At 39.5% G+C, this 48,413-nt stretch carries 42 protein-coding genes, 1 rRNA gene and 1 other annotated feature (1 of these 44 cut by a window edge); of the genes, 5 read left to right on the forward strand and 38 right to left on the reverse strand.

Annotated features, from left to right (window positions below; translation table 11 throughout):
- Positions 1–902, reverse strand: a 16S ribosomal RNA gene (locus IGJ37_RS12980); it reaches 659 nt to the left of the window's first position.
- Positions 903–1,569: 667 nt separating this feature from the next.
- Here IGJ37_RS12980 and IGJ37_RS12985 point away from each other — a divergent pair.
- The 3 genes from IGJ37_RS12985 to serS all read left to right on the forward strand — a co-directional run bounded on the left by IGJ37_RS12985 (position 1,570) and on the right by serS (position 5,036).
- Positions 1,570–2,259 (forward strand): response regulator transcription factor, encoded by a 690-nt coding sequence (locus IGJ37_RS12985; RefSeq protein ID WP_002355963.1) that lies wholly within the window; start codon positions 1,570–1,572, stop codon positions 2,257–2,259.
- Positions 2,249–3,430, forward strand: a complete 1,182-nt coding sequence (locus tag IGJ37_RS12990; protein ID WP_002363566.1) for a sensor histidine kinase — start codon at positions 2,249–2,251, stop codon at positions 3,428–3,430. The genes IGJ37_RS12985 and IGJ37_RS12990 overlap by 11 nt, the downstream gene beginning before the upstream one ends.
- 40 nt (positions 3,431–3,470) lie before the next feature.
- Positions 3,471–3,677 (forward strand) — a binding site (T-box leader).
- An 87-nt stretch (positions 3,678–3,764) separates the two neighbouring features.
- Entirely contained in the window at positions 3,765–5,036 is a 1,272-nt protein-coding gene (gene serS, locus IGJ37_RS12995; protein WP_002355965.1) for a serine--tRNA ligase, read from the forward strand.
- A gap of 211 nt (positions 5,037–5,247) precedes the next feature.
- Here serS and guaB read toward each other — a convergent pair whose 3' ends face one another.
- The 32 genes from guaB to IGJ37_RS13155 all read right to left on the reverse strand — a co-directional run bounded on the left by guaB (position 5,248) and on the right by IGJ37_RS13155 (position 42,005).
- On the reverse strand, positions 5,248–6,729 hold the full coding sequence (guaB, locus tag IGJ37_RS13000; protein WP_002355966.1) for an IMP dehydrogenase: 1,482 nt from the start codon (positions 6,727–6,729) through the stop codon (positions 5,248–5,250).
- A gap of 157 nt (positions 6,730–6,886) precedes the next feature.
- Positions 6,887–8,569: a 6-pyruvoyl-tetrahydropterin synthase-related protein gene (locus IGJ37_RS13005; RefSeq protein ID WP_430598937.1), complete on the reverse strand. Its 1,683-nt coding sequence runs from the start codon at positions 8,567–8,569 to the stop codon at positions 6,887–6,889.
- Between the two features lie 165 nt (positions 8,570–8,734).
- Positions 8,735–9,424, reverse strand: a complete 690-nt coding sequence (locus tag IGJ37_RS13010; protein WP_002363563.1) for a DUF1129 domain-containing protein — start codon at positions 9,422–9,424, stop codon at positions 8,735–8,737.
- Positions 9,425–9,536: 112 nt separating this feature from the next.
- Positions 9,537–10,652, reverse strand: coding sequence for a redox-regulated ATPase YchF (gene ychF / locus IGJ37_RS13015; protein WP_002355971.1), 1,116 nt, complete (start codon positions 10,650–10,652; stop codon positions 9,537–9,539).
- 56 nt (positions 10,653–10,708) lie between these two features.
- Positions 10,709–10,894, reverse strand: a complete 186-nt coding sequence (locus tag IGJ37_RS13020) for a DUF951 domain-containing protein (RefSeq protein WP_002355974.1) — start codon at positions 10,892–10,894, stop codon at positions 10,709–10,711.
- A gap of 117 nt (positions 10,895–11,011) precedes the next feature.
- Complete coding sequence (locus IGJ37_RS13025; RefSeq protein WP_002355975.1) at positions 11,012–11,902, reverse strand: ParB/RepB/Spo0J family partition protein; 891 nt, start codon at positions 11,900–11,902, stop codon at positions 11,012–11,014.
- Entirely contained in the window at positions 11,895–12,656 is a 762-nt protein-coding gene (locus IGJ37_RS13030) for a ParA family protein (RefSeq protein WP_002355976.1), read from the reverse strand. The genes IGJ37_RS13025 and IGJ37_RS13030 overlap by 8 nt, the downstream gene beginning before the upstream one ends.
- Positions 12,657–12,671: 15 nt before the next feature.
- On the reverse strand, positions 12,672–13,388 hold the full coding sequence (rsmG, locus tag IGJ37_RS13035) for a 16S rRNA (guanine(527)-N(7))-methyltransferase RsmG (protein WP_002355977.1): 717 nt from the start codon (positions 13,386–13,388) through the stop codon (positions 12,672–12,674).
- Between the two features lie 248 nt (positions 13,389–13,636).
- A complete protein-coding gene (locus IGJ37_RS13040) occupies positions 13,637–14,623 on the reverse strand; it encodes a DUF3114 domain-containing protein (RefSeq protein WP_002387420.1) in 987 nt (328 codons plus the stop codon).
- 559 nt (positions 14,624–15,182) lie between these two features.
- Positions 15,183–16,955 (reverse strand): oleate hydratase, encoded by a 1,773-nt coding sequence (locus tag IGJ37_RS13045; RefSeq protein ID WP_002361446.1) that lies wholly within the window; start codon positions 16,953–16,955, stop codon positions 15,183–15,185.
- 200 nt (positions 16,956–17,155) lie between these two features.
- Positions 17,156–17,833, reverse strand: a complete 678-nt coding sequence (locus tag IGJ37_RS13050) for a fructose-6-phosphate aldolase (protein WP_002355980.1) — start codon at positions 17,831–17,833, stop codon at positions 17,156–17,158.
- A 27-nt stretch (positions 17,834–17,860) separates the two neighbouring features.
- Positions 17,861–18,217, reverse strand: coding sequence for a PTS glucitol/sorbitol transporter subunit IIA (locus tag IGJ37_RS13055; protein WP_002355981.1), 357 nt, complete (start codon positions 18,215–18,217; stop codon positions 17,861–17,863).
- 23 nt (positions 18,218–18,240) lie between these two features.
- Positions 18,241–19,236 carry a PTS glucitol/sorbitol transporter subunit IIB gene (gene srlE / locus IGJ37_RS13060; protein WP_002355982.1) on the reverse strand — a complete coding sequence of 332 codons (996 nt, stop codon included), beginning with the start codon at positions 19,234–19,236 and terminating at the stop codon, positions 18,241–18,243.
- A gap of 16 nt (positions 19,237–19,252) precedes the next feature.
- Positions 19,253–19,807, reverse strand: coding sequence for a PTS glucitol/sorbitol transporter subunit IIC (gene srlA, locus IGJ37_RS13065; protein WP_002355983.1), 555 nt, complete (start codon positions 19,805–19,807; stop codon positions 19,253–19,255).
- The gene (locus IGJ37_RS13070; RefSeq protein ID WP_002355985.1) at positions 19,807–20,292 is read right to left on the reverse strand and encodes a transcriptional regulator GutM; all 486 of its coding nucleotides are present in this window, start codon (positions 20,290–20,292) and stop codon (positions 19,807–19,809) included. The genes srlA and IGJ37_RS13070 overlap by 1 nt, the downstream gene beginning before the upstream one ends.
- Positions 20,289–22,151 (reverse strand): BglG family transcription antiterminator, encoded by a 1,863-nt coding sequence (locus tag IGJ37_RS13075; RefSeq protein ID WP_002367533.1) that lies wholly within the window; start codon positions 22,149–22,151, stop codon positions 20,289–20,291. The genes IGJ37_RS13070 and IGJ37_RS13075 overlap by 4 nt, the downstream gene beginning before the upstream one ends.
- A 15-nt stretch (positions 22,152–22,166) precedes the next feature.
- A complete protein-coding gene (locus tag IGJ37_RS13080; RefSeq protein ID WP_002355987.1) occupies positions 22,167–22,967 on the reverse strand; it encodes an SDR family oxidoreductase in 801 nt (266 codons plus the stop codon).
- A 171-nt stretch (positions 22,968–23,138) separates the two neighbouring features.
- Positions 23,139–25,037: a tRNA uridine-5-carboxymethylaminomethyl(34) synthesis enzyme MnmG gene (mnmG, locus tag IGJ37_RS13085; protein ID WP_002359195.1), complete on the reverse strand. Its 1,899-nt coding sequence runs from the start codon at positions 25,035–25,037 to the stop codon at positions 23,139–23,141.
- Between the two features lie 19 nt (positions 25,038–25,056).
- Positions 25,057–26,454: a tRNA uridine-5-carboxymethylaminomethyl(34) synthesis GTPase MnmE gene (gene mnmE, locus IGJ37_RS13090; RefSeq protein ID WP_002355989.1), complete on the reverse strand. Its 1,398-nt coding sequence runs from the start codon at positions 26,452–26,454 to the stop codon at positions 25,057–25,059.
- Between the two features lie 232 nt (positions 26,455–26,686).
- Positions 26,687–31,381 (reverse strand): Ig-like domain-containing protein, encoded by a 4,695-nt coding sequence (locus IGJ37_RS13095; protein WP_325815123.1) that lies wholly within the window; start codon positions 31,379–31,381, stop codon positions 26,687–26,689.
- A gap of 741 nt (positions 31,382–32,122) precedes the next feature.
- A complete protein-coding gene (gene citG, locus IGJ37_RS13100) occupies positions 32,123–32,992 on the reverse strand; it encodes a triphosphoribosyl-dephospho-CoA synthase CitG (protein ID WP_002359201.1) in 870 nt (289 codons plus the stop codon).
- A gap of 6 nt (positions 32,993–32,998) precedes the next feature.
- The gene (locus IGJ37_RS13105) at positions 32,999–34,171 is read right to left on the reverse strand and encodes an NAD(P)-dependent malic enzyme (RefSeq protein WP_033593109.1); all 1,173 of its coding nucleotides are present in this window, start codon (positions 34,169–34,171) and stop codon (positions 32,999–33,001) included.
- A 117-nt stretch (positions 34,172–34,288) separates the two neighbouring features.
- Positions 34,289–35,686, reverse strand: a complete 1,398-nt coding sequence (locus IGJ37_RS13110; protein WP_002355994.1) for an oxaloacetate decarboxylase subunit alpha — start codon at positions 35,684–35,686, stop codon at positions 34,289–34,291.
- The gene (gene citX / locus IGJ37_RS13115; RefSeq protein WP_002403986.1) at positions 35,679–36,215 is read right to left on the reverse strand and encodes a citrate lyase holo-[acyl-carrier protein] synthase; all 537 of its coding nucleotides are present in this window, start codon (positions 36,213–36,215) and stop codon (positions 35,679–35,681) included. Before citX ends, IGJ37_RS13110 begins: the two co-directional genes overlap by 8 nt.
- Complete coding sequence (citF, locus tag IGJ37_RS13120) at positions 36,208–37,740, reverse strand: citrate lyase subunit alpha (protein ID WP_002355996.1); 1,533 nt, start codon at positions 37,738–37,740, stop codon at positions 36,208–36,210. The genes citX and citF overlap by 8 nt, the downstream gene beginning before the upstream one ends.
- A 2-nt stretch (positions 37,741–37,742) precedes the next feature.
- Complete coding sequence (gene citE / locus IGJ37_RS13125) at positions 37,743–38,630, reverse strand: citrate (pro-3S)-lyase subunit beta (RefSeq protein ID WP_002355998.1); 888 nt, start codon at positions 38,628–38,630, stop codon at positions 37,743–37,745.
- Entirely contained in the window at positions 38,618–38,926 is a 309-nt protein-coding gene (gene citD / locus IGJ37_RS13130) for a citrate lyase acyl carrier protein (RefSeq protein ID WP_002355999.1), read from the reverse strand. The genes citE and citD overlap by 13 nt, the downstream gene beginning before the upstream one ends.
- Before the next feature lie 5 nt (positions 38,927–38,931).
- Positions 38,932–39,924, reverse strand: coding sequence for a [citrate (pro-3S)-lyase] ligase (gene citC / locus IGJ37_RS13135; protein ID WP_025189678.1), 993 nt, complete (start codon positions 39,922–39,924; stop codon positions 38,932–38,934).
- Between the two features lie 32 nt (positions 39,925–39,956).
- Positions 39,957–40,091 (reverse strand): OadG-related small transporter subunit, encoded by a 135-nt coding sequence (locus tag IGJ37_RS13140; RefSeq protein ID WP_002356001.1) that lies wholly within the window; start codon positions 40,089–40,091, stop codon positions 39,957–39,959.
- Between the two features lie 21 nt (positions 40,092–40,112).
- Positions 40,113–41,228 carry a sodium ion-translocating decarboxylase subunit beta gene (locus IGJ37_RS13145; protein ID WP_002383526.1) on the reverse strand — a complete coding sequence of 372 codons (1,116 nt, stop codon included), beginning with the start codon at positions 41,226–41,228 and terminating at the stop codon, positions 40,113–40,115.
- A gap of 29 nt (positions 41,229–41,257) precedes the next feature.
- Positions 41,258–41,659, reverse strand: a complete 402-nt coding sequence (locus IGJ37_RS13150; protein WP_002363547.1) for an acetyl-CoA carboxylase biotin carboxyl carrier protein subunit — start codon at positions 41,657–41,659, stop codon at positions 41,258–41,260.
- Entirely contained in the window at positions 41,643–42,005 is a 363-nt protein-coding gene (locus tag IGJ37_RS13155; RefSeq protein ID WP_002356004.1) for a hypothetical protein, read from the reverse strand. Before IGJ37_RS13155 ends, IGJ37_RS13150 begins: the two co-directional genes overlap by 17 nt.
- A gap of 403 nt (positions 42,006–42,408) precedes the next feature.
- On the opposite strand from IGJ37_RS13155, the gene IGJ37_RS13160 reads away from it, so the two are divergent.
- Both IGJ37_RS13160 and IGJ37_RS13165 read left to right on the forward strand, forming a co-directional pair.
- Positions 42,409–43,806 carry a CitMHS family transporter gene (locus IGJ37_RS13160; protein WP_002356005.1) on the forward strand — a complete coding sequence of 466 codons (1,398 nt, stop codon included), beginning with the start codon at positions 42,409–42,411 and terminating at the stop codon, positions 43,804–43,806.
- Between the two features lie 133 nt (positions 43,807–43,939).
- Entirely contained in the window at positions 43,940–44,635 is a 696-nt protein-coding gene (locus tag IGJ37_RS13165; protein ID WP_002356006.1) for a GntR family transcriptional regulator, read from the forward strand.
- A 43-nt stretch (positions 44,636–44,678) separates the two neighbouring features.
- Here the strand turns inward: IGJ37_RS13165 and IGJ37_RS13170 are convergent, their stop codons facing one another.
- The 5 genes from IGJ37_RS13170 to rpmH form a co-directional block, all read right to left on the reverse strand.
- On the reverse strand, positions 44,679–45,401 hold the full coding sequence (locus IGJ37_RS13170; protein ID WP_002363545.1) for a response regulator transcription factor: 723 nt from the start codon (positions 45,399–45,401) through the stop codon (positions 44,679–44,681).
- A gap of 177 nt (positions 45,402–45,578) precedes the next feature.
- On the reverse strand, positions 45,579–46,355 hold the full coding sequence (jag, locus tag IGJ37_RS13175; RefSeq protein ID WP_002356009.1) for an RNA-binding cell elongation regulator Jag/EloR: 777 nt from the start codon (positions 46,353–46,355) through the stop codon (positions 45,579–45,581).
- A gap of 14 nt (positions 46,356–46,369) precedes the next feature.
- Complete coding sequence (locus IGJ37_RS13180; protein ID WP_002356010.1) at positions 46,370–47,197, reverse strand: YidC/Oxa1 family membrane protein insertase; 828 nt, start codon at positions 47,195–47,197, stop codon at positions 46,370–46,372.
- Positions 47,197–47,553 (reverse strand): ribonuclease P protein component, encoded by a 357-nt coding sequence (gene rnpA / locus IGJ37_RS13185; protein ID WP_002356011.1) that lies wholly within the window; start codon positions 47,551–47,553, stop codon positions 47,197–47,199. Before rnpA ends, IGJ37_RS13180 begins: the two co-directional genes overlap by 1 nt.
- A gap of 203 nt (positions 47,554–47,756) precedes the next feature.
- Complete coding sequence (gene rpmH / locus IGJ37_RS13190; protein WP_002356012.1) at positions 47,757–47,891, reverse strand: 50S ribosomal protein L34; 135 nt, start codon at positions 47,889–47,891, stop codon at positions 47,757–47,759.
- Positions 47,892–48,413: the final 522 nt, after the last annotated feature.

Below are 48,413 nucleotides of genomic sequence, written 5' to 3' on the forward strand. Positions count from 1 at the left end.
GGCGGAGTGCTTAATGCGTTTGCTGCAGCACTGAAGGGCGGAAACCCTCCAACACTTAGCACTCATCGTTTACGGCGTGGACTACCAGGGTATCTAATCCTGTTTGCTCCCCACGCTTTCGAGCCTCAGCGTCAGTTACAGACCAGAGAGCCGCCTTCGCCACTGGTGTTCCTCCATATATCTACGCATTTCACCGCTACACATGGAATTCCACTCTCCTCTTCTGCACTCAAGTCTCCCAGTTTCCAATGACCCTCCCCGGTTGAGCCGGGGGCTTTCACATCAGACTTAAGAAACCGCCTGCGCTCGCTTTACGCCCAATAAATCCGGACAACGCTTGCCACCTACGTATTACCGCGGCTGCTGGCACGTAGTTAGCCGTGGCTTTCTGGTTAGATACCGTCAGGGGACGTTCAGTTACTAACGTCCTTGTTCTTCTCTAACAACAGAGTTTTACGATCCGAAAACCTTCTTCACTCACGCGGCGTTGCTCGGTCAGACTTTCGTCCATTGCCGAAGATTCCCTACTGCTGCCTCCCGTAGGAGTCTGGGCCGTGTCTCAGTCCCAGTGTGGCCGATCACCCTCTCAGGTCGGCTATGCATCGTGGCCTTGGTGAGCCGTTACCTCACCAACTAGCTAATGCACCGCGGGTCCATCCATCAGCGACACCCGAAAGCGCCTTTCACTCTTATGCCATGCGGCATAAACTGTTATGCGGTATTAGCACCTGTTTCCAAGTGTTATCCCCCTCTGATGGGTAGGTTACCCACGTGTTACTCACCCGTCCGCCACTCCTCTTTCCAATTGAGTGCAAGCACTCGGGAGGAAAGAAGCGTTCGACTTGCATGTATTAGGCACGCCGCCAGCGTTCGTCCTGAGCCAGGATCAAACTCTCATAATAAAAGTTAGAACAATCTTACGATTGTTAAGCTCAATTTGTTTGCTAGCATATTGCTTGCTTGTTAAAAATGTTTGTTGTCTTGAATTGAATCAAGACGCCCTACACATTTGGTTCGTCTATTCTTTGTTCAGTTTTCAAAGGTCTACGTTACCTCGCAGCAACTTTTATATCATAACAAACTTTCGTTTGAATGTCAAGAACTTTTTTAAAAAAGTTTTTTTAAGTTGTTTTGCTCGGTTGTTGTTGTCTGTTGTGACAACTTCTATATCTTATCATCTCGTTTGTTATTTGTCAACAACTTTTTTGTTGTTTTTTCAAACTTTTTTCGAGAGATTTGAAATCAAGAATTGTTATTTAATTATTGATTTCTGAATCGCTCAGCTGTGTGACTCGCCTTGCGACATGTAATAATATACCAAGATTTCAAGCATTGGTCAATCATTATTTTCACTTTTTTTAAACTTTTTTTCAATACCGATTATTATGATTGGTATAGGTATTTTCGTTCGTTTTTTACCCCCTTTCATCCTTTTTTGGCTATAGTTTATTAACTTTTAGCAAAATCTTCTAAATTTATCGTAATATATCAAGGATTTTGTCCTTTTTAGCAATTATTTGTTAAAATATGGAAAAGAGATTTTTTTATATATGGAGGAAATGAACGCTTATGAAAATTTTAGTTGCAGATGATGATAAAGAAATTGTAGAACTATTGAGTATTTATATTCATAATGAAGGATACGAAGTCGTGAAAGCTTATGATGGAAAAGAAGCGTTATCCAAATTGCACACAACACCAGATATCGATTTATTAATCTTGGACATTATGATGCCAATCATGGATGGAATGGAAGTAGTGAAAGAACTTCGAAAAGAATCGCAAATTCCAATTATTATGTTAACAGCAAAAACAACCGATATGGATAAAATCAAAGGCTTAGTTGCTGGTGCAGACGATTATGTCACCAAGCCTTTTAATCCTTTAGAAGTAATGGCTCGGGTAAAGTCTATTTTACGTAGAAGCCAAATGCAATTAACCAAAGAAGAACCCGATGAATTAGAAGTCGGCCCATTAATGATTAATAAGGACTCTCACGAAGTCAAAACAATAGAAGGAAAAGAAATTCAATTAACCGCTCTTGAGTTTGGTATCCTCTATCTATTAGCTAGTCATCCAAATCGTGTGTTTAGTGCGGATGAAATTTTTGAGCGTGTGTGGCAACAAGAAAGTATTGTTTCTGCTAAAACCGTGATGGTTCACGTCAGTCATTTAAGGGATAAGATTGAAGAAGCAACTGGTGGAGAAAAAGTCATTCAAACAGTGTGGGGAGTTGGATATAAGATCGATGCTCGTTAAACCTAAAAAGATTGAAAAACAAAAACGAATTACCTTAACTTCTAAAGAAATCAGCGAGTTATTAGCAGAAGCAATTGTGACAATTGTTTTATTACTACTATTAAATGTCTCAATTATGTTCCTTTTAGGACAACTACTTAGTGAAAACTCGCCCTTAGCTGGTGTCATCTGGGCCACTAAGGATGCGGTCGCTAAAGAATTAAATACTGATTTGTTTTGGAGCTGGAATAAATTTGTCTTACCTATTTTCTTTTTAGTAGATGCAGCTGTTCTCTATTGGCGCTTAATTCGTCGCTACCATCAAATGCAATTGCGTCATATTATCAGTGAGTTACATTACATCGCTGATGGTAATTACAATCACCGCATTCCGTTTGAATTAAGTGGTGATTTAGCAAAAGTCGTGACGAGTATTAACGGTCTGGTGGATAGTACTGTCGCAGCCATTGAAGATGAACGGCGAATTGAAAAATCAAAAGATGAATTAATTACGAATGTCAGTCATGATATTCGGACACCGTTAACTTCTATTATTGGTTATCTGGGATTGATTGAAGATCGTCAATTTCATAGCCAAGAAGATTTACTGAAATATACGCATACCGCTTACGTCAAAGCGAAACAAATGAAATTATTAGTTGATGATCTTTTTGAATATACAAAAGTCCGTCAACCAAGTGTACCGATTCATACGACGACTTTTGATATGGCACAATTAATTGAACAGCTTGCTGCCGATTTTGAATTGGAAGCGAAAAAGATTAATATGCAAATCCAAGTAAAAGCCAATCCAGCTTCTTTAATGATGGAAGGCGATACAGAAAAACTAGTCCGAGTCTTTAACAACCTTCTTTCAAACGCTTTGAAATATGGCAAAGGCGGCCATCATATTGTAATGGAAGTAGACAAAGTCGGCACCGAAGCAATTATCGCTGTTCGCAATGATGGACCAGCTATCCCTAAACATTCTTTAGATCAGTTATTTGACCGCTTCTATCGTGTCGAAGAATCCCGATCACAAGAAACGGGTGGTACTGGTTTAGGTCTGGCTATTGCACAAAGTATTGTCGCTTTACATGGTGGATATATTTATGCGAAGTCTGATCAAAAGTGGACTTCCTTTATTATTCATCTACCCTTACAGCGTACCAACAAGAAATCAGAGAGTTAATTGACATCCCTGAACTTTTTCGGTATTCTATAGAAAAGAGAAAACTAAGAGAAAAAGTATTTATGGCACTGAATTCCAGAGAGTTTGCGGGGGTGCGAGCAAACATTCATCTATAAAGAAGTCCGTCTCTTCCAGGTGTCCAGCGAAATAAGTTGGAACGGTCTGCAGCCGTTATCTGCAAATCAAGGGCAGTAACATTACTGAACTTGGGTGGTACCGCGAGATTTCCAGTCATTTCGTCCCAAGAATATTTATTTTTGGGGTGAGATGGCTTTTTTGTTGTTTTCTACAACAGTTATTATTGATTATGTACTAATTTTAAGGAGGAAAAAATATGTTAGATGTAAAAATGATGCGTCAAAATTTTGACGAAGTAAAAGCAAAGCTACAAACCCGTGGTGTGAAAGAAGAAATCTTAGTGGAATTTCTGCGTTTAGATGAAAGTCGCCGTGATTTATTAGTCAAAGTCGAAGAAATGAAAAAATACCGGAACGATGTGTCTGCTGAAATTGCTCAATTAAAACGGAACAAAGAAGATGCAACGGCCAAAATCGCGGAAATGAAAGAAGTCGGCGGTAATATTAAAGCGTTAGATGCAGAAATTAATGCTATTGACGAAGAGCTACGTGGGATCACAACTACTTTACCGAACTTGCCAGATGATTCTGTGCCTGTTGGTGCTGGTGAAGAAGAAAATGTAGAAGTACGTCGTTGGAGTGAACCAAGAACTTTTGCTTTTGAACCAAAACCACACTGGGAAGTTGCTGAAAACTTAGGCATTCTAGATTTTGAACGTGGTGCCAAAGTAGCTGGTAGCCGTTTTGTTTATTACAAAGGCTTAGGTGCACGCTTAGAACGTGCGTTATACAACTTCATGTTAGATTTACATGTTTATGAACATGGCTATACAGAAATGATTACGCCTTATATCGTTAATGACACCGCCATGTTCGGGACTGGCCAATTTCCTAAATTTAAAGAAGATGTCTTCCAATTACAAGATACGGATTTAACGTTAATTCCAACTGCGGAAGTCCCTTTAACCAATTACTACAACAATGAAATTTTAGATGGCAAGGATTTACCGATTTACTTTACGGCCTTGAGCCCTTCTTTCCGTTCTGAAGCTGGTAGCGCTGGTCGTGACACACGAGGATTAATTCGTTTACACCAATTTAATAAAGTCGAAATGGTTAAATTTAGTGATGCAGAGCATTCTTATGAGGAATTAGAAAAAATGACGAATAATGCCGAAGAAATTCTGCAAAAACTGGGATTACCTTACCGTGTCATGGCTCTTTCAACAGGTGACATGGGCTTCTCAGCTGCGAAAACTTATGACTTGGAAGTTTGGATTCCCGCTCAAGAGACATACCGTGAAATTAGTTCATGCTCAAACTGTGAAGATTTCCAAGCGCGCCGTGCGATGATTCGTTACCGTGATGAAAATGATAAAGTCCAATATGCGCATACACTCAATGGTTCTGGTTTAGCCGTGGGACGGACAGTCGCTGCTATTTTAGAAAACTACCAAAACGAAGATGGCTCTGTAACTGTACCAGAAGTCCTAGTTCCTTACATGGGTAACCTAACAGTTATTAAATAAAGGGAAGATGAAGGTCGTTGTCTGATATCAGATAACGGCTTTTATTCTATAGGAAAAGGAGCCTGTAACAAAAATCACTTTAGATTTTTGTTACAGGCTTAAAAATTGATAAACGGTGGAAACAGAAGCAACTCCTTCATTCTACAGAAAAAGAGGCAGACGTCGAAATGACGTCTGCCTCTTTTAAATTTCAAAAAAATCAGCTTTTATTTTATTGAACAGAATAGTTTGGTGCTTCTTTTGTGATTTGAACGTCATGTGGATGTGATTCTTTCAATCCGTTACCACTCATTTGAACAAATTGTGCTTCTTCACGCAACGCTTTCAGGTCTGCTGCACCGACGTAACCCATCCCTGATTTCAAGCCACCGATTAATTGGAAGACAATATCAGAAACGCTTCCTTTGTAAGCGACACGTCCTTCGATTCCTTCTGGCACTAATTTGTTTGCTTCATTGACACTTCCTTGGAAGTAACGATCACTTGATCCTTTTTCCATTGCACCCAATGAGCCCATGCCACGGTAAGTTTTGAAACGACGGCCTTGATAAATTTCAAATTCGCCTGGAGATTCATCTGTACCTGCTAACATACTTCCTAGCATTACAGCATGTCCACCAGCAGCTAAGGCTTTCACGATATCACCAGAATATTTAATACCGCCATCAGCGATAATTGCTTTACCATATTCTCTAGCTACAGAAGCAGCATCATAAATCGCTGTTAATTGAGGAACACCAACACCAGCAACGACACGTGTTGTACAAATTGAACCAGGTCCAATACCAACTTTGACAACGTCCACGCCGACATCATACAATGCTTTGGTTGCTTCAGCAGTGGCAACATTACCAGCAATTAATGTTGCTTCAGGGAACGTTTCACGAATTTCTTTAATTTTGCGAATAACGCCGGCACTATGGCCATGTGCAGTATCGATAACAATCGCATCGGCACCTGCTTCTAATAATGCTTCCGCACGTTCGAACGTATCACTAGTGACACCGACTGCTGCCGCCACAAGTAAACGACCGTGTTCGTCTTTGGCAGCATTTGGGAATTCAATCACTTTTTCAATGTCTTTAATTGTAATTAAGCCACTTAAGCGACCTGCTTCATCAACGATTGGTAATTTTTCGATTTTATGTTTTTGTAAGATTTTTTCTGCATCTTTTAAAGATGTGCCAACTGGCGCAGTGACTAAATGATCTTTTGTCATGACTTCTTCGATTTTGATTTGGTAGTCCGTTACAAAACGCATATCACGGTTTGTAATAATTCCGACTAATTTACGGTTTTCCATTGTTTCTACAATTGGCACACCGCTAATACGGTAACGACTCATTAATTCTTCTGCATCCGCTACTAAGTTTGTTGGTGTTAGAAAGAATGGATCAATGATAACGCCGCTTTCAGAACGTTTGACTTTACGTACTTCGTCTGCTTGTTGGGCGACAGTCATATTTTTATGTACGACACCTAGTCCACCTTGACGAGCCATCGCAATTGCCATATTACTATCTGTAACAGTATCCATACTGGCACTCATCAATGGAATATTTAACTTGATATTTTTAGCTAATTGTACACTCATGTCTACATCATTTGGTAAGACATGGCTTTCTGCAGGGATTAATAGCACATCATCAAATGTAAGACCTTTTTTCGCAAATTTTGTTTCCCAATTTGACATTTTTTTGTCCACTCCTCGACTTAATTTTATATATGAAAATAACAGATAATACTAAGGAAGTCAACTAGATTTGTTTAAATAATCAATGAGGAATAAAGGACAAAATGCCGAAATCGGTTTGTCCTCTATTCAACTCTTCCTAATTAAGGTCCTACTTTCATCGTTGTTCTTTTATCATGTGTTTCTTTTTTTGTTGTAAAAATCGGCTAAATCCAAAACCACCGACAGAAAGCAAGGTCATCATTGTCCCTATTTTTTGCACTTTTGTTCTTTGGTAACGGATGTCGACATGTCCTGTACCAGATAAAGAAAGAGCGGCTAAACCTCCTTGATTGGTTAGGCTCATTTTTTTAGCGCCCGTTTGGTTTTTCATTTGAATCGTGGCTTGATAGCCTAAGTAATAAATAAAAGGAACGGTCACCTTCGCTGATTGATTCACCACTTGGTAGTCAAATGAAATTTTCCCATAAGGCATTCTAACGTTTGTAATGGTTACTTGTTCTGCCGAATAATCAAGTTGTCGTTTTTTCTGTTTCAATAATTCCTGATAATTGATTTCATCTGGCAAATATTCATGGCCCGCACCGATATAAAAAGGCGTTGGTTGCTCATACTCAGCTTTTGTTAACAGGTGGCCTTGTTGTGACTGAATACTTTGATATTGATAAATGCCCAAATTGCTGATGGCAAGGAAAACCAACAAAGCCACGGTCCAAGATTTACGGAAAACGCCCCATTCGTCTTGTGCAATGAAAAAAGCGAGCATTACAGAAAGAATCCCTAAAAACCGCCAAGGAAACTGAATCGTATTTAAAGGCGTGTGGTTCAGCCAGTGCCAAGGAAAAAGCGTGGTAACCATCAATAAGAGTACCAGCGTCAAACCAATAAACCGTTTGTTCTGAATTTTTTTGCTGGCAAGCGAAACCACTGCTACAACAAGCCCTACAAACAAAAGGGTTCCTAGATTCGCTGTTTTCGCGTGAAAAACACTGCTCTTTAAACTATTAATGAAAAGAGAAACAATGGGATAACTTCTTTCGGAAATATAAGTGAGTGGATTGGAGGTAACTTTAAACACTTGATTTTTCATTTGTTCAGCAACTGGTAAAAGATAAAAGGCCAGCCAAAGCAGCGTCAAACCTGCAGCCTTCGCTAATGCCCACAGGACCTCCTTTTTAAAAAACTGCTGCCAATAAAACAGAATGTATAACCCAATCCAAATAGAAACCATTTCAATAGAAATAAAGTGAGCCAACCCAATCCCAGTCATCGCCAGCGGTAACAACGGCCAACATTTCGTGGTTCCCTTTCGTAATAAAAACAGGCTCGCTAAGACCAACGGAAAAAAGCTTAGCGCCAAAAATTCTCCTAACGCTTGGCGATTAAACAAGTCTTGCATGCGGTAAATAGATAAGCCATACAAAATGGCAAAGAGATAGCTTCTTTTTTTAGAGAGCGCCATTAATCGGCCTGCATAATAAGTAAGACTAAATGTTGCCAAGTTTACCGCAAAAACAAAAATCGCCATACTAGCGACAAAGGAAAGCCCCAGAACACGCAAAAGCGCAGGTAAATAAAGATACGCATCTGGATAAAACAAACTAGAGGCATAGCCATAGCCTCCCAAGAAAAAATAATTGATTTTAGGAAACCAGTCGTTGTTTTTAATTGCTAATGCGAGGCCTTCCACCCGATTTTGATGAAAGCGGAAATCACTTGCTCGTAAAAAATTCTCTTGAAAATAGACAAAATAGAGAGAAAGTCCACTTAATAAGAGAAAACTAATAAAAATGAGTAGCCGCTCGTGTTGACGGCACCAAGACTTCACTTGTTGTCCCATAAGAGGCTCCTTTCTTTACAAACTTCTGAAAACAGAAGCCTGGGACACTAGTTTTTTCGACTAATCCCCCAGGCTTTAACTGTTAAAACGCTCTATTGAGAGAGCGACTTTACTTGTTGCAGTTTCTGCGTCAGCCGAGCGCATTCACAATTGAGCGCGCGCCGTTTATTGACGTGTCATGAAACTACCTTGAATATTGTATTTTTTCTTGAAGAAATAGCGTGCTACAAAGGCTAACGCACCGATTACTAAAGCAATCATCGGATCTAAAATGGGATTGATTACTGGTGGCAGCATCGCTGAACCAGCGAAAACTGCAATCCACAAGAACATTCCGCCAAATAGAATGGCGGTCGTTTTTAACCAACCAGGACGTTTGCTTTTGTCGCCACCTTGACGATCAAAACGGTAAACATATTTGTGCATTAGATAGAAAACATAACCCCCAGCCATCGCACCTAAGATATATGTGGTTAATCCGAGAGGTTGTGCGGTTCCTTTTGAAAATAGAGACATCGCCGCTAACATGATTGTTAATAAACCAAGTAATAGTAAGGTATTGTCGAGCCAAATCATCCAGCCCGCTGGTTCTTTGACTTCTGCTGGTTTATTTAAAATTGCTTCCGTCCGTTCTGAAACAGTGCCAAATAACTGACGGGCTGTTTTGCCTGTTTTTTGACCGGCTACTAATTCTGGTAAAATACCGTGTAGAGCCAATGCTAACTCTTCTTCTGATAAATTAGCCGCTTTTAATGATTTTTTTAAGTCAAAAATGTATTGTTCATTTCTTTTAGTCAAATTCTGTTCTAATTGACGATTCTCAGCCACGATTGCTCGTAATGCTTCTGCTTCCATAGTTGTATCCTCCTCACCCTCATGTAGAGGGAACCTCTTTCTAAACGGCTGAATGGCCTTAAATATGTGGGCTTACCCCAAAACAAATTGCTTGTTGGGCATGGGTCTTTTCTTAAACGTTAAAACGGAACAACATAACATCGCCATCTTGAACGACGTAGTCTTTTCCTTCTAAACGAACACGGCCCGCTTCTTTGGCAGCTTGCATATTGCCATATTTATCTAGGTCTTCATAAGAAACTGTTTCCGCACGAATGAAGCCTCGTTCAAAGTCACTGTGGATAATCCCAGCTGCTTGAGGTGCCTTGATTCCCTTACGGAACGTCCATGCACGAACTTCTTGTTCACCAGCTGTAAAGTAGGTAGCTAAGCCTAACAAATCGTAAGCCGCACGAATCAATTGATCTAAGCCAGATTGTTCAATGCCCATTGCTTCTAAAAATTCAGCCTTGTCTTCTTCAGAATCCAATTCAGCAATTTCTTCTTCTGCTCGCGCACTAACTACGATTACTTCCGCATTTTCACTGGTTGCAAAATTACGAACTTGTTGTACATACTCGTTGTTGTCTGGATCCGCCACTTCATCTTCTGAAACATTTGCTACATAAAGGACCGGCTTTGTGGTTAATAAGAAAAGAGATTTAACAATTTTCTCTTCTTCTGGCGTAAATTCAATCGTACGAGCAGATAAACCTTCTTCTAAAACTGGTTTAATTTTGTCTAAAACAGCTAATTCTTCCACCGCTTCTTTATCTTTTGCTTTCGCCATTTTAGCCACGCGAGTATAGCGCTTATTGATTGAATCTAAATCTGCTAAAATTAGCTCTAAATTAATTGTATCAATGTCTGCTAAAGGATCAACGAAATCCGCATCCCGATTTTGTTCACGCATGATATTTTCGTCATCAAAACAACGAACCACGTGACAGATTGCATCTACTTGACGAATATGACTTAAAAACTGATTTCCTAGCCCTTCTCCTTTACTGGCACCTTTAACAATTCCGGCGATGTCTGTAAATTCAAACGTTGTGGGAACTGTTTTTTTCGGTTTTACTAGTTCTGTCAAGCGTTGTAAACGGGCATCTGGTACTTCAACCATGCCGACGTTCGGATCAATCGTTGCAAAGGGATAATTTGCAGCTTCTGCTCCTGCTTTTGTAATTGCGTTAAATAGGGTCGATTTACCAACGTTTGGTAAGCCGACAATTCCAGCTGTTAGTGCCATTTGTTTTCCACTCTTTCTCTCAGTCTATTCTCTTTTCTATTAGAGGCATCAAAGCATTAGTCTGCTTTTTTCTCGATTACTTTTTTTAATTTTTTAGTAAAATCACGACGCGGCATCATGACAATATGCCCGCAATTCGTGCACTTGATTTTGATATCAGCGCCCATGCGAATGATTTGCCAACGATTTGCTTGGCAAGCATGCGGCTTTTTCATTTCGACAATATCGCCTAAATCATACATGTTCCAAGCCTTCTTTCTTCTCTTACTTATATAAAAATACCATGATTACAATACCATTTTTTAACGAAACTAGCAAAAGGATTTGTGACTTTCTGTCTTACTTTCTCACTTTGCTTTTTATTCCTCGTCAAAATGAATATCTAAAATATCTAAAATTCTAGCCAAATCCGAAGAGGACAAGTACTCAATTTCAATTTTTCCTTTGCCTTCTTTTTCTTGAATCGCTACGGTTGTCCCAAATTTATCCATTAAGCGGTCTTCACTTTCACGAATATAAATGGGTTTTTCTTTGATGGCTTTTTTCGCTTTTTTGCCCTTTTTGCCTTGTGTTTCGTTTAATTCAGCGACAAGTTGTTCTAATTGTCGAACCGTTAAATTGTCTTTAATACAACGATTAGCTAATGGCAATAGCTGTTCTTTGTTCTTCAAGCCTAATAACGTCCGTGCTTGACCCATTGACATGCTTTGTTTTTGAACCATTGCTTTGACCGCATCAGGTAAGGTTAGCAACCGTAAATAATTGGCAATATACGGGCGACTTTTTCCCAAACGTTCTGCGACTTCCGCTTGTGTTAATTTCAAATTTTTCATTAGCATTTCATAGGCTTCTGCTTCTTCTAGCGGATTTAAATCTTCCCTTTGTAAGTTTTCCAAAACAGCAACTTGCATCATGGATTCTTCATCAAATTCGCGAATAATTGCGGGAATTTTTTCTTTGCCGGCTAATTTAGAAGCCCGGAACCGACGCTCACCTGCAATAATTTCATAGCCTTTAACTGCCGATTTACGAACAATAATCGGTTGAAACACACCGGAATGTAGAATCGAGTTTGCAAGTTCTTGTAAAGAGGTTTCATCAAATGTTTTCCGCGGTTGGTAAGGATTGGGACGAAGTTCGTTTAATAGAATTTCTGTCACTTGTTCGTTCTTAACGTCGACATCTTCTAGCTTTGCGATATCTTGAAACAAGGCATCGATGCCTCTGCCTAAACCTTTGCCTTTATTCATTCTCCAACACTTCCTTTGCTAGTGCTTGATACACTTCGGCACCTTTTGAGCGAATATCATAGTCAATGATTGGTAAACCATGACTTGGTGCTTCGGATAAACGGACATTTCTTGGAATAATCGTGTCATAGACTTTTTCACGGAAATATTTACGGACTTCTTCCACGACTTCGGCACCTAAATTGGTCCGAGCATCGTACATGGTTAACAAGACCCCTTCAATTTTCAATTCAGGGTTAAAATGTTTTTGAACCAAGCGAATCGTATTTAGCAATTGACTCAAGCCTTCTAATGCGTAATATTCACATTGAACAGGAATTAGAATCGAATCACTTGCTGTAAAAGCATTGATTGTTAAATGCCCTAGAGAAGGCGGGCAATCAATTAAAACGAAATCATACATGTCTCTTACTTCATCAATTGCTAATTTCAAGCGCGATTCTCGAGCCATCATTGAAGTTAATTCAATTTCAGCGCCTGCTAATTGAATAGTTGCAGGGACAATATCTAAATTTTCACGGCTGGTATGTTGAACCACGCTAGTGATTGGTTCTTCATTTACAAGGACATCATACACATCGTGTGCGACATCTGGTTTAGGGACACCCATGCCACTGGTAGCATTTCCTTGTGCATCAATGTCGATCAGTAAGACTTTTTTGCCTAAGTTTGCTAAACATGCGCCTAAATTTACAGTGGTCGTTGTTTTACCAACGCCGCCTTTTTGGTTCGCTACAGAAATAATTCGTGTCATGTGTGTGCCTCCATCTTATTTAATCGGTTGTTTATTTGGTAATCCAGGTTTTCTGGGATATTTTTTAGGGGTTTCTTTTTTCTTTTGAATCACGACAATGTGGCGTTCGTCTGCCGTAATCGGCAAAGTAAAACCAACTTCTTTTTGAAATTGACCGCCTAATGTAGCGATTGCAGGTTTTGCTTCATTAATTTCTTCTTCGCTTTTCGATGCTTTTAAGGCTAAAAAATAGCCTTCTTTTTTAACTAAGGGTAAACACAGTTCACTTAAAACATTTAATCGTGCAACTGCTCGCGCTGTAACGTAATCAAACGCGCCACGAAATTCTGCTTTTTGACCAAATGTTTCTGCACGATCATGATACAAAGAAACATTAGCCAAACCTAGTTGATTCACCAACTCTGTTAGGAAAGTAATTCGTTTATTTAAAGAGTCAACAATTGTGACATTTAATGAAGGAAAAACAATTTTCAAAGGAATACTTGGAAATCCTGCGCCTGCGCCAACATCACAAATGGCTTTATCGCTGGCAAAGTCTTCAAAGAATGCCAACGAAACAGAATCATAGAAATGTTTCAAATAAACTTCTTTTTCTTCTGTAATGGCTGTTAAATTCATTTTTTCATTCCATTCTACTAGTAAATGGAAATATTGGTCAAATTGTGTCATCTGTTGGTCTGTCAATTCAATGCCTTTTGCGGCTAATAGTTGTCTAAATTCTTCGGGTAGCATAAAGACTCCTTCCTTTTTTGTGAAACAGAAAAATGTTTCACAATCATCTTTTCCTACTTTAACGCAAATAGCAATTTCTTGCAATGCTTTTCGGAAGATTTTTGCCTGAATGATAAAAGAAAAATCCGCCTTTTTGTGTAGTAAAAAGGCTCTAGCCTACGGGCCAAAATGTTCAATTGGCGGCAACGAAAACCGCCTTTCTCTAAGAGTAAAACAAGCCAATGTTTCATGTGAAACATTGGCTTGTTTTACTTACTATAATCATCGCACTTTATTTGTCGTTCTCTGCGGTAGTCGTATTCTTGGATACGGGGACTTAACCAACCTTTTTTGGCTGTTTTTCGTAATTGATGATCAAATCTCCCTGGTGGTGAACTATCTAGTAATTCATGGGTACGATTATTCCGATTTGCATAATTAAACGATTCACCATTCAAGACTTTTTCCTGGTATTCATTGTTTTTGGCCGCTTGATAATAAGCTGGATTACTAATTAATCTGCCTCGCCAGTCTTCAACTAACACATCCCACTGGGTTACAAAGGTCCCTTCTTCATTCAAAATAAACTCACTGTGAAAATTAGGCGTCAATCGTTTCTTATTAATTAAAGAATAAGATGCCCCCTCAGGGTATTTGTTGTGTAAACGAGCAGAGCTTTTTTTCAGTTTCCGCCCGCCCATTCCTTGCGGCTTCGCCGCAAAAACATAGCGTTTTAATGCCTGTTCATCGGTGTCCCCTTCTTGTTTAAAAAAATCGCGGATATACGTGATATTTTGACGATCAATATACATTCTTAATTGATGTATCTTTTTCGCTTTCTCTTGATTAAAGCTCCCAAGAAGACCTAACGGATAGGCTTTTTGAACTGTTTTTGCCAACAAATCCCAAAAAGTCGCATGCGGTGCAACCGTCTTCGAGAAACGATAAGGTCCTACTAATTGCAACATGCCATGCTGATCCAACACTGCACCTAATTGCCATAACAGTAACGAGAGCTTTTCTTGCGGACGATAAGCCGAAAAGCGAAATAATCGCTCATACGCTGAAGAGCCCACTTCTTCCACTTCAGAAAACAGTTCCGCGACTGCTGTTTTCGCTTGCTCAAGTGGCAAGAAACGCGTGTCTTTTATGGCGCTTTCCACTAATCCATAAACAGCTTGGCGGTCCCAGCCAGCGTCAATCGCCGCCTCTACACCAGCACTCATTGCTTGTTGTAATTCTTGCCAACGTCCCATCTTCTCGCCGCCTTTTTCTATATACTTCTTCTATAATGATAATCCTTTCCCCGCAAAATGCCAACTGCTTTAACGCAAAAAAACAACCCGCCCTTTGGGGAAGGGCGGGCGGAGGAGTTAAAAAATGAAAAAGTGTTTTGTTAGGGTTTTGTTTATCGGGTATGTTTAAATAATAGCCGTTAAATGTGAAGAAACTATGGTAAAAATGCGCCTTCTTTTCAACAAAATTTTGAAAAAGTCTCTTCAGAAATTAAGATTTTTTTGCGAAGTTGCCCACTGGCTACTCCCATTCAACATATTATATATTTAATATCTATAAAATCACAAAAGAAATATACACAATAATGAATATTTATTCAACGGTTAATAAAACAACCAAAAAAGAGCATGGGACAAAAATCACTTTGGATTTTTGCTCCACGCTCAAAAACTGATAAACGGCGGGAACAGAAGCAACTCCTTCGGAAATAAGCCGAAATTCTCCAAAAATTATAGAACAATTTTCGGAAATTCCTTCTTATTTCTCGGAGTTAAACACTTCTATCCCGACCTCTTTCAACTAAATTAAATGATTTTCTCTTAAAATATCACCAATATACGTATCCTCAAATTTCTTCACAAAGTGTTCAACCATTTTGCGTTCCACGAACGGCATATCCATTTCTGTTAATTTTTTCTTGTCAGATAAATAATAAACAGAGTTTGCTAAGACGCGCAAGTCGTATGCAGAAGCAAACACTTCTGGTACTCCGCGTTCAACCTCTAGCAATTGATAAACAGCTTCCATCGCTGTCCGTACAGAATACTCTGTTGTAAACACCGTATCTCGTTCAGTATCTGCGAAGTTCCCAATGAAAGCAAGATTTTTAGAGCCGTTTGGTACAACTAATGGTCGATCGCCTGGTTCTCTTAACATAAAGTAAGAAGTGATAAACGGCATATAAACCGGAATAGTGGTAGCCGATTCTTCTGAAATACGTTCAATTTCCCCTTCTGGGACCCCTAAATGATAAAGTAACTCTTGCGTAATTTCTTGACCTGTACATTGTTCAATTGGTTTTTTGATATAATTTCCTGGTTTATTAGAAAGTAATCCATATACCCAAGTTATAGATTGTTGATCATTTTGTTCTTTAAAATGCGGTTGTCTATGCATAGCGAAACTCATCATCCAATTAGAGTCTTTGATAGTAATAATACCACCTGTGACAATTTTTCCTGTGCGTAATTTACGATGTGTTAACCGAGAAAGATACGGTTCAATATCGAAATTTTCCCACGTAATCGTTGCTGAGACAAACCAACTTTCATCTGGTAAATTTTCACAGAAAACTTCTGGGTGCCCAAATTCTGGGGATTGTTTTGCTAAGTTTTTCCAGAGATTCCAACTTCCCCCTAGTTCATGAGTAATTGGTGCTGGTGTATGATGATCTCCTTGCGTCGAACTTTCAGTAATTGAGCCATTCGTTACGAAGACTAAATCATTTTCAGTTAAAGGAATTTCTTTGGTTTTGCCCGCTTGTGTCAACAATAATCGCCGAGCAACTTTAGTAGCTCCTTTGATGTCGACTTGGATATCATTGATCGTTGTTTCATATTGAAAGTCTACCCCTTGATTGGTTAAAAAGCTTAATAATGGTTTCACTAACGATTCGTATTGATTGTATTTGGTAAACTTCAAGGCTGTAAAGTCAGGCAAACCTTTGATGTGGTGGATAAAGCGCATGATGTAGCGGCGCATTTCAATGGCAGAGTGCCATTTTTCAAAAGCAAACATTGAACACCAATAGATCCAAAAGTTGGATTCAAAAAATTCTTCGCCGAAAACATCTTCAATTTTTTTGCCAATTAATTGATCTTCAGAAGTCATAAATAAATCAACGATTTCTTTTTGTGCTTTTTTGGATAAAGTAAATTGTCCATCATCGGGGACACGTTCGCCACGGTTATGAATAATGCGGCAATTTGAAGAATTCGGATCATCTAAATCTAACCGGTAAAACTCATCTAGGACAGAGGCATCTTCTACTTCTAATGATGGTACCGAACGAAATAGATCCCACAAACACTCGAAATGGTTTTCCATTTCGCGTCCGCCGCGAGTGACAAAGCCATCATGGGGAATAAATTTACCATCTAAAGAACCGCCAGACAGCGTGAGTTCTTCAAAAATGTGAATATTTTCGCCCTTCATTTGACCGTCACGAATTAAGAAAACAGCCGTTGCTAAACCTGCTAGGCCACCACCAACAATATAGGCACTCTTGTCATCTACACCTTTTGGTTTTCTTGGTCGAGCAAATGCTTCATAATTTCCATTTGTGTATCTCATTCTCGTTTCCTCCTATCATTTGATACCCTCATCATACTGCTACCAAAAAAAATACCCAAAAGATAACCCTTTTTTTTAAAAAATTCTTTGACAAATAAAGAAAATTGTCTAATTTTTAAGCAAGTGAATAATCGTAGATGTTTCATGTGAAACAAAAAAAGAACGAGAAGAAAAATGGCCGCTTTTTCTTCTCATTCTTTTTATGCTAATTCGTTTACCGTTTCTACTCCAAAAACAGCAACCCAATCTTCCTGAAAATCAGTTACTGCTTTTTGAATGGCGGGCATTGCCAAGCCTTGTGTCACGAGTTCTGGTGCGATAGTGACCGCTTGCGCCCCCATTTGACAGGCTTGATTAATTTGTGCCACGTTTTTAAAACTAGCAGCTAAGATCTTACTCTTTGCGTTCGTCCGTTTAATTTCTGCAGCTAAATGCTCAATAACCTTTTGAGAATCAATTGTTAAATTCTCCATCCTATTATAATACGGTGCTAAATAATCTGCACCTGCCGCAATCGCTAGGTAGCCTTGAAATTCTGTATAAATAGCGGTTGCTGTTATCCGATAATTTGCCTGCTTTAGTTGTTTGATGGCTGCCAAGCCTGCTTCATTGACTGGGATTTTAATGAATGTTTCTTGGCCTAATTGTTGTACAATGGTTTGGGCATCTTCTAGCATCTCTTCTGTCGTTTGACCGACCACTTGGACGTGCAAACTCGCTTGTCCAATCGTTTTTTTGATTTCTTTCATCTGCGCAAAGAAGTCAATTTTTCCTGCTTGTTTAACAATACTGGGATTAGACGTTACGCCTGCCAGTGGTAAAATTTTCTGATACTTTCGAATAGCCTCAAGATTAATTGTATCTAGCATAAATTCCATCTTTTACGTTCCTCCCTTAAACGATAATTATAGAATAGTGATTGTTGTACCAACAGTTATTTCAGGAATAGCTTTTTCTTCAACATATAATGTACCTGGTAATTCAGGTGTTGTTGCGCCATCAAATTTAATAGTAATGTGACCCAATGTGTCTAAATTAGTTAATACTACCTCGCCTACAGCGGTAATCTGGTAAGTTTGTTCATCAATCACTAACGTTTGCTTGTCCGTAATCGCTTCTGTGACTGGCTGAACCTCAATGTTATAACAATAATCTGCTAAAGCATCTGGTGCATCTTTTCCAAATAAGATGACCATTTTTTCTTCTTTAAATAATTCGGCTTCTGGTCCAATAGACTGAACCTTTGTTGTAAATACTGACATTTCCCATCCTCCAAAAAAATTTTTTAACTATACAATCCAAAACTTGCTAACCAAGCAACTAGTACTCGAGGGGCACCATTTAAGAAACGAGAATATAAAACAGAAGGGACCCCGACTTCAACGGTTTCAGCTTCAGCTTCTTCCAAGCCTAAGCCCACGGGAATAAAGTCGCACGCGTTTTGTGTATTAATAGCAAACAATGCTGGTAAGGCTAGTTGTGGCGGAATGTTGCCTTTCCCAATTTCCACACCAATTAACGTACCAATTACTTGGCTGATTACTGCTCCAGGACCTAATAAAGGAGAAAGAAACGGCAGAGAACAAATAAAACCAATAATTGTTAACCCCACAATGTTTCCTGCCAATGGCGCCATGATATTGGCAAAAAATTCACCAATTCCTGAACCTTGGATCACACCAATTAATAAAGAAACAAATGCCATAAACGGAATCACTGTGTTGATCATCGTTTGTACGCCTTCACGGGCTGATTGGTTGAATGTCGCTACAACTTTTCCTGCACCCATACCAATTTTCGCAACAAAACTTTGTTGTTCCGCTTTTTGTTCAGTAATTTTTTTACTTGTATCATATTTAAATTCTGTTTTTTTCGAGGTGGGCTTTTCTGTATCAGCAGCAGCTTCTTCTGATGTCAATGTAATCTGTTTCGGGCCTACAGCGGAAACATAAATTGTCTCATTAATGTATTGTGCTAAGGGACCACTTTTGCCAGTTGGAACAACGTTAATAGTAGGAATTCCTTTTTTAGGATAAATCCCGCAACGAAGAGTGCCTCCACAATCAATAATGGCTAATGCGATTTCATCATCTGGAATCGATGTCTTAAAACCATTGACCGCTTCCATTCCTGTCAATTCTACGATTTTATCAACAATTGCGGGTTTCTCGCCGCCACCTGTAATGTAAATAAATTTATGTTTTTCTTCTGTCGGTGTAATCACTAAGGGCCCACCATAACCGCCATTTCCTTTAACTACCTTAATACTATTGTACGTCATCTCACCTTGCTCCTTTCTAATCCACAGCAATCTCTACTGTTTTACTAAGGGTAATTCCTTGTTGTTTGCAAACATAGGCGGTAGTGAAATCGGTAACCCAACCGCCAATAAAATTCATTAATATCCCTACAAACATATAGCGAATCGCTAGGTCCATCGAATTTAGTCCTAACGTATCAATCCCTTGCGCAATCCCTAACCAAACGAACAATTCACCAGGATTAATATGAGGAAAAACTCCATTACTGGTATGACAAAATTGCGCTTGTGCAGCATAATAGCTAGGTTTATAGTATTCTGGTAAAAATCGAGCCATCGTAAAGGACATTGGATTGCCTAACATAAAAGCGGATAAAAAAGGCAGCACTAAATATCGCGTAACAGGATTTTTGGCAGAAAGTTTGGCTACTTTGGTTACTCTTTCTTCTCCTAGAAAAGCAATTAAAGTATTCATAGCTACCATTAACATCAAAACAACAGGTACGATGCCTGTCATCCAAGAAATAAATGTTTCTGCTCCTGTTTGGAAAAGGTGCATAAATCCTTCCGCAAATTTTGTAATATAAGACATTACTCGACACTTCCTTTCAATTTTGTTTGTACTTTATTTTTCCATAATTGCCATTGAATTTTGGCTCCATTAAGCGGCGTTAATGGTTGTGTTTCTTGATAATTGCCAAGCTCAACACGTAAGTAAATTTCTCGTGCATTTTCCATCGCTTGTTGGGTTAATTTATTTTCCTTTTGTACGAGTGGATGGTAATGATCCATATAATGAATATCCTCGTTCACGTACTGAGGTAAGGGATGAAATTTAGCTAGAACAGTGACACCTTGCATCTTTCTAGCGGCTAAGATTTTCCCTTGTGAATCCACAGCAAACAAGATAATCGTGCCTGCTTTTAACTTCCCTGCACGTCGACCAATCGCGACTTTTCCTAATTGTCGCAATTCTTGGTAGTTTTGATTAAAGTGTTTAATCTGTTTCATTCCCATAGCTATCTGAACGAAGTAAGCTGTTAAAAAAAGCGCCCCGAATACGTAGATAAAACTCATATGATAATCCCCTTCCTTTGCATCCACTCTTTAACCGCTAAAACATCTCGTTGCTTCCGTAACTCATTACGTAAACGTTCGTCTCCTGCGATTGTAAACAAGCGGTCATATAGTTGTAGTAACTCTGCTTCAACAGTGGCCGTCAGCTCTTCTGGAATACCCAACAGCAAAATAACATCAACTTTACCTTCTGGTGTAACCAGTGATTCTTCAAAAACCCCAATCGATAAAATAATCGTTGGTAAGGCTTGATTAATTGTATGGGGAAAGGCAATCCCCGATTCAAAAATAGTTGTTTGTTGATCTTCTCTAGTAAAAATTCGTTCGATAAATTGGGGATCTACTAATTTTTCTGCTTCTAAATCAGCAATCATTTTCTGGATATTCGCTCGGTAACCTTGAGTATTCTCTAATAATTGATAGGTCATATGAATATTTTGAGATTCCACGGAACGAATTTCTTTTGCTCTCTGCCACTCATTTCTGAGCCAAGTATCGTTAAATAAATTAGTTAAATGGATCATCGGTGTTTGTGGTCGAATATTTTTTAAGGGAATGGTTGTAAAAATAGCAAAATATTGATTCAATTCTCTTCTCTCTGCCTCTTCTTCAGAAAAATGGGCAATCTGGACGTCTGGACCCAAAACTTTTTCCAATTGCCGCTGAATGATCAAGGCCGTTCCATGACCTGTACTGCAGATTACAGCGATTTCTTTTTTGGCTCCCGCTTCATAGTTCCCTCTCAATGCTAGCTCAAAATACAAAGCGAGATACCCAAATTCAACCGTCGGCACACAACGATTTAACAAACGGCCCAATTCTTGCAAGCCAATCTTGGCTAATTCATAGGCCAAAGGATATTGTCGTTCAATTTCTCCGTAAAATAAATCGTGACATTCCACATGAAAAACGAGTCGATTCATCACGTTTCTTAAATGATCTTTCATTTCTGAAAACAAGAAGTCCTCATCAAATTCAACAACAACTGAATGATGAATTTTTTTCATCATTTTTTGAAAATAGTCAGCTAAGAGTCCTTCATCAGCCAATAAAGAATTACGAATATGGTTTGTGTTGATGTTAAAAGGAAAGCTGATAAAGGAACGTTCCCATTGGCTTAACGTTACATTATAGGTTATTTCCAAGTGATACATCAGTTCTTCAATCTGCTCGTTATGACGAACATAATCAACATATTCTGGTGGTAGTTCCGTAATGAGTTTTCCAGCTAAAACACGCTGCAAAACAATTGAAACCACTCTTCGTAAAAGAAAACTATCTTGTTTTGCTAGTCTTGTTTCTTTGATTATTTTTTGTATCATTTGTTTGGTAGTTTCATGAAGAAACTGTTCTTCAAAATATTCTTGGACGTAATTCACATGAAGTAAGCGTAAATCAAACTCTTTTCCTTCTAAATGAATGCCACGGTTTGGCGTACCTACAACCGCAACCTGCCAAGGAGCAATCAGCTCTTTCATGCGCTTAATGTCTTTGTTAACTGTGCCGCGACTAACGGCGAGTTCTTCGGATAAATCATAAGTTGAAATAAATTGATCTTCTTCTATTAATCGTTTGATAATGTAGGAAACACGCTTGCTTGAAGAATTAAAATCAGATTCCCTTTTTAGCCGTCCAGACAAAACCTCTTCAAAACCTTCAAAGTTATTGATTTCTAACTGAAAGAGATTTTCCTTCTGAATAATTTGGGCGATACCGATTAATTCATCATTCAATGTATCAATGTTTTTACGAACTGTTTGAGGACTTGCGGCTAATTTCTCTTGCAATTCCTGTAAGCTCATTCCTTTGTGATCAACTAGTAATTTTATTACTTGGTACCATCTATTTACTAGCGTCATTTAGTTTTCCCACCTCTATCCTCTTGTTTTACCTCCAGCTACGTTTGTGGTGATGCCTGTAATATAGCTTGAACGGTCTGATAAATAATAGCATACTAAGTCAGCGACTTCATGGAGTTTTCCGCTACGACCTAATGGAATCGTACTTGTTTTTGAATAACCTGCTCGCAATTGCTCCACAGAAATGTTTCGTGTATAAGCCAATGCTTCTTCGTATGCTAAAGTGCGCAAGCCCGTTTCTTCCATAATGCCTGGCGCAATCCCCACGACACGGACGTTTGATTTTCCTAACTCTTTAGCCCATGAACGTGTATAACTGCTGACTGCTGCTTTCGTTGCAGCGTAGGCGCTTTGCCCTTCGGAGCCTTCTAATCCAGCTTCTGAAGACATATTAATAATGACACCTGCTTGTTTTTGTACAAGAATCCGGCCCACTGCTTGGCTCATTAGGTAGAGCCCTTTTTGATTGATGGCTACAATTTTGTCGAATACCTCATCCGATAATTCATAAGGCCCATGAGGATGATTTTTATCCACCAATAGACGAGGAATATTGATTCCGGCGTTATTTACTAGGCCATCTACGGTTCCAAATTTTTCCACCACTTGAGCGACACCTGCTTCTACTTCTGCTCGAGAAGTTACATCGACTTTCACAAAGAGTAAATGCTCATGTTGCGTTTCTGATGCTGAAATATCAAAATTAGCGACATAGACCTCTTGCGCTAACAAGCTTTCAACAATGCTGCGACCAATACCAGATGAGCCTCCTGTAACAATCACTACTTTTCCTTTAATTCCTAACCAATCTGTCATTTGTTCCACTCCTATCATTTGTTTGCGCTTTCAGTATAGGTCAGTTTGTGAAATTATTTAAGACAGTCTTTTTTTGCAGTTTAGAAAAAAAAGTAGACTAATTCAAAACAAAAAAGCAGTTGCTTCTTCACAATCAATCATCCGTGAAGAAGCAACTGCTTCAAATTTTTATTATCCTTGTACTTTCGCGATTTTTCCTTGTTCGATGTAGACCATCAAAATGCTAATGTCAGCGGGGTTCACACCGCTGATACGGCTTGCTTGGGCAATCGTTTCTGGTTGGATTTTTTGTAGTTTTTGTTTTGCTTCTGTAGCCAAGCCGTTAATCGCTTGGTAATCGATGTTTTCTGGAATGCGTTTTGCTTCCATGCGTTTTAGTTTCTCAACTTTTTCCATGGCTTTTTTAATGTAGCCTTCGTACTTGATTTGAATTTCTACTTGTTCAATCACTTTTGGATCGAGCGCCTCTTCAGGTGCGGGAATAAATTGAGCGACTTCTTGATAACTGATTTCTGGGCGTTTCAGAAAATCTCTAGCTAAAATACCATCTTTTAAGCCAGCAGCGCCTTTGGTTTCCAAAAATGCTTGCACTTCTTTGGTTGGTTTAATCCGATGTTTGCCTAAGCGGGCAATTTCCGCTTCAACAGCCGCTTTTTTGACTAGATAGGCGGCATATTGTTCTTCTTTGACTAAGCCAATTTCATGACCCATTTCTGTTAAACGTAAGTCCGCATTGTCATGTCGTAAAATCAAACGATACTCCGCACGTGACGTTAATAAGCGATAAGGTTCGTTAGTGCCTTTTGTAACTAAATCGTCAATCATGACACCAATATAGCCATCACTACGTTTTAAAACAAGAGGCTCTTTGCCTTGAATTTTCAATGCAGCATTAATTCCTGCCATCAAGCCTTGACCAGCAGCTTCTTCGTAGCCACTAGTTCCGTTCGTTTGACCTGCTGTATAAAGATTCTCAATGACCTTTGTTTCTAATGTTGGGCGTAATTGGTGCGGGACTACCACATCGTATTCAATGGCGTAACCTGTACGCATCATTTCTACTTTTTCTAATCCTTCAATAGAATGAAGCATTTCTGTTTGGACATCTTCTGGTAAAGAAGTAGATAAGCCTTGGACGTAAACTTCTTCGGTATTCAACCCTTCTGGTTCCAAGAACAATTGGTGTCTTGGTTTGTCTGCAAAACGAACAATTTTGTCCTCGATGGATGGGCAATACCGAGCGCCCACACCTTCAACAATCCCAGTAAACATTGGGGCGCGGTGTAGATTTTTTTGAATAATTTCATGCGTTGTTTCATTCGTATAAGTTAACCAACAAGGTTCTTGGTTTTGATTGTAGGCACTATCTGGCGTGCTGTAACTAAAGTGGTTGGGTTCTTTATCGCCTGGTTGTTCCTCTGTCACAGAATAATCAATCGTACTTGATTTTACTCGTGGCGGCGTTCCTGTTTTAAAGCGATCGATTTCTAAACCTAATTCTTTTAAATGATTGGCTAAACCAACGGAAGGTTGCGAATTGTTTGGTCCTGATGAATATTTTAATTCACCAATAATAATTTCGCCACGCAAGGCAGTACCGGCAGTAATCACCACTGCTTGACTACGGTATGCGGCACCTGTTGAAGTTACAACACCACAACAAACGCCATCTTCCACGATTAATTCTTCAACAATCCCTTGACGAAGGGTTAAATTTTCTTCTTTTTCAATGGTATGTTTCATTTCTGTCGCATAGGCATGTTTGTCAGCTTGCGCGCGCAACGCACGCACTGCTGGACCTTTACCAGTATTTAGCATCCGCATTTGGATGTAGGTTTTATCAATGTTTTTACCCATTTCGCCGCCTAATGCATCGATTTCTCGGACAACGACTCCTTTGGCAGGTCCACCAACAGAAGGGTTACATGGCATAAAAGCAACCATATCTAAATTAATTGTTAAAAGTAACGTTTTAACGCCCATTCGTGCGGCTGCTAAGGCTGCTTCAGAGCCAGCATGTCCAGCACCGACGACAATAACATCATATGATTCTGCTTGATATTGATTCATAAAAAATTCCTCTCTTGTCTTATTTTCCTAAACAAAATTGACTAAATAACTGTGTAATTAATTCATCTTGGACACTATCGCCGACGATTTCCCCTAAATAATCCCAACAACGGGTCATATCAATTTGAACTAAATCGACTGGCATACCTGCTTCGATGCCGTTAATCACTTCTTGTAACGAAAGCGCTGCTTGATCCAGCAAAGCAATATGACGTGTATTAGAAATATAGGTAGCATCTTTTTCGCCTGTTTGGCCGCCAAAGAAAAGATCAGCAATTTTCGCTTCTAACTGGTCTAAGCCTGTGTTTGACAACACCGAAACGGATAAAATTTCTTCTGCAGGGACTAATTCTTGTAATTCGTTAGGATCTAGTTTTGTCGGTAAGTCCATTTTATTTAAAAGAATAACGCGTTTTAAGCCTTTCGTTGCTTCCAACAGTTGACGATCTTCCTCTGTCAATTCTTCGCTTTGATTTAAGACTAACAAAATTAAATCCGAATCTGCTAACGCTTTGCGGCTGCGTTCGACACCAATTCGTTCCACAATGTCTTCTGTTTCGCGAATCCCCGCTGTATCAATTAATTTTAAAGGAACACCGCGAACGTTAACGTATTCTTCAATGACATCACGTGTCGTTCCAGCAATATCTGTAACGATAGCTTTTTCTTCTCGTAACAGATGGTTTAACAAACTGGATTTCCCGACATTTGGTCGGCCAATAATTGCTGTACTTAGGCCTTCTCGCAAAATTTTTCCTTGTTTAGCGGTCGTTAATAATTGTTGAATCTGCGCTTTCACAAATTCGGCTTTTTCTAAAAGTAATTTCGTGGTTAATTCTTCGACATCATCATACTCTGGATAATCAATATTAACTTCTACTTGCGCTAAAGTATTTAAAATTTCTTGTCTTAATGAACGAATTAACGCCGACAAGTTACCATCCAATTGGTTCAATGCAACATTCATCGCCTTATCTGTTTTAGCACGGATTAAGTCCATCACTGCTTCTGCTTGTGAAAGATCCATTCGGCCATTTAGAAAAGCACGTTTTGTAAATTCCCCAGGTTCGGCCATTCGTGCGCCTTCACGTAACAGTAATTGCAATAATTGGTTCACCACGACAATGCCGCCATGACAGTTAATTTCTACCACGTCTTCTCGTGTAAATGTTTTCGGTGCCCGCATCACAGAAAGCATGACTTCATCAATCAATTGATCGTTTTGCGGATCAACAATATGACCATAATGAATCGTGTGCGTGGGGACTTTAGCTAAATCTTTAGTGCCTGACCGATAAACTTTGTTTGCAATAGCAACTGCTTGCTCGCCACTTAAACGAACAATACTAATCGCACCTTCACCTGGCGGCGTAGAAATCGCCGCAATTGTATCAAATTCCATTGTAGCTGATTGCATAATTAGCTTCCTTTCTTCATAACAACAAAAAAAGCGCCCACTCCTCCTGCATTAAAAAATTCAGGTTGGATTTAGCACTTTCACTGCTTGTTCCTTCGATTTTCTGAAAATAGAATAGCACATTTTATTCTATTTGGCAATTTTTCTTCATTAAATGGAACGAGAAAACGTATCATTGAGTGGGGAATTCTCAACAATACGTTTTCTCATCTATAGGAATTAAAGGAGAGAGCTAGTTTTTACGTTTGCGTTTGATGATTCCCATGCTCGCAAGGAGTGCGACAAAGGCGCCAAACAAACTTGTTGTCACGGCTGAAGACTCTTTTTCACCTGTGCTAGGTAAGAAGCCTGTTTTCCCGTGATTTCCAGTGCCATAACTGATGGTGCTTAGTTTAGGGTGGTAGCCACTACCATTTGTACCGAGGCCATTGCCTAGTGAACCTAAGCCAGAACCTGTTGTGCCTAAACCAGAACCTCCATTTGGATTTGAACCTGTGTTTGAACCATTCCCATTATTCCCGCCAGTTGCGCCATTGTTTCCTGTATTGCCGCCTGTATTGCCGTTATTTCCGCCAGTGTTACCATTGCCTCCTCCAGGATTCGTTGGGTCGGCTGGCGTCATGAAGGTTGTAGCCGTACTGTAATGTCCTGCGCCATCGGTAGCTGTCGCAAGTAAACTTTGTTGAGCAGTCGCTTGTCCCGCTGTTAATTGGATAGCGAAGTTGCCTTCAGCATCGGTGGCACCTACAGCAATCACACTTCTTAATAGTCGGTTACTAATTTGAATGATTCGGTTTGGTTCAGCTGTTCCTTTGATGAGGTAGCCGGCTTTAGACGTTCCTAAAACTGAAGAAACAGTTGGTGCCGCAATTTTAATTTCTGGTTCTCCCGTAATATCGGCTGGCGTCATAAATGTGGTTTTAGGACTCACATTTCCTTGTGTATCTGTGGTTAGTGCGGTTAACGTTTCTTTTTCTGTTGCTAACCCTGCTGCAATATGAACGGAGAAGGTGCCTCCAGTAGTTGTATTGCCACTTGCCAATAATTGTTCACTGCTATTGTAAAATTGAACCGTGACATTTGGATCAGCAGTTCCAGTGACTGTATAGCCATTGGCTTTGTTTCCTTCAACCTTCGTAATAGTTGGCGCCGCTAAAACAACATCCGCTGGAATAACGGCTGTAGCTGGTTGACTTTCATTGCCAGCGCCATCTTTGCTAATAATCGTAATCGTTTCTCCTGGTGTCACTACGCCAGCTGGTAGAGTCACCGTATATTGGCCGGTTTCGTTAGCAGTGGTAGCAGCAATGATGGTTCCGTCTGCGTCACGGACATCAATAGTGGTTTTGGGCTCCGCCGTTCCAGTGATTTCGTAACCTTTACCAGAATTTCCGGTAATAGAATCAATGGTTGGTGTGGCTAAGTCGGCTGGTGTAGTTGCTGTAGCTGGCTGACTTTCTTTTCCTGTTGCATTTTTCGCTACGACAGTTATTGTTTCGTTAGCTGAGGCCTTCCCTGGCTCTAAAGTCACTGTGTATTTGCCATCAGTTCCAGTAGTTGCCATGCCAAGGACTGTGCCATCGGCGTCACGCACCTCAACTGTTGTACCAACTTCTGCTGCTCCTACTACTTGATAGCCGTTTGTCGTGCTACCAGTGATTTTGTCAACAGTAGGTGTCGCGACTGGTGCATCTGGATCAGCAGGTGTTTTGAAAGCAGTCGGATTACTTTCTTTCCCAGCAGCATCTTTCGCAATGGCAGTTAAGGCTTCGTTAGCTGTTGCTGTGCCCGTCGGAAGAGTGATTGTAAATGCGCCAGCACCATCAGTCGTTCCCGTAGCAATAACTAAACCTGCTTCATTGTGAATCTCAATGGTGACATTTGGCTCTGCCGTGCCGGTTACTTGATACCCAGTGGCAGTTGTTCCTGTAACAGTCGTCACAGTTGGTGCTGCTACGGTTGCATCTTCAGGGACCGTCACTTCTGTTGGTTGACTTTCATTGCCGTCACCGTCTTTTCCAACAACTGTTAATGTATCACCAGGATTAGCGGCTCCCGCTGGAAGGTCCACAGTAAAGTTCCCTTGATCATCCGTTGTCGTTGTACCAATAATTGTTCCATCTGGGTTCCGTACTTCAATGGTGGTATTAGGGTCCGCCGTCCCAGTGATTTCATAACCAGTTGTTGAATCTCCAGTAATGTCACCAATTGTTGGTGTGGTAACATCAGCGGGTGTCATAGCTGTAGTTGGTTGACTCTCAAGTCCAGTATCATTTTTAGCAACTACATTCACTGTTTGTTTAGCTGTTGCTTTTCCTGAAGCTAACGTCACAGTATATTGGCCAGTCGGTCCAGTTGTTGCGGTGCCTAAAACTGTTCCGTCTGTTGCACGAACTTCAATGGTGGTGCCAAGTTCAGCGGTACCTGTCACTTGATATCCTTGTGTTGTATTCCCAGTAACTTTGTCGACACTTGGCGGTGCCACTACTTCATCTGCTGGTGTTTGGAAGGTTGTCGGTGTACTTGTATTGCCATCAGGATCATTGGCTAACGCTGTCAATGTTTCATTCGCATTTGCCGTCCCAGCTGGAAGGTTCACGGCAAAGGAACCAGTCCCATCAGCAGTCCCTGTTGCAATCACGTTCCCATCTGCATCACGAATTTCGATGGTAGCATTCGGATCAGCGGTGCCTGTCACCTGATAACCAGCAACTGAATTACCTGTTACTCCTGTTACAGTTGGTGCTGTAACCGTGGCATCAGCAGGAACAAGGACTTCAGTCGGTTGACTTTCATTTCCCGCGTTATCCTTTCCAATCACTGTTAACGTATCCCCAGGATTGGTCGTTCCCGTTGGTAGCGTTACAGTAAAATCACCATTCGCATCAGAGGTACCTGTACCAATGACTGCCCCAGATGGATCACGAACTTCGATTGTTGTGTTAGGGTCTGCTGTTCCTGTAATTTCATAACCCGAACCAGAGTTGCCTGTGATGTTATCAACTGTTGGTGCAGTGACATCAGCTGGTGTTGTCGCCGTTGCTGGTTGACTTTCCGTGCCACTAGCGTTTTTCGCTACAACGCTCAGCGTTTGATTTGCTGTTGCTGTTCCTGAATCTAAAGTCACTGTATATTTTCCGTCAGTTCCAGTTGTTGCAGTACCAAGGACCGTGCCAGCTGCATCGCGAACCTCAATGGTGGTGCCAACTTCAGCAGTCCCTTTGACCTCATAGCCTTTTGTTGTACTACCTGTTACAGTCTCAACAATTGGCGTCGCCACGGGCGTATTAGGATCCGCTGGTGTTTGGAACGTTGTTGGCGTACTTTCTGTACCGCTAGCGTTTTTCGCTACAGCCGTTAATGTTTCATTGGCGCCTGCTTCACCTGCGGGAATGGTAGCTGTAAATGCCCCTGTCCCATCAGCAGTACCTGTACCTATTACGGTGCCTCCTGCATTTCGGATCTCAACCGTGGTATTGGCATCAGCGGTGCCTTTGACCTCGTAACCTGCCGTTGAATTACCTGTCACTCCTGTGATTGTTGGTGCGGTTACGGTTGCTTCATCCGCTGGTGTTTGGAACGTTGTTGGCGTACTTTCTGTGCCGCTGGCGTTTTTCGCTACGGCAGTTAACGTTTCATTGGCGCCTGCTTCACCTGCGGGAATGGTAACTGTAAATGCCCCTGTCCCATCAGCAGTACCTGTACCTATCACGGTGCCTCCTGCATTTCGGATTTCAACCGTGGCATTGGCATCGGCAGTTCCTTTAACTTCGTAACCTGCCGTTGAATTGCCTGTTACTCCTGTTACGGTAGGTGCGGTTACTTCACTAGTAGTACCTGCAGCAAAATAAATGTTGGATACACCGTCTGCTGTTGCTAATAAATTAACGTCTAAAAGATCTGTTTGAACGACTGTTCCTACAAAACGAGCATCTAAATTATTGGATAAATTTTGAGGTGTTGAAACGGTAGTTGGTAAAGTAACCGTAGTTGCGCCTAGTAAAGAAGCATCCACTAACTCATTCACACCTGAACCACCAACCGCTAATAAAGGCAAAGCACCTGAAACAGCCACGTTTACCGTGCCTTTGACAGGAAGCAAGGCTGCATTTATGGCTGTAGCGACAAGATTACTTGGGATACTGGTTCCTTTTGCCTCCAAAGCTTGAACTGCCGCATTCAAATCTTGTAAGATGTTTGAAACATTTTGGGCTAAAACTAACCCTAAACCATCACTAATTGGTGCGCTAATGTATGAGCCGTCAGCTGCTAATGTTTCCGGAGCTGTAAATGAAGCAGCACCTAAGTTTTCAATGTTATTCACTAATTCCAACTGACGATTCACTTCCGTCAAATCAATATCAACACCAGTTAAATTCCCTAAAGCCCCACTGGTAATTTGAGTAATCACATTGGTTAAATCATTGGCTGCATTCAAAACGGCGGTCAAAAAAGTAACTTTTGAAAGATCAATCGTGACATTGGTATTGATTGCTGCGCTGCCTGCTGCAGCTACATTTCCTCTTAACTCAGGAGGAACCACTAACACCGCTTGTTTTTGTCCACTAAACACAGCGGAAGCATCTGCTAAAGCGCCACCAGAAACCGTGAAATTAACTGGTTGATTTTGGTTTGCGGCTGTCCAACGATTACTCGTTGAAGTGCCACTGTCATTATTTGACGTAACATTTGATAATAGTTCGATATCCAAGACCGCTGCTGATGCACTGATTGTGCCAGAGGTAACAGCTATACTTACAGGGATTGCTAATGACGTAAATAATAAACCACTTGATATTGCTAAATTAAGCATCTTGCGTTTTGTCCATTTTTTATGCTGACTTTTCCGATTAAAATCCTCAACAATTTTCTTTTTCATCTGATCGTCCCTCTTTTCTTTAAAATAAACGATAAATACCAAGATCATTAGCTTCCCCTAGTTGTTCATCTCCCCCTTTAGCGATTTAAATGGATTTAACACCTGCAGTTTAGTACATTTCCTCAGCTTTTCAAAATATAATGCTGTGAATTTTTATACAAAAATTCATTTGATAACAAGCGTCCTGGATATGTTAGAAAACTCACTAATTCATTAGTGAGTTATTATACAATGAGAGGAAAATGAGGAAGTTTATACATTTCTCCCCAATCATTAAAGATAAATAAATTATTTTATTATAACTTATCGTTTGATAAATCGATAATTAAATAACGGAAAATTTTTTTATTTTTTTGAGAAATTCCACTATTATTTTTTCTGCTTCTTTGACTGTTTTTATCAATTTTATGGCTGTAAGTCATAAAAACTTTACATCAAAAAAATGACTCTAATCTATAACAATTTTTTCTATTTTTAAGATTTTTTTTATGAAATTTTTTATATTAAAAAAATTTCATAAAAAAAGGCGACAGCCGTTTTTGAACGAATGCCGCCTTTTAGACAAACAAAAACCTGATTCTAAAAGAATCAGGTTTAGGAAAAGCAAATCAAGATTCGCTTCAACTGTTTATCATCGTATTTGTATACTCTGATAAGAATGATTTCGTAATAAAATATACTGTGTTTCGTGGTATTTGTCAATCGCTTTCTTGAATTCTCTTGAGACCTTTCCATAAGCATATAAGGTCAAAACAACTGACCAAATCAGCGTTGTAACTATCTTTTTAATTAAGGGGTCAGCCAATTTAATTTCATTAGTTTATCTAAAAACACCACCAAAATTAAAGCATCTGCACTGCCACCAATACTCCAATTTTTTTCTTTGAATAAGTGATTCAATCTTTCTAAACAAAGGGTTCCCCGTAACGTTTGTGTCCCCCCTAAAGCAAAATATTCCTGGATTAACGGTTGATATATTTCAAAAATTTGGACATTTTGACTTCGTTTAATCAAATTCGTATCCTCAACATAGAGCGATAAATAAAGGAGCGTATCAATGAGTTTTTGTTGTTGTGTGCCTTGATGTTTTTGATAATAAGGCACTCCCTGTTCAAAGACAGCGGGATAACCTTGTTGCGCCTCACCACGGATTCCAGTCAAGCCATGCTGAACAAATAGTCGTTCACCCCAAGTTAGTTTTTCTAGCTCATTCGTAGCGAGGTTTTCAAAGTCGGCCAGTAAGTCTTGCGTCATTGTTTGAAGCGTTTGTTGAAACAATTGTAAGGTGCAAGGGGTCTCCCAAATCATTAGACGACCACAGACAGCTAAAAAAATACCTAGAGAAAAAATCGCTCCTTTATGTGTATTGATACCTTCTGTTGCCTCAAACATTGCTCGTTCTGCTTCTAAACCAACTTGTCGAATCGCGCGAAATGTTGCCTCAATCGGCAAATGACGTAGCTCTGTCCCAGCTTGAACGAAGGTTTCAAAATAAGGAGTCAAAACCACACTACTTTCTAAAAAAGTGAAAACATCCATATCTTGATGGGCGCCTGCATCGACTGGATCCACCAAGCCTGGTTTATTTAAACAGGTCACTTCATAGAGTAGTGCCAATTGTGCTTGCTGCGCTAATTTACTCCTTGCTTGCTTTGTCATTGCCTTTTACGTCCCTTCTTCTGCCGTGGCCTTTTCTTGTTTTATATAGTCTAGTACAGCATTAAAAACCGTGTCAACTACGCCGCCATCAAATACATTAGGTATGAATTTTTCTGCTGTGGGTTCTGAAATCATAGCGGCCAAGCTTCGTGCTACTGTCATTTGCAAACCGACATCGACTTTTCTGCCTTTCGCTGCCAATAACCCTTTAAAAAGACCTGGAAAAGCTAAAATGTTGTTCACTTGATTCAGATATTTGGAAGAACCAGTTGCTAATAAACGGACGCCATTGGCTTGGGCGAGGGCTGGTTCAATTTCTGGTTTAGGATTTGCTAAAGCAAAGATAATTGGGTCTTGGTTCATTGATTTAATCAGGGCTGGTGTTAGCACATCCGCTTCTGATAAGCCTAAAAAAACATCCTGATTGACGACAGCGGTGGCTAAATCTTTATTTTCTACTGATGGTTTTATTACCTGTCGAAGCAAAGCACGTTGGTAAGGATTCAATGTCGGGTCTTCTTCTCTTAAAACACCTTGGCGATCTACTAAGGTGAGATGCGTAATCCCCGCTTGAATACATAACTTAGCGGTCGCTACACCAGAAGCACCAACTCCGTTAATCACCACATGTAATTCATTTAAAGGTTTTCCTTTAATTTTAGCTGCGTTAATTAGTCCAGCTAAAACGACGATGGCTGTTCCTTCTTGGTCATCATGATACACAGGAATGTTCAAACGTTGTTGAAGTTTTTCTTCAATTTCAAAACATTTTGGTGCAGAAATATCTTCTAAATGGATTCCTGCAAAACTATTTTGTAAATTTTCAATTGTTTGAACCATCTCGTCAACTGATTTTTGTTCCAGTGCTAAAGGAATAGCATCGACCCCCGCCAAATTTTTATAAAGTAAAGCTTTGCCTTCAACAATTGGCAAACCCGCTTGCGTGCCCATATTGCCGAGACCCAGAACAGCTGACCCATCTGTAATAACCGCAATTAACTTACCACTAATGGTCCACTCGCGCGCTAATTCATGATTTTGGGCAATCATTAAACTCAATTCTGCGACACCAGGTGTATACATTTTGGCTAAATCATGATGGTTTAACACCGCTTCTGTTGCTTCAAGACTTAGCACACCAATATTTTTTTGATGAATTGCTAGAACTTCTTCTAACACATTGTCACTTCCTTTCACGGGCTGCCTTTTTTCTATTTGATGAAGCAAGGGTTTGAACAACCGTTATCGTCGCTCAAACCCTTGCTTCTTTATACATTTGCGGAGCACTTGCCCGTTCTATTCTGGCAAGTCAAGTTTGACTGTCACTTTCTGTAACGGTACATCGTAAAAAGGATCTTCGCGACGTCCTAAAAAGTCTTTTCCTTGTTGTGGGAACATCGCATATAATAGGACATCCTCTTCAGATTTTGCATATTGTTGGATTTCCTTTTCTAAACTATGCAACTCTGGTTTCAATAAATCCGCTGGTCGACAAGTGATTACCTCTTCATCCCCAATGATTTTTTGCTTAATCTCTTCTGCGATAGGTGCTGGTGATTTGCCATATTCTCCGCGCACATAATCTTTGATTTCATTCGGTATTAAGGAATATCTTTCCCCAGAAATCACATTCATTAAGGCTTGTGTTCCAACCATTTGTGAAAGCGGCGTAACTAGTGGTGGGTACCCTAAATCCGCTCTTACTTTAGGTACTTCAGCTAAAACTTCTTCATATTTGTCTTGTAAACCTTGCTCCGTTAATTGACTTAATAAGTTTGATAACATACCACCAGGCACTTGATAAATCAAGGTTTTCGGTTCCGTATCTTTAACTTTAGGGTTTAAAATGCCTTCACTTCTAAAACGATCACGAATCGGATTGAAATAGTCAGCAATCTCTGTTACTTTTTCCATATTTAAACCTGTTTCAAAGCCTAAATCTTCTAACGCAATGGCTACAGATTCTGTGGCTGGTTGACTCGTACCGCCAGCGAAAGAAGAGATAGCTGTATCGATGATATCCGCACCTGCTTCAGCAACTTTTAAATAGGTCATCTCAGAAATACCACTAGTCGCATGCGTATGCACCTCTAAAGGTAAATCAATGGCATCTTTCATTTTGCTCACTAATTCAAAACCAGTTTGTGGCGTCAAAACGCCTGCCATATCCTTAATACAAATGGAATCCGCTCCTGTTTGACTTAATTCTTTGGCTAATTTTACAAAGTAATCGATGGTATGAATTTCACTCGTAGTATAAGAAATCGCTGCTTGACAGTGTCCGCCAGCTTCTTTTGTTGTTTGAATTGCTGTTTGTAAATTACGGACATCATTCAAGGCATCGAAAATACGAATAATATCAATCCCATTTTCAACTGATTTTTCGACAAAGGCCCGCACCACATCATCAGCGTAATGACGATATCCTAGTAAATTTTGTCCTCGTAATAACATTTGAAGTTTGGTATTTTTAACTTCTTTGCGAATTTGGCGAAGACGTTCCCAAGGATCCTCGTTTAAATAGCGGACACAGGAATCAAACGTTGCCCCGCCCCACATTTCTAATGCATGAAATCCTGCCTCGTCCATTGTTTTAATAATCGGCAGCATATCTGAGGTTGGCATCCGTGTTGCAATTAAACTTTGTTGTCCATCCCGTAGCACCGTTTCTGTAAAACGAATTTTTTTACTCACTTGGCTGCTCCTTTCGTGTCAAAATTATTTCTGTTATTTTTTCTTGCATTGCTTCAAGACTGTGACGTCGATTTCGTCCACAGACTTTCGCCTCTTCTTGGCACATAAAACAGCGCCGTGGTGGCAAGCCTAAATCTCCTCGATGAAGGCTTTTTAGTTCTTTATTTCCCCATAAAACATCTAGGTCCACTAAACGACCATAAGGATGTGTTTCTTCAATTTTGACCATTCTTTGTTTTAACTCTTGCGGGGCTAACGAAACCGCCAAATAATATTCAGGCCCTGTTTTTTCATTCCGGTAAAAATTAACAATCGGTACTTGATCCAGCAATTGTTGCTCGACTTCGTCAATTACTTCTAAAAAAACAGCCGTTAAGGTGGGCGAATTTTTCACTTCTCCAGGAATATTCATTGTGGCAGATAAGAGACTAGCTTCTGGTGCTGTTTCTAACAACTCCTTCTGTGTGGCAGCTCTTTGTTCGCGAGCATCCAACATCTCTAAAAGTGTTACTTTTTCCCCATTAAACATTGCGTACCACATCAATTAGACTACCATCTCGGTATTCAATTAACGCAACCACTTTGTCTCCATATTTAATTGGTTCCGGGGTGCCAACAATGTTGTAGGCTTTGTCTTTCAACTCTTCTAACGTAAACTGAGGAACATCTAAGGTTTTAAAACAATCAATTAAGTCTGTTCTTTTTGGATTGATTGCAATGCCGACTTCTGTTACTACGACATCGACACTCGTACCTGGTGTAACGACTGTATTTACTTGCTCAACGATTGTTGGAATCCGTCCACGAACAAGTGGTGCAATCACTAGACTCATTTTACAAGCCATACTTGTATCGGAATGTCCGCCAGAAGCACCACGGATGACACCATCTGAACCAGTAATGACATTTACATTAAAATCTGTGTCCACTTCTAAAGCAGATAAAATAGCTGTGTCTAATTGATTAATAACCGCCCCTTTGCTAAGCGGTGAGGCATACATATTGGCATCAATTTCATAATGATTGGCATTTTCCCCTAAAGAAATAGCTGATGGATGATCAAAGTCTTGGACGTCAATAATTTTTTCTACTAAGCCTTCTTCCAAAAGTTCCACCATTGCATTCGTAATTCCGCCTAAAGCGAAACTTGCTTTAATGCCATCTTTAAGCATTTGTTCTCTCATGAACCGCGTAACTGCTAGTGAAGAGCCACCTGTTCCTGTTTGGAATGAGAAGCCTTCTTTGTAGTAAGGAGAATGTGTAATTATTTTTGCGGCATATTCAGCAATCAATAATTCTTTAGGATTCTTTGTAAAACGTGTCGCGCCTTTGGCAATTCCATCTGGATCACCAATTGCATCAATTTCTACCACATAATCAACATCTGTTTGTGGAATACTGATAGGGGTATTAGGATATGGTACTAATGTGTCAGTAATGATGACCACTTGATCCGCATATTTTGCATCGACCATCGCATATCCAAGAGAACCACAGGTAGCTTTTCCTTTGGTTCCATTCGCATTTCCATAAGCGTCTGAACTTGGTGCACCTAAGAAAGCTACATCAATATGGATATCGCCTGCTGCTACTGCCCGTGCCCGGCCACCATGTGAACGAATCACCACAGGATTTTCCATGATACCTGCTGAAATAGCGGCGCCTACTTTATCTCTCAAACCTGAAGAAGTAATGTTGGTGACTACTCCATTTTTAATGTGTTCGATCAAAGGTTCATGAACATTTGCAATTGAACTAGGTGCAATCGAAATGTTTTTCAGCCCCATGGCGGCAATCTCGGCTAAAACTAAATTCATCACATAGTCTCCTTCACGGAAATGGTGATGGAAAGAGATGGTCATGCCATCTTTCAACCCTGTTTTTTCAATTGCTTCACGAATACTTCCTAAAAGTTTTGTCTCCCGAGGTTTCACTGGTTTAATTGCTCGGCTCGCTTCTTGATAAGCATCAATGTGTGCTAATTCTCCTTCATAAATGCCATATTGCTCTGCATAAGATTGAGGAATGTCTTTGCCTACTTTATTTACTACCATGTCTATATTTCCTCCTCGGTAATTAATTTAGCCGCCAATGCTAACGCAATGACCCGTTCAGCTCGTTCAACAATTGGTTTATCAACCATTTTTCCATTTACGGAGATAACACCGGAACCTTTTGCTTCGGCTTCCCGAATGCCCCAGATTACTTCCTTAGCATTCTGGATTTCTTTTTCTGTTGGCGCATAAATAGTATTAACTAATGGGATTTGACGAGGGTTAATCACCGATTTCCCATCGAAACCTAGCTGTTTAATCAAACGAACTTCGGCTTCAAAGCCTTCCGTATTGTCTACATCTGAATAGACCGTATCAATAGCTGCAATCCCAGCTGCTCGAGCGGCATGTAAAATCATGCTACGAGCAAAGAATAGTTCTTGGCCATCTGGATGGCGCCGTGTTTTCATATTGGTAACATAGTCTTCGGCGCCTAACGCGATGCCAATCAAGCGAGTTGAACTTTTGGCAATCGCGGGCGCATTTAGAACACCTTCAGCCGATTCGATAGCAGCCATCATTTTCGTTGTTCCTACGGGAATGTCATTTTGCTGTTCTACTTCTGTAATGACTGCCTCGACATCAATGATATCTTGGGCTGTTTCTGTTTTTGGTAAACGAATCACATCGACACCAGCTAAGACCATTGCTTCAATATCTTCTGCGCCACCGGCATCTAAAGCATTGATCCGAACAACAATTTCAATATTGCCATAATCGAAAGTTTTCAAAGCAGAATGGACTAAAACACGGGCAGAGTCTTTTTCTTTTAATGAAACTGCATCTTCTAAATCAAACATGATTGAATCTGCCCCATACAAAGGTGCATCTCTTAGCATTGCTGCGTTCGCTCCAGGGACAAACATCATTGTTCTTCTTAAACGTTCCATGAGTCCAACTCCTTCCAATCATACGTTTCTTTTTCAGCGCCTCGATGTAAAACTGTAATCATCCGAGCTTTGATTGTACAATCTAATGCCCCTTTATCAATCGCCTTGACCGCAACGCCTTGGACATCTAAATGTTCCAAAGTTGTCGTAATCACCTGACGAATTTGATTGCCAAATTGTTTTTCGACACTACTTTCTAATTCAATGGTATTTTCTGTTGATTCAATGGGTTGGACGGTAATCATAATATCACTTGATTCTACTGTCCCTGCAGTAGCATTTTTGATAATCTTCACTTTCTTCACCTCATTAGTTTCTTGTGTTCTACTAAGTATTGATAACTTGTTGCTGGTAAAAACTTCTTGAGTGTCTCTTTGTCGCCTTCAGCCATCGCTTTGCGAACTTTCGTCGCACTAATCAGCTCTCCATCACTCGCTAATCGCGGGACAATGGTTAGCGTTATCGTTTGTCCGAAAACTTGTTGCATTGCTTGATTGTAGACAGCGGTCACTTCTGAATAAGGCTCTTCTCCCACATAACGTTGCTGAATTTCAAGTATTGGCGCAATTCTTTCTTTAAATAACGTTGCATCAAGCGTTGCTTGAATTGCAGCTACCTCTAATGGCGCTTTTTCTTTCAAAAAATAGGTAGGAAAAGTCGCAGACGAAACTAAGTAATCTTCTGTAGATAGGACTGTCACATTGGGTAAATGGGCTACCCCTTTTTGCACCATTGCGAAACGTGCTTCTTTTGAAAACAGCGATTTATCTTCAGATAAAACAAACACATAAACGTGTGGACTTTCTTTGGCTGCTTTTTCGACTAAGTACTGATGGCCTTTCGTAAAAGGATTTGCATTCATGACAATGCTACTGGCTGGCCCTGCTTTTTTATGCTGTGTCAGGTAATCAAGATAATCGGCAAAATCTGGTTTGCCTTGCTCCATAAATAGCACCTCTTGATTCGCAACCACTTTTTGAAAGCCTAGCGACTGAAAAATTTGTTCATTTTTTGGTTTTGTATACAAAAAACTGTGTAATTGGTTTTCTTCTCTCAGTTTTTCAAGTAGATGAACCACCAATTGGGTTAACAAATTTTCAGATTGATATTTTTTACAAACGGCCACGCACTTAATCGTTTTGCCTGAAAGCGAGCCAGAGGCGATTAATGCTGTGTCATCATATATGCCAACGGTGTAATCAAGTGCTTCTGTCGTTTGCAATTCGGCTTTTTCCATTAATTCGCGCCAAGCTTGATAAGCTTTTTTATCTTTTTGCAACCAGATTCTTTTCATTGTATATACGCTGCTCACAGCAATAACCTCCTTTATTTTTTAATTGGAAATAATTTTGTTAGTAATTTAGATGCTAGATAAATGATAAATAAAACAACGAAAACGCCGCCCCAACCAAAACCTAACAGTTCAAAAGCAATTTTTAAATCTTCCATGTTAACAGACATGTATTCGTTCTCCTTTCTGTCCTATGTTAAAAAGGCTAATAGTAAGCCACCAGCAATTACAGAAGCGATTTGTCCTGAAACGTTGGCACCAGCAGCATGCATTAAAATAAAGTTTTGTGGGTCTTCATCTGTAGCCATTTTTTGAATGACCCGACTAGACATTGGGAAAGCGGAAATACCTGCAGCACCAATCATTGGATTGATTTTTTCTTTTCTAAATAAATTCAAGAATTTAGCAAAAAGTACGCCGCCGACTGAGTCCATAATAAAGGCGACTAACCCTAAGCCAATAACCATCAACGTATCGACTTTTAAGAACTCTGCATAGTTCATGCTAACGGAAATAGATAGTCCTAGCAAGATACTAATAATATTTACCAATTCATTTTGAGCTGTAATGGATAAACGATCCAAAACGCCACATTCTCTTAATAAGTTCCCAAACATTAAGAAACCAACTAATGGTAATGACACCGGCGCAATTAACCCTGCGACAATCGTAATAACAACCGGGAAAAGAATTTTCGCTGTTTGAGAAACTTCACCGGCCCGATAAGTCATACGGATCCGACGTTCGGCTTTCGTCGTCACTGCTTTAATCGCTACTGGTTGAATAATCGGAACTAACGCCATGTAGGAGTAAGCGGCAACCATTATGGCCCCCATGTATTTTGAATGTAAGGTATTTGCTACGAAAATAGACGTTGGACCATCAGCGGCACCAATAATCCCAATCGAAGCAGCATCGTTTAAATCAAAACCTAATAAAACAGCCATAATAACTGTAAAGAAAATCCCAAACTGTGCAGCGGCACCAAACATCAACATAAACGGATTTTGTAACAATGGCCCGAAATCAATCATTGCCCCAATCCCAATAAATAATAATAACGGGAATAATTCTGTTTTTATTCCAAAATCAAAAAGAACATTAAACGGACCTGGCTCGCCGCCAGCGCTCAATACGCCGGAATTAGGAAAGTTCACTAAAATCGTTCCTAAACCCATCGGCACTAAAAGTGTTGGTTCATACTCTTTTTTTATTCCTAAATACATTAATAGTCCACCAATCAGCATCATCACAATGCGTCCTGGTTCTTGGCCCATTCCTATAACACCTTGAATCAGTGTCTCCACACAAATCACTTCCTCTTCTTAAATTAATTCTAGTTAATTGTTATTAATGGTTCCCCTGGATTCACAATTTGGCCTTGGGTAACATGAATTCCTGTTACCGTACCTGCTTTTCCTGCAACGATTTCATTTTCCATCTTCATTGCTTCTAAAATTAACAATGGTTGGTTCTCAGACACCGTATCACCAACATTGACTAATACTTTTAACACAGTTCCTGGCATTGGCGCAGGCATTGCATCTGCTCCTGCTGGGGCGGCTGGCTGTGCTGCTGGCGCTGGGGCTTCTTCAACAGCAGGGGCTGGTGTTTCTGTCGTAGCAACTGGCGCTGTTGGTTGTGGCGCAACAGGTGCTGGTTGTGGGACGCCACCGATTTCTTCCATCTCGACTAAATATTCTTTCCCATCAATTGAAATTTTAAATTTGCGTAACATAATGATCCTCCTCAAGGTTTTGTTTTGAAATTCTTTTGACAACTAGCTGAGACTCTTCTGAAAGCTCTGCAGCTATACTGGCTGCAATAATGGCAACTTCTTTTGCTTCTGGATTTCGTTTTGCGATTTTTTTGATAACAAAACGACTTTCTGGAAACTCTCCTGCTGCGATGGCAGTGGCCACAATACTTACCAATTGATATTCTTTTGGCTCAGCAGGAATATATGCTGGTATATCTATCCATCGCTTTTCCAAGTTATCCGCTTCACGTTGGATAACGCTTTCATTAATCTCGGTATCCTGCGTGTGTTGCTCTTTCTTGAATAAGGACTTAAATAGGCCCATATTGTCTCTCCTTTCACTAATTCTTGGTATACGTTCATTATAGAAAAAACCGTTAAAAAACCTAGTGAAAACACTAGCTCAGATTGTTCTTTTATTGTTTATTTTGTGAAAAAAACTCTGTAAACATTGGTATATAAGCATTTATCAGCCGTTAAGATTCTATTAATATTATATTAAGTTATTAATAAGAATTTGATTGTTGAATTGTTTTTTTGATGTTCTTTTTGTTTTAGGCTATTTATTCTCTGCGAAAGTTTGTATATTCTCACACTATAGACAAACACAAAAAATATTTTTTGTTGTAAACCAGAATACTGTGAAACATTTCTCATGGCTATTCTTTTTTATTAACACCGGTTGTTAACGCTTACAAAAAAGTTCTAAAAAAGAAAGGAAGAAAAACATGTTACTCACTATTTTAGCTTATGGTATGATTATCATCTTTATGTATGTAATCATGAAAAAGAAATTGTCACCGTTTACATCTTTAGTAATTATTCCTCTTATTTTTACTTTGATTGCAATTGCAACTGGAGTAGCGAGTCCGCCACCTGGTGCTGACGGTGTTGTCCCTGAAGTCAACATTGGGAATTTCGTCTTAGATGGGATTTCAACTACTTCAAAAACTGGTATTATGTTATTATTTGCCATTCTTTACTTCTCTATTATGTTGGATGCTGGTTTGTTTGACCCAATCACTAAAAAAATGATTTACTTTGCTAAAGGCGATCCAATGAAAGTCTTGATGGCTACTGCGGTAGTTGCTGCTGCTGTTTCCTTAAACGGAGATGGAACAACTACGACCTTGATTTGCTGTTCTGCGTTTATTCCCATCTACAAAAAACTTAATATGAAATTGATGAATTTAGGTGTGCTTGTTATCTTACAAAACACCATTATGAACTTATTACCTTGGGGCGGTCCAACAGCTCGTGCCATGGCCGTACTAGAAGTTGATGCCGACATTCTTTCTTATTTAGCACCTGGTATGATTTTATCTGTATTGTATGTTATCTTCTTTGTTGCTTATCGCATGGGGAAAAAAGAACGTGCTCGCTTAGGCGTGACAACTCTTACTGATAAAGAATTGGAAGAAATGACTATTGTTAACGATCCTGAGTTATTAGAAATTCGTCGTCCAAAGAATTTTGCATTCAATGGTATTTTAACGATTGTCTTAATCGGTTGGTTAGTCCTAAGTTCATTCGTTGGTCAATTAGGTTTGCCTTCGTGGATTGAAATGCCACCGTTATTATTATTCCTAGTTGGTACTTGTATCGCTTTAATGATCAACTATCCAAAATTAAAAGATCAAAGCAGCCGCATCAGTGCAAATGCTGGTGACGCTGTGCAAGTAGTTATCTTAGTTTTTGCTGCTGGCGTCTTCATGGGCTTATTCCAAGGTTCTGGTATGGCCAATGCCTTAGCAAATAGCTTTGTTAATATTATTCCAAAACAATTAGCCGGCGCTTGGGGCTTAGTGATTGCGTTCATTTCAGCACCAGGAACATTCTTTATTTCAAACGATGGTTTCTATTTCGGTGTCTTACCAGTCCTAGCAGAAGCTGGACGTTCTTATGGATTTGACAATATGTCTATGGCTTTAGCTTCCTTAATGGGGCAAGCATTCCACTTATTAAGTCCATTAGTGGCATTTATTTACTTGCTATTACGTTTAACTGGTTTAGATATGGGCCAATGGCAAAAAGAATCAGCAAAATATGCCTTAGGAATTTTCGTTATTTTCGTTGTTACAATTGTTGCTTTAGGTCACATGCCTTTATTTATTCCACAAAATTAAACGTCGTCGCTGAAACCGTAGGAGTGCCTTTTCTCCTCGGTTTTCTTTTCATTTTGTCTTTTCTTGCGTTATATTTTCATTTTTAATATTATATTTATTATCTATAAAAATAACCTATAGGGAGGTGCCTCATATGAATCCAACGGTTGAAGCAGTAAAACGGAACTTAGATTTAACCAGCAGTAAACCTCTAAAAATTTGTACCTATGAAGCCTTTAAAAAAACCATTATTTTAGGGGATATTCCTGCAGGTGAACGGATTAACGAAAAAGAATTTTCCGAGCAATTAAACATTAGTCGGACGCCCATTCGCTTTGCTTTACAAGAATTGGTCAAAGAACAATTGGTGGAACATATACCTATGGTGGGTATCGTGGTTAAAGGGATTAGTATGAAAGATGCTTATGAAATTTATGATATTCGTAAATCTTTGGACACTTTAGCAACCATTAAAGCCATGGAACTCATGACACCAGAAGATTTTGATGAATTGGAAGCCTTACTTCTCGAAGGAGAACAATACAATAAAAATAACCAAGTAGATGACTTACTACAGAACTTTTCAGATTTTAATTCCTTTATTTATACTAAGAGTCAGATGCTACGTTTAAAAAAAATTGTGACTGATCTCCATGCTTACTTAATCTATTTCAGAGATATTGCAATTCGTGCCTCAGAACGTCGTAGTATTGCCCTAGAAGAACATTGGTTAATTTTCCGCGGAATGAAAACAAAGAATATTGACCAGATCACACTTTTAACCCATGAACATCTAAATCGTTCGCTTCAATTTATTTTGAAAGAAATGGAACGTCGACAAATTGAATAATCAAAAAAGGCCCGCAGTCGCTCGTGCAACTGCGGGCCTTTTTTCATTTTTTTTGTACGCAACCATCTGGCGTAAAGGTATAACCAATGCCCCAAACGGTCCGAAGGTAACAAGGTTCTTTCGGGTTTTCTTCTAATTTACTTCGTAAACGATTAATAAAAACCATAATCGTATTCGCATCGACATCCCCAGTACCCCAAACACTGCTGTAAATTTGTTCTTTAGAGAATACTTGCTCGGGATTCTCCAGAAAAAATTGAATTAATTGAACTTCTTTCGAAGACAATGAAATAGGTAAATCCTTTTTAAATAGTTGATAACGACCATAATCAAAACGGAAATCGCCTACCTGTAGCTCTTCTTTTTTATAAACATTCAATTGTTTTCGAATCATTCGAGCTCGATTCAACGAAGCAATCACCTGAGCCTTAAAAACATTCAAGGAAAAAGGTTTCGTTATATAACTATCCACGCCCATTTCCAAGGCTGCAATGATATCCTCTTCTTCTTTTTTGCTACTAAAAAAGATAATTGGCACTAGTGGATATTTCTCTCTAATCATTTGGACTAAGTAGTAACCATCGCTGTCATGTTCCAAGTTATCATCTAAAATGAACAAATCAAAGGTAACTCTGGACACAATATCTTTTGTTTTTTCAATTGATTCACTTTGGTAAATAAGAATACCTGTTGATTGTAATGCTTTCCAAATCAAGCGACGAACTGCTGCATCATCATCTACAACCAGTATTTTCTCCGTACGCATACCTGTTGCTCCCCCTACGTCTCTTTACAAAACTTTTTCATTTGAATTTACTACTGGAGTAATTACTGATTATCATAACATAAAAAAAGAAACGGAGACGGCTAAAAAATCATTTAACAAAGAAACGTTGGCAACTATTCAGTCCCTGCTGAGAGTTGCCAACGTTTCTTTGTTTGTTTAAAAATACTTCTTAACTGGTTCAACCACTAAATACCGATAAGGTTCATCCCCTTCAGAATGGGTTTTGATTTGCTCATCTTTACTTAGCGTGTGATGAATTTGTTTTCTTTCAAAAGCCGGCATTGGTTCCAAGAAGACTGGCCGCCCAGTGCGTTTGGCTTTTTCCGCGGTGCGTTTCGCTAAACGTTCCAAAATTTCATGACGTTTTTCACGATAATTTCCGACATTCACAACAATCGATAGCTTATTGCTTGCAATGCGGTGAATAAAGACTTGCGCTAAATACTGTAACGCATTTAACACTTTTCCGTGTTTTCCAATTAAGATACCTTGTTTTTCTGTTTCTAAATGGAAGATAATATTGCCATTCTCGCGCGCTATGCGAACCATGGCAGGGGCGTTCAGTTCATTTGAAATATTCGTTAAATACATCGCTAATTCAGTAATAGCAGCTTCGTCTTCCAGATTTTCTAAAGAATGTGTTGATTCCTCTGAGAGACTAGGAATTGCTTCGGTTAATTCCTCAACTGCTTCTTCCACTGCTTTTGCTTCATCGGCAACAACAATATCTTCCACTGTTTCTTCGACCGCTTCTGTGACTTGCTCACTAATCGTTGGTTCCATTGAAATTTGGGCAAGTTTTTTTCCTAGACCTAAAAATCCTTTTTTTCCTTCGTCTAACACATCAATTGTAACATCCTCTTTGGTTAAACCAAGTGCTTGTAAGCCTTTCTGCGTTGCTTCTTCGATTGTATTTCCTTCATAAATCGGCATCTGAACGACCTCCTTTATTTTTTCTTCCCTTTTTTCTTAGGACTTTTTGCTCGTTCAAGCGCTCGCTCCCGTGCTTTGGCTTGACGTGCTGCTTCCTCCCGCTCTTTACGGATTTTGAATGGGTTGTTTAATAACAATGTTTGCCCTGTTTGGAAGGCATTTGAGACCACCCAGTAAAGAGATAAACTGCTGGCTAATGAAATCCCCATAAAGAAGATCATCGCTGGCATAACGTAATTCATAATTTTCAGTGAGGCATTTGTTTCTAGTTGGCTCATACTTGAAAGATACGTACTAGCAAACGTAAAGACAGCCGCTAAAATCGGTAAAATTAAATACGGATCCGGCTTATCGAGGCTTAACCACAAGAACGTTCCTTCTTTTAACTCAGGCACGCGTGAAATGGCTTGATACAAAGCCATCATGATTGGTAGTTGAACCAACAGTGGTAAACAGCCAATGTAAGGATTCACATTATTCTCTGCATACAAACGTTGCTGTTCTTCTCGGAATAAGCGTTGTGTTTCAGGATCTTTTGAAGAATATTTTTGTTGCAAGGCCTTTAATTGAGGTTGCAACTCTTGTGTTTTACGCATACTCTTCGTTTGGAAATGCATCAACGGCAATAAAATAATCCGGATGACTAACGTAAATAGGATAATCCCAATTCCGACACTGCCGCCTAATGATAGGAACTTAATCGCTTGGGCAAAATAATAAACAATGTATCGATCCCAAATTCCTGTACTACTTTCACTTACGGGCGCGGTTCCGCAGGCGGATAAAACAAAGACTAAGGTCACTAACCCAGCCATTAATAATAAGCGCTTATACTTCTTCACTACTCAATTCCCTCTCTTACATCTAATATTTTAGCTAAATTTAACACATGTGTTAAATTAGCTTTCACTTCTTCAGACGATAATTTTTCCAATCCTGGACGTGCAATCACGATAAAATCAATTTCTGGAGAGATACGGTCTTTTAATTGAAATAAACTCGCGCGGATTTTCCGCTTCACAGCATTTCTTGTGACCGCGTTTCCAATTTTCTTCCCAACAGAAATCCCCACTCGAAAATGGGCTTGTTGTGGTTTCTCTAAAACGTACACCACGAAACGACGATTTGCACAAGATTGTTTTTTATTAAACACCTGTTGAAATTCTTTTTCTTTCTTGACACGGTAGGACTTTTTCATCGGCATCCCTTTGTTTCTATATTTTTTTACTTCTTAATAATAATAGCATATTTCCGCTCTTTTTTAGTAGCCTTTTCTATAGAATCCTGCTTTCTTTTATTGAAAACAGAAAAAGAACCCTTAGTTATCTTCACATCTTCCAAAAAATTATGGAGATAACTAAGGGTTCTTAGAAATTGACTGTTTAAAAGACCAGACCATCATTAAGCAGAAATAACTTTTCTACCTTTACGACGACGGCTTGCTAATACGCGACGGCCATTTTTAGTGCTCATACGTTTACGGAATCCGTGAACTTTTTGGCGTTTACGTTTGTTTGGTTGATACGTTCTTTTCATGCAATTACACCTCCTGAAATTGTAACTATCCATCAATATATAGACATACTTTGATAGTATAACGAGTAATGGGGTCTTTTGTCAATAAAATTTAAGAAATATTTCCTGAGAAAGATTCGTTTCAATTATCCACAAATTAAATTTTCCTGTGAGTAGCTTGTGGATAGTTTTCCACATTTTTTTCTGTTCACAGCCATTTTTCCACTAGTTTTACACAAAAAAACAGCCTGTTAAAAAGTTTTGCACAGGTGTTTTTTCAGCTGTTGATAAGTTCTTGAAACATGATTGTGTCAAGCTTAATTATTCTTAACTTTTTGTGGATAACTCATTCAACAACCACTTTCTTCCGCAAGTGTCGACACCCTGTGGAAAACTTTTTTCACCCTTGTGTACTTTTTTTCCACATTGAACAATTGCTTGTGGAAAAAGTTTTAAAAAAATGCTAAAATCGACTATGCTCATTCTTTTAAGTTATCCACATTTTTTAGATAACCAAAATTTAAACATATAGGAGGTCACTGT

This window comes from Enterococcus sp. AZ104 (assembly GCF_050546705.1).
Classification (GTDB): Bacteria; Bacillota; Bacilli; order Lactobacillales; family Enterococcaceae; genus Enterococcus; species Enterococcus faecalis.

What these genes read in the sequence shown, in the direction of transcription:
- IGJ37_RS13075 (WP_002367533.1), bottom strand. Translation starts at nt 22,151, where the DNA reads ATGACGCTAGTAAATAGATGGTACCAAGTAATAAAATTACTAGTTGAT.
- mnmG (WP_002359195.1), bottom strand. Translation starts at nt 25,037, where the DNA reads ATGAATCAATATCAAGCAGAATCATATGATGTTATTGTCGTCGGTGCT.
- citC (WP_025189678.1), bottom strand. Translation starts at nt 39,924, where the DNA reads ATGAAAAGAATCTGGTTGCAAAAAGATAAAAAAGCTTATCAAGCTTGG.
- IGJ37_RS13040 (WP_002387420.1), bottom strand. Translation starts at nt 14,623, where the DNA reads ATGGGACGTTGGCAAGAATTACAACAAGCAATGAGTGCTGGTGTAGAG.
- IGJ37_RS13150 (WP_002363547.1), bottom strand. Translation starts at nt 41,659, where the DNA reads ATGTTACGCAAATTTAAAATTTCAATTGATGGGAAAGAATATTTAGTC.
- IGJ37_RS13080 (WP_002355987.1), bottom strand. Translation starts at nt 22,967, where the DNA reads ATGACAGATTGGTTAGGAATTAAAGGAAAAGTAGTGATTGTTACAGGA.
- IGJ37_RS13095 (WP_325815123.1), bottom strand. Translation starts at nt 31,381, where the DNA reads ATGATCTTGGTATTTATCGTTTATTTTAAAGAAAAGAGGGACGATCAG.
- IGJ37_RS12985 (WP_002355963.1), top strand. Translation starts at nt 1,570, where the DNA reads ATGAAAATTTTAGTTGCAGATGATGATAAAGAAATTGTAGAACTATTG.
- srlA (WP_002355983.1), bottom strand. Translation starts at nt 19,807, where the DNA reads ATGTCTTATATTACAAAATTTGCGGAAGGATTTATGCACCTTTTCCAA.
- IGJ37_RS13010 (WP_002363563.1), bottom strand. Translation starts at nt 9,424, where the DNA reads ATGGAAGCAGAAGCATTACGAGCAATCGTGGCTGAGAATCGTCAATTA.
- ychF (WP_002355971.1), bottom strand. Translation starts at nt 10,652, where the DNA reads ATGGCACTAACAGCTGGAATTGTCGGCTTACCAAACGTTGGTAAATCG.
- IGJ37_RS13030 (WP_002355976.1), bottom strand. Translation starts at nt 12,656, where the DNA reads ATGACACGAATTATTTCTGTAGCGAACCAAAAAGGCGGCGTTGGTAAA.
- srlE (WP_002355982.1), bottom strand. Translation starts at nt 19,236, where the DNA reads ATGACGTACAATAGTATTAAGGTAGTTAAAGGAAATGGCGGTTATGGT.
- IGJ37_RS13005 (WP_430598937.1), bottom strand. Translation starts at nt 8,569, where the DNA reads ATGGGACAACAAGTGAAGTCTTGGTGCCGTCAACACGAGCGGCTACTC.
- citE (WP_002355998.1), bottom strand. Translation starts at nt 38,630, where the DNA reads ATGGAACGTTTAAGAAGAACAATGATGTTTGTCCCTGGAGCGAACGCA.
- serS (WP_002355965.1), top strand. Translation starts at nt 3,765, where the DNA reads ATGTTAGATGTAAAAATGATGCGTCAAAATTTTGACGAAGTAAAAGCA.
- rpmH (WP_002356012.1), bottom strand. Translation starts at nt 47,891, where the DNA reads ATGAAAAGAACGTATCAACCAAACAAACGTAAACGCCAAAAAGTTCAC.
- IGJ37_RS13170 (WP_002363545.1), bottom strand. Translation starts at nt 45,401, where the DNA reads ATGCGTACGGAGAAAATACTGGTTGTAGATGATGATGCAGCAGTTCGT.
- IGJ37_RS13020 (WP_002355974.1), bottom strand. Translation starts at nt 10,894, where the DNA reads ATGTATGATTTAGGCGATATTGTCGAAATGAAAAAGCCGCATGCTTGC.
- IGJ37_RS13045 (WP_002361446.1), bottom strand. Translation starts at nt 16,955, where the DNA reads ATGAGATACACAAATGGAAATTATGAAGCATTTGCTCGACCAAGAAAA.
- mnmE (WP_002355989.1), bottom strand. Translation starts at nt 26,454, where the DNA reads ATGCAATCAGCTACAATGGAATTTGATACAATTGCGGCGATTTCTACG.
- rsmG (WP_002355977.1), bottom strand. Translation starts at nt 13,388, where the DNA reads ATGCTACCCGAAGAATTTAGACAACTATTAGCCGCAAAAGGCATTGAA.
- IGJ37_RS12990 (WP_002363566.1), top strand. Translation starts at nt 2,249, where the DNA reads ATGCTCGTTAAACCTAAAAAGATTGAAAAACAAAAACGAATTACCTTA.
- IGJ37_RS13055 (WP_002355981.1), bottom strand. Translation starts at nt 18,217, where the DNA reads ATGTCAGTATTTACAACAAAGGTTCAGTCTATTGGACCAGAAGCCGAA.
- citF (WP_002355996.1), bottom strand. Translation starts at nt 37,740, where the DNA reads ATGGTAGTAAATAAAGTAGGCAAAGACATTCCTCAATCTTATGCAGAG.
- citG (WP_002359201.1), bottom strand. Translation starts at nt 32,992, where the DNA reads ATGACAAAGCAAGCAAGGAGTAAATTAGCGCAGCAAGCACAATTGGCA.
- guaB (WP_002355966.1), bottom strand. Translation starts at nt 6,729, where the DNA reads ATGTCAAATTGGGAAACAAAATTTGCGAAAAAAGGTCTTACATTTGAT.
- citX (WP_002403986.1), bottom strand. Translation starts at nt 36,215, where the DNA reads ATGTTTAATGGGGAAAAAGTAACACTTTTAGAGATGTTGGATGCTCGC.
- rnpA (WP_002356011.1), bottom strand. Translation starts at nt 47,553, where the DNA reads ATGAAAAAGTCCTACCGTGTCAAGAAAGAAAAAGAATTTCAACAGGTG.
- IGJ37_RS13160 (WP_002356005.1), top strand. Translation starts at nt 42,409, where the DNA reads ATGTTACTCACTATTTTAGCTTATGGTATGATTATCATCTTTATGTAT.
- IGJ37_RS13070 (WP_002355985.1), bottom strand. Translation starts at nt 20,292, where the DNA reads ATGAGTTTTATCTACGTATTCGGGGCGCTTTTTTTAACAGCTTACTTC.
- IGJ37_RS13140 (WP_002356001.1), bottom strand. Translation starts at nt 40,091, where the DNA reads ATGTCTGTTAACATGGAAGATTTAAAAATTGCTTTTGAACTGTTAGGT.
- jag (WP_002356009.1), bottom strand. Translation starts at nt 46,355, where the DNA reads ATGCCGATTTATGAAGGAAATACAATCGAAGAAGCAACGCAGAAAGGC.
- IGJ37_RS13025 (WP_002355975.1), bottom strand. Translation starts at nt 11,902, where the DNA reads ATGAATAAAGGCAAAGGTTTAGGCAGAGGCATCGATGCCTTGTTTCAA.
- IGJ37_RS13050 (WP_002355980.1), bottom strand. Translation starts at nt 17,833, where the DNA reads ATGGAATTTATGCTAGATACAATTAATCTTGAGGCTATTCGAAAGTAT.
- IGJ37_RS13165 (WP_002356006.1), top strand. Translation starts at nt 43,940, where the DNA reads ATGAATCCAACGGTTGAAGCAGTAAAACGGAACTTAGATTTAACCAGC.
- IGJ37_RS13155 (WP_002356004.1), bottom strand. Translation starts at nt 42,005, where the DNA reads ATGGGCCTATTTAAGTCCTTATTCAAGAAAGAGCAACACACGCAGGAT.